Source organism: Bacillus pretiosus (assembly GCF_051294775.1).
In the GTDB taxonomy this organism is placed as follows: Bacteria; Bacillota; Bacilli; order Bacillales; family Bacillaceae_G; genus Bacillus_A; species Bacillus_A wiedmannii.
On the sequence record NZ_JBPPHF010000005.1, the window covers coordinates 173,015 to 230,685 of the forward strand.

Sequence of the window (57,671 nt, forward strand, 5' to 3'; positions counted from 1 at the left end):
TTTCGCTATACCCCTTGCAGATGCCTCGGTTTTTTCCGCTAATATACGTACCTCATCCGCAACAACTGAAAATCCTTTCCCCACCTCTCCAGCACATGATGCTTCAGTAGAAGCATTTAAAGCTAATAAATTGGTTTGATTTGAAATGGTTGTAATTACAGTAAGAATTTCACTAATTTCCTTGGATCGTGCTTCTAATGCAAAAATACTAGAAGATACATCTTGAACTGTATCTTCTAGTATTTTCATTTGATTCACAATTTGCCTAATCAAATCATTCCCTTCTACAGATTGCTGTTCCATGACTTCCGAAGCAGTCGCAACTTGTTTTGCAGCTCCTTTAATTTCTTTCATCTTACTTTCCATTTCTTGAACAATTTCTAAACATTTCTGCACTACATATTCATGAGAATGTATTCCTAAATTTAATCCTGTAATAGAACTTGCAATTCCTTGAAATGCTATGCTATTCTCTTTTGTACTTACCGACAGTTCCTGTGAAGATGTCGAAACCTGTTCAGCAGTCTGCCTTACTTTATCTATAATCCTATTAAACTTTTTAATAGTGTTATTAAAATAGATATTAGTTATCCCTATATCATCAGACCTTTCTTTCAATTTAATACTTAAATCCCCTTCACCAACTTTACGTAACCCTTCTTGTAAATCCTTTAAAGGCGATAGAGATTTTCGTGAGATAAATATTTGAATTGTAATTGCGATTGTTAATGAAATTATTATAAATAGTAAACCGTGCACTATAAATTGTTTCTTTGTAAGAGGAATAATAGAAGCGTCCAAATCCGCTGCAACAATTGCAACTATTTTGTTATCTTCATCTGTAATTGGCTCTAAAATTGTTACCCATGTACCTAATACATCTTCATATACTTCTGTCATTTGTGCCTGTTTCGTTTTCATTACTTTATCGTATGTCTTCATCCAATAAGTAGGATGCTCATAATAGTCACCTGGTTTTACAGAAACTGGTTCTACAGAAACTGTATTTGCTAATTCTGTATCCAAAGCTACTAATTGTAATTCAGCTTTATCATTTAGCTTGGCTCCTGTAATATATGTTTGTCCGACACTTTTCATATCTTTTATAGCTTTATCTAATTGCTCTGTCAATTTTTCTTTCTTCACTCTTTGTGCTGTGGGGTCTTTTGCTACATCTCTTACTATTTCCAAATCTAATTGATTTATTAATGTATCCCCTGTTTCAAAAGACTGCCTTTCAAATATAGACATCATACTATTTTGAAACATGTTAAAACTTAACGTCCCCATACTTACAACAAGCGTCAGAATTACTAATGCCGTTAGTAATACATTTTTTTGCAACAACGATAGCTTATGCCAATATTTTTTCATTGATTTCACCTTTCTTATTTTCAACAATACAAAAACAAAGTAGTAACATATTAAAAGGTTCTCTTTCTATTATTAATTTAAACATTAAAATAGCATACTAGTCATACAACCAAACGTTCCAATTTTTTCGTTTGATAGAGTATCTTTCCTCATATACTGATAGTTTCACTATATTTAAAGTAATAATTTAATGAATCTAAGCATTTATGTATTTAAATCCAAAAGCATGATGCTATTGTAATGAGCATCAAAATGCAGCTAATTTACAACACTCTCTTATATAGCACCACTAAAGAAATAATAGTTATGACACCTATGATTAATAATGCTAAAGTTTATTTTCTTCTTTTTGAAGCCCATTCTGATTTATTTTACAAATTTCAGTTTTCCCATTTGCAATCGAATCCTTTATATATCCAACTGTTTCTGGAGATCTATTAGTAGGAAGACGTAAACCTTCTTCTACTTCACCTTTTCCATTTATACTGATTTCTTCTAAATTAATTATGTTAAGTGTTAGTTTTAAACCAAGACGAGAATTCTTAAGCCTTCATCTTTGGCTATCTTTATCTTGCACAACAAAAACAAACCGGACAGTTACGTCCAGTTTCCTATTTTATAACTATTTTCCTTATTTTTCTATAACATTTTAATATCTACTTGTACAAAATAAACCTAATCTATTATGGCCTAACCCAATTTGTTTCTTCAATTCTCTTAAAGTCGTATGAAATAGTACAATAAGTAAATGCCTATCACAAAACTTTTGTATTAAAAAATACTAAAGTACATACTCCTACAATATAAGCCATGGATGCAATTACATTATGATTTTCATCAATAATAAACGTACACATGTTAAACAAAAACAGACTCAATTATTCATATCTCATACCTTATTTTAGTATAAATCTAATGCTTTTTTCTTAAATTCTACATCGCGAATGACTCTAATTTTACCCATATAAAAATCCCCTCCATAGTAAATAGGTTAATGTGTTTTCTTTTTCCTATCTACTATGAGGGGAGTATAGCATACTAAAGATAGCTTCTTTTTTGTATAAAATCTACGATTCTAGTGTAGTAATTAATTGTTGACGTTCTTTATCTCTAAAAATTTTAATTTCATGTTTAAACTCATAATTTCCTTCTTTATATCTAACCCATTCCTTACTTGTCCAATATACAACATTTACATTTGCATCTAAGATTACAGAACATATGTCTACTAATTCTTCTTCGTAAAATGGCGCTGCTTTCGCTAGTTCAAAGGCTAGTACTTTTGGATCATTACTTTTAATTTGAAGTTCCCTTGAAGTTTGCCCTAAATACTGCCATGGAGAATGTAGAGATTGCACATGAACATTTCGAGTTTCTTTAAACTGTGATAGAGAATGTATTGTAGCAGCAAATGTAGGTTTACTCACTCCTATTGATGTGCCTAAAGCAATAGAACCAATAATAAGTTTTTTAATCATTTTTTCAGCCCCTTTAATTATTTTGGATATGCTTCATTTTTATACAACGTTCATGTTCATGTTCATGTAAATGAAGATGATTTGACATGATTCATCACTATTTTCAAAAACTGTATATTAATTAATCGTTATAAATTTACCCAAAAAAAAAGTTTCCATAAGGTAACTTTTTTGTTTTTGGTATACATTATATGTATAAAAATTAGATTTGAAAATATTTACTTATTTGTTGGTCAACTCCCCCACTGAGATGAAACGTTTCAGTAGGGGCTTGAGTTAGAACTCCAGGTCTTTTCCTTTTCGTCTATTGCTAGACAGTTTGACGCTCTAGAATTCATGCCACCTAACGGTAACACCCCAAGTATGTTTTTGGTTGGTACTGGCAACGAGATATTGTTTTCCCACTTGCACCACCCTTTTGAAAAAGAGCAATTCTTCCTTGTAGAAGAAGCCACCACTCAGATTAATCCAGCGTGTGCTACAAGCCCCGACAAGTCGAGTACACATGGATGGTTGACACACCCACTAAGCTATGCACGAAGCAACAGCCTTACGTTTTTGCACTTCTAATAGGATCGGCGTTTTCACTTTGAGATTTTCATCCAATTCTACAACTCTTGATTTTTGCAATGTATTCAACGCACCATTAATATCAGCATGAATACATTTTCCTGATTTACTTCGATACAGACCACGAGTAATACGTTTGCCACTAAAGAGATACTGAGTTCCATCATTCTTAGACCAAACAGGAATCCTATCTTTGTCTAGGAAACTGGCTTTTGAGGTATAGCTTTCTTCTTGTTTAAAAAATCGGATGCCTTCTTTTAAACATGTATTCTCAATTGCTGAAATCAGTTTATGAAATGGGATTTGAACAAATTTTTGATTATTCTTTTTTCCCATATCAGATTCTTGTTTCCAACCGATGTTATAACCTACGACAAGCGTATCTATGTTGAATGCTTTCACTTTTTTGAACAATAGGCCTACAGTTTGTGAAATGTAACCATTTATTTGTTTTTCTCGTTTATGCCAAAGTTCAGCCATTTTACTCGTTACAATACGTTTTGAAATTCCATTTTCCATATTTTTCTGTTGCAGATTACGTATCATTTTGTTGAAGTATTGATTAATGGATTTTAATTTTTTTCCATCAATTAAGAATGTATAACCTGTATTTGTTGCACAACTTAATAATCTGTCTACACCTAAATCGCAACTCAAAGCGTTACTAGTAGTCGTGGATTGTTTCTTCATTTGAGAAACGTGCATCTCATATGTATAATGCACCTCAAAGAACCGACCTTTTTGCTTGGGTACAATCTCAATGTAGGAGATTTTTTTATTTCTTAAATTTTTAGGCATACGTATTTTAATGGAACCGAATTTTTTTCTGAATGCAACATTCATCGGAATCATCCAATACCCGTTATCATCAACTTTTGGAACTTGATAGATTTCAATGATTCGTTTATCAGTTGAACCAGAATAATTCGGAAACTTAGGACGACCTGTGAATTTCTCAGGATTTTTCTTCCACTGTTCCATTGCTTTAAAAAAGCTCTTCGCTTCTGTATATAAGGCTCTACGAATAGCCTGCACAGAGTTTGATTGAATGCCCCAATAGTTCATATCGGCTTGCATGGCAGTGTCCACTTCTTTTACAGTAGCCATTTTATTATTGTTCAAATAACTTTGTTTCATGGTGTACAATCCAACATTTCGCAACGCTTTTGAACTATGCGACATGCGTTGAAGTAACCGAAATTCTTTTGCCGTGAAGCAAGCTCGTCCGATATTTTGTTTCTGAGTGAAGCGTTGCATGTTTTCTCGTTTCTTTTGTTTACGTAATACTTTCACTGCTTTCTTTCTAGCCATTGTTTTCACCACCTTTCTCAGAGTGCTCAACCTATTGACTGATGGCAATTCATCTCCACCTGAATTGTTTGACTTCACCCGTAACACAAATCAGATGGAGTCTTCTTGCCGAAAAGGATAAACTCATCTTATGATCGCGTTTCTTCTTAGGAAATTAAGTGATTGTTTCAATAGCTGGTTTGGGAATCATAGAATTATTTTCTTTCTCAGCTCTATTATTCTGTTCTTTCGCCTAAAATTCCAATATCCCCATTACTTCTTTCGTAAATAGTTTAAAATCAGTTAAATGTTTTTCAATAATTTGACGAACAATATCTAAATTTACACTTTGATAATCATGAACAGCAATATTACGAAATCCAACCATTGCCTTTAATTTATTTGCTAAATCAGCGCTAAGTAATCCTGCTGTAACCAACAAATCAAAGGCTTCTCGACTAGATTGAGGTAGTCCTAATTTTTTCCCTGCAACAACATGCATCGCCAAATCAATACTCGCTTCACAAGCTCTTTGTATGTTCAATATTATTGAATCTTGTTTTGTAAAATCTTCTAAATTTTCAGGGTCATTTCCATACACATCTTGGATTCTTTTTATACAACGCTCTACTGTAGAAATTTTATTTAAAATAACCTCATTCTTCATATATAGAACCTCTTTTCTTTATATCATCAAATACTATCTGTCGTTCTTCATTCAATTTTGAATACATTTTTAAGGTTTTCATTTCAAAAATGACCTTACGTCTTTCATCCGAACAAAATATTGTCTTTCCTGTATGTATAATCTGAGCTTGAAAAACTGTAGAAGCTTCGGATAAATCAACTAAATCAACATCTTTATGAACAATGTTAGCTAACTCCTGTGCTAATAAAAAACGTTCATAGTTCCCTAAAGTTGTGTCACTTAAGTAAGCTATATCAATATCACTATCTTCTCGTTCTCTGTTCTCAGCCGTTGATCCAAACACAATTATCCAATAGGGATTCACCGTCTCTTGTAATTTTTCTATAATAGCTGTTATCATGCTTTGAAAAATCATCTAATTAATCCCCCTTATTATACTTGAATTTTATTATATCATAACCAATCATAAATCCTTTAAACGACTACAAATACTTAAACAAAATTAGAAGCTTATTTCTGACCTAAAATTATTATAGTTCAGGAGTAGATATATTGTAGCTTTAGATCTTAAATAATTGTTAATAATCCAACACTTGTCTGTTAAATGCCTTTTATATTTTCTTCCTGCAAAAGTAAAAGACTGACAATAACTGTCAGCCTCTTACTTTTACAACTCTAAAGAACTTTAGCCTATTTCACTATATACATTCTAATAGTTTGAGGATATATTGCTCTAACAAAGAAGTATTTATTAATCCACCTTTAATTTTTCTTTTACCTTTGTAGGGAGTTCATTTTTTTTAACTTCTTCCCAAGATTTCACACCTTTTTTCTCAGAGTAATATATACGTAAAAACGCTTCTTTACGAAGGTTTTTTAACGCTGTAAACTCCATTTCTTTCCCTTTACCATCCTTATCAAATCCAGGTAATTTATATTCGTAAGTCGTATCCCCATTTACATTTTTCTCTTTTAATTTTTCACCATCCTTGGTAATTTGCACATAATATGTATCTGTACCAAGACGATTTAAATTACACCCCGATAACAACACAGTAAACATCACAAAAACACTACACATAAGCACTATTCGTTTCATATTATTCACCTCATATCTTTTCTCACAAAAATTATATCCTAATCTATTGGCTGCCAAAATTCATTTCCATTACGCTAACATTACGTTTTTGTAAGGTAGTAAAAAATTGCATAAATAAAAGGATATGAATTCATATTTCTATTGAATCCATATCCTTTGTTCTTATTGAGTAAACTATTTTACCTCATTCTAAATAGGAGGTATTTTTATTATTCTGGGAAAATGAAATTAGAGTTCTCTTCACTATTTTCGGAATCCTCTTTCGGGAACATAATAGTAGAACCTTGATTTCCTTTATTTATTTCTGGTTCCTCAGGAAATACAATGGAGGAATCATTACTTAAGTTTGGTGAAAAACCAAGTTTAGATAAAATGGCTTTTAAGTCAGGTAAAACACCAATTTTATCAGAGATTGGATCGTTAGATTTGGTTCCTGTACTAGGGTCACTTAAAATATCCCTAAGCTGGCTTGGTGTATATACTTTTCCCTTATTATTTTTTGCAATTCCTTGAATTGATGCAGCAGCACCAGCAATAATAGGTGATGCGCTAGATGTTCCACTAAAGCTAGAGGTATATAGATTTGTTGTAAATTCACTTGGTTTAGCATCTGTTGTATCTACTGCATTCCCCCATCCATACACGTCCACTCTACTACCATAATTAGAGAAATATGAACGCTTATGAGGAACTCTTGCAGAAGCTGCCCCAACCATAATTGCCCCTGAATCTTTAAAATCAGGACTATTACGATTTAAAACTTGTTTACCATTACGATCTCTAAATTGATCTAAATCATTTCCGCCGTTTGAACCTGCTTCAATAATAATAATCCCCTTATTTGTTCCCAGACGAATTGCATCAAATATATCCGGTTTTACTTCTACAGGGAAATAATTCTTATCTCCATATCCATCGTAAGTTGCTTGGGCTTCTAATAAAAGAATATCTCCAGCTTGCATATTGTTAACTGCACTTAATATAGCATCAGCTGTATTATAATTTCCGTTATCCCTAAACTGAGATACAACCTTTACCTTAGCTTTCGGTGCAATTCCAATTCCACCTATGTTATTATCTTCTGCCGAAACAATCCCTAAGACTGAAGTACCATGATCATGGTGTTCACTCCTATTCTGCCCAGATATCAATTCAATCTTTTGATTCACTAAATCCTCATGACTAAATAACCACCCATACTCCATATCTACGAAAGTAGTTCCTTTTCCATCTCCACCTTTTATGCTCCAGGCATAAGGTGCATTAATTCCTAATGGCGCTGGTTCAAGGTAACCTTGTCTTATAAGTCTAGGCTCATCATATGGATTAACCGATAAATTTGGCAAGCGCTCTTCTGGTGGCGCCTCTTCTTCCTGTAAATACGCCATTTCAACAAGAGATGATTTTTCCAATTTTACAAGTAATGCTTGTAAATCAATATCACCTTTGGTTTCTACAATATAATAGTTTAGCAAATTAGAAGAAATATGTTCGGAGTCGTTTATTTCTCTACCTAGATTTTTAATTTCTTTAGGGTTTAAAGAACTAAAAAGTCGATTTATAGTTACATTTGGGTATTGAGCTAAAATCTCAATTAAGTCAGAGTCCTGTTTTTCCTCTTTAATGAACTTTTCTATTCCATCCTGATATGGTAAATTCGCTTCATTTTTAAATTTCAAAACTAATTGTTTAATAACTTGCTTATGTACATTAGAATTTAATTGTTTATTTGAATTATTGTAAGTAGCTGCATAAGCAACTTCTGATTTTTCACTTGGAAGTAGTCCGCCCACCCCATTAAATGCTGTTAATGCGATTGAAGAAACTAAAATTCCCTTAAAAATTTTCAAAACGTGCACCTCTTTTTATTAATATATAATTATTAAAAAATGTATATTACCTAATTTCTTTCTAGAAATATATTTTATATGTAGGTCTATATTTTTAACTCCATTCATTCTTAAATATTTGTTTATACATCATTAATACAACTAACTCATGTCAACCCAATCTATTAATTCAGTTACAAACCTGTAACTATTATAGTTACAGGTTTAGTGAATAGTCAACCTTATATGCAATTTTGCATTGAAAATCATAGACACTTCTATAAACTTACCCCTCATTATTGTAAGAGAGGTTGAGCTTCTATCATTTTAAGTAACTGCATATATGTAGTATAAAACATATATGGGGGGTTAAAACGTGGTAATTTCAAGACAAGATTCTTGGACTAATGATAACGATTTACTTCTCGCATCAACAGTACTTCAGTATATTCGTAACGGTGGAACACAGTTAGCTGCATTCAAAGAAGTAGCAAAACTACTAGCTAGAACATCCGCTGCTTGTGGATTTCGTTGGAATTCATATGTGAGAAAACAATACCAAGAAGAAATACAACAAGCAAAACAAGACCGAAAAGTGAGAAACAAAATTCCTCTCTCCCCACCAGAAAAAGAAACAAACTCTTTGTCTATTACATTAGATGACATTATTCTCTTTCTACAAAATTATAAAGATGTAAATGAATTGACAATTTTACAAAATCAAATTAAAGATTTAGAAGCTGAGAATCAATCCCTTCTACAACGTTTAACTATGTATGAAGAAGAGTATCGTATGTTACTGAGCCATATCGATAAGACAAGAAGTTTAATTGTAGTGGATTAAATAGCATAACTATTTTGATTTTCCAGTAGGACCTTCGCCCTCCAAAATTACTTTTAATAAAAGAAATTTTGCCTTTTACAATTGATAATAAGTAAAATACACATACATAATGTATGTGTATTTTTAATTGGACTATTATTAAAAGAAATGTTTAGTCTATGTTACATCTTTTCTAATATTTCTTGTCTTTCGCACCATTTCGTTAGCTTTTCTAATGCTTTTTTAGATAAACGTTTTGTTTTATAATTGCAAAATCTAGATAATGTAGACGGAGAAATACTAATTTCATCTGCTATTTCACGAATGCTTACCTTTTTTTCATTGTGTACTTTCAGTATTTGGTCACGGATTTTTTTCTCTATTTGTTCGACTGATTCCACAGTCTTCTTTATTTCTTTAACAACTGTTACTTCAGGTAATTGTTCCTGAGGTTCTTCTATACTCTTCTTTCCAATTACCCTATCCATTGATTGCAGCATTTCTTCAGGTGGTAAAATCGTTATTCCTAAGTTAGTGTAATAATTTTTAAACCAATTACGTTTCCCAATTTGTTGTTCATCAAGTGGATCACTATACTCCCAATGAGAGATTACTTTTTCATTTTCTAAATCCATTAGAACATTTTCTAACTGTTCTCTAATACGATTCGGCTTCCAATCTTTTGGGATATCCATTACTGCTAGCAGCCCTTTGTCCCCACCTATAGAATATGGCTTTTTCAATGATGAATACATTTGTCTAATTCTCCATTGCCATGTTAAGTATCGAATTAACCTTTTATGATATTTGTGTCTGTAACTATTGTATTCAAGTGCTTTTTTAGACAATAATGCTGTTGTATTATTTGATCCGTATAAGTAATTGGTTAAAAAGCTGCCAGGCTTAATACGACAAGACTCAATGCCCATGTATTCATTAGTAACACTATGTCTCCACAATACAACTGAATCTAATACAAATAACCTTTTGATTACTTCACGTTTTAATTCTAAACGTTCTCCATCATCATCACGGTCATTTAATACTACTACCTCATTATCATCATTTAAATAGATAAAAATGCTTGCTAAAGCCGCAATTCTCTTTGCTATTTTAATTTTATCTTCCGCTCTATAATATTCTTTATTTTTGACTACTGTTTTTGGGATGTTGCACATCTCTAAAACTTGCTCATAAGAAAAATCAATGAATTCGTCTGGAGATTTTGCTTCGTTTATCCATTGTATTGTAATTGCATCTAAACAATCTGCCGTTAAATCATCCATATTACTCATTACATCATCAACAAGGGTATTCCACCGAGCAGCTTCTTCTATATTTGTAAGTCTTAAATCTTCATCTTTGTGTGAAGAAAGCTGAGCTACACCATTAGAAGACTTAGTTTCGATAGGATATTGTAAAACCTTACTTAACTCATCTTCTTCAAATTGATTTTTTGCAATCCCATCTCTTAGCTTATAATAAACAGCAGAGTTATTTACCTCATAATAATCCTCATGGTTTACTATGTTTGTCTTATCTATATTTTGATCATTTTCTACTACTATGGAACTTGAAAGTGCTATATCTTGAAATTCTTTTTCTATAAATCCTTCAATTTCTTTATATATTTCTTCCTTATAGGAATCAATTTTCGCATAAATTTGTACTAATGTAATACCGGATTCTTGCTTTTTTTCTAACCAAGACACTAATGCAGTAAATGATGGAGATGCATGAGATGAGGTTAATACTTTATTATTATTGTTTTCAACATCTTTAAAGTATGCATTCCACTTATTCCATACTAGCTCATTTGTTTTATAAATTGGCTCAGAGATTAACAATGCATCTCGGAACATTTGTAATAAATTATCCACTTTATATTCCTCCCTAAACCATGGATCATAACAAAGTAGTTTTCATTATAAAATTTCTTACTACTATTATATTTAATTTATTGTAACAGATATTTACAAGATTTTGCGCCTTTCTTTCCTTAACTCCTCAACTTGCAACATGTTTGCTCTTTCTTTTACCTATTCTTCTTTACTTGCATTTCTTTTGCGCTTTGCTTTCCCTTATCCCTCAACTTGCAACATGTTTGCTCTTTCTTTTACCTATTCTTCTTTACTTGCATTTCTTTTGCGCTTTGCTTTCCCTTATTCCTCAACTTGCAACACGTTTGCAGCATCCTTTCCCTATTTCTTTCAACTTGCAACAGTATAATTTATTTTTCAACTTAGTAATTTTAAAATTTTTAAGCTATTTTTCTTATATTTTGAGTAAGTTACATACATAAAATGCAACATGTTTGCGGTATCCTTTCCCTAACTTTCCTACCACTTTTTATCTAATCCTTTATATACCAAGGGTTTAAAGGTTTTTTACTTAATCCTTTATGTATCATTCAACTTGCAACACGTTTGCGGTATTCATACCCTTATTTTTCACCCAAGATGCAACACTGTTTGCGGTATCCTTTCCCTATTTTCAATCTATAAGTGCCAAAAGACCTTTTATATCAAGGGTAATCATTGCAATTCATTATTAATGATCCTGCTAACCAACTTGCAACACGTTTGCGGTATCCTTTCCCTAACTCCCCTACCATTTTCACTCTAATTCCTTATATATCAAGGGTTTAGATGCTTTTTCTGCTTATTCATATACATACAATCAACTTGCAACACGTTTGCGGTATCCTTAACACAAAAAAAAATTAAGAAATTCTCTTAACCCTTGATACAACTAGCTTCATAAGCTGTTGCAAGTTGTTATTTTTCTTCTTAAAGGAGCAACTTTCACCATTTTTCGATTTGCTATAATCAAAATTGGTATATTTTATAGTATTTTGGCATATATTTCTGAATTTGCAGAACGGAGGTGAAAAAGATGGGAAAATCATTTGTTATTCAAAATCAACGTAGCTTAAATGGAAAAACGACAAACGCGGTTTTAGTAACACTAAAATCTTGGCAAAAGTTTGTGGAAACATTTGAGGAGAAGTACTACAGCTATAAAGATACATATTTAGAAGATATTCTGCAGCACATGACATACGAAGAACGTATTGCTGATGTAGAAGGCTTTGTCGAACAAGCCAAACCATCTTTTTCACGTCGGGCAATGTCTACACTTGTAGAAAAAGCAGGACGAAAACACAAATTATACGGTATTACGAATGCTGATCTTGAAGTGTTCTTGTACTTACATAAAAAATGCTATACAAATGGCGTCATTCCAAATGTAACAATACATATGATGTGGGAAGATTACAAGCAATACAAAGAAGAATTTGCTTATATCCAACACTCTCAATTCTATATTGCATTAAAGAAATTAAACTTACATAACATTATCTCCATTGAAAATGGCGTAGATGGCCGATATACAATTAAACTGACTCATTTTATGAATGAGGAAACAGAAAAAGCAAATCCGTATGTATATATTAGTCCGGTTGTATTTACAAAGGCTTTCTTTAAGCTATCTGTAGCAGCTAAGAAACTATTCTTAGATATCGCAATGCAACAACATACAGAAACAACTTTAAAACGCTCTTTGGACAAGCAGGATGAAAGAGGAAACAAAACTCACTTTGGCGGGATGTATCGTTTCTTACATAAAAAATATCCGCATCAAATCCGTGCGGTTATCGAAGAATTAACAACTGCATTACCATGTACGGGTAGTCCCCTATTCAAAATTTGCAAAATGCAAAAAGGTGTAAAGCATACAAAACGATATACAACCTTATATCTATCTATCCATTCGGACTTCTTATGTACGAAAGAATCTGGAGAACAACAACACAGGGATCCATTTACACCAAAAGCTACCTATGCTCGTAAAGCGAAATTCATCGAATCAGTTCTACAAGAAATGAACATTGGTGAACTGTCTTCAGACATGAATAAGTTCATTCATGTTTTAAAGCATACTTGTCATCGTCAAATTCGCAGTGTCATTCGTGGACTTCGTGATATGGTTGATCGAAAAGAAGGATATCCAACGAAAATTGTATATACATTGAAAAAACTATTGCATCAAACATCTCAATATCAAATTCTTGATGCTGCAGCGAAAGAAGGTATCTATCCTCTTATTGCGCAACATATACCAAAAGAGAGAAATAGTGACCGTGAACAAGCTGTCTTTAATTTCGGTCTACATTACTCTATGTACTCTCTTCATAACATTAAGAAGATGTTTAAAAATGTGCATTCACTACTGAAGCAGAAGTTTGCGGTACCAGTGACGGAAGAATCTTATCACCGTAATTATCTAAAATACCAGGAAGAAACGTTATTTAGAAAATATGCATATGATCAGGGTGTGAATCTCCATGCATATATCGCTTTAGAAATTGAAATGCGTGAAAAATTAAAAGTACGCGCCCATAAAGAACGCACAATTCCAAGTGATATACGTGAATGGTTTATTGAAGAAATTGATAAGCTACCGCAAGAGCAGCTGCGTGTGATTGAGCTACCAAAACAGTTTAATTTACTAGAGTTTATGCATACCTTCGAACGTTTAGTACGTGCTGGTGTAACAATAACAGCTCCAGATCAGGTACTAACCGCAATGGAAATAAAAAAATAGCAACTAGCTCTCTATTTTTGAAAAAAACAAAAGTGGAGGGCTATTCGTGTTTGTTTGAGTAGTAACACCTTTCTACTACTCTATTTATAAATACCAAATCGAAAGAACTTCATGTAAAATGGAGTCTTTTTTTATGCACTTCTATACAAATTTGATTCTATCAATACATAACTCTCCACATAATACTAGAGTGTATTCCTCTAATGTATTAAAACCTATCTCATAATACCTACAAAAAATCAAAAGGAAAATTATAAAAATAGTGGATATGAGGACAAGTATGATTAAATGTGAATAAAATTTTTACAACATCCTTGGTAATACTAGTGTTGTTCACTTTATCTAATAAAAATCATCAACAATAATGTGAGTTATGTGTAAATACTGAGTTATGTTAACAAATAGCTGCCTAATCTGAATAAAATGTGGATAATTTGAGGATTAATACCTACTTGATAACCAAAATAAGTAAAACAACTTCTATTTACAAGGCTGAATATATATAATGCGATTAGTATCAAATTCTTTCTGATTTCATGTAGAAATATAGTATTATCTTTCTGCTTTTTTGTAGAATTAAAAGTTTAATAATCCCTGAATCTACGGATACTTTTTCTGTAATTTATGATTTTTTCTGTTCCTATATCAAATTCCCCCTTGCAGGAGTAAGTCTAACCTCTATTTTGAATAACCTATAAAAGTTTTATCTTTATTTCTTTTTAATATATAAGATATATATTTATAATAGATTTTTAATGCAGTTAGTATCATTGTTAATAAGATGTCTGACCTAATTGAAAATATTTGTAAATTACGTTATAATAATGGAAATTAAACATATCATTACCCACATACAAAAGGACAAACCTACGTATCCCTACCAGGACGAGGTTTGTCCTTTTTTCATTTTGATAAACTATTCATATTTGGAGGGTTAAACATGACTGTACTTAAAAATATGACTTACATAGAAAGGGATACCTATAACGAGATTAAATTTTTTAAAGGGATATTTTGGGGATTAATCTTTGTAGTTCCATTTTGGAGTATTATAATGGCCCTATTTATTTGGCTTTATAAATAATAATAAACATATTCAAAAAGCAAAGGGCGGTAGCAGGTCTTTCACTTATTTTCTGTTATAATATATCCAAAGAAATTAGGTGATTATATTGAACGAGACAATTAGCTTAGAGAAAACTTTAGAAGCTTTCTCTACATATTTAAGTGAAAAAGGCCGAAAACATTCTACAATCCAACGCTATGCATACGATATTAAAGATTTTTATAGATGGTTAAATGAAAATGAGTTGCTTTTACATATCAAATCATGGAATGAAATATCCGTAGATGATTATCAAGCTTATTTCTCAGTATTAGAAAACAAACGAGAATATTCTCTTAAAACAAGGCACAGGATATGGGTCGTTTTAAAGAAATTACACATGTTTTTAGGTATAGTTAGTCCATTAGAAGACATTCATCTCTCTTTAATTCCGGATCAATCACTAAATGAAAATGATTTTATTACCGAATTAGAAGAGTCACTTTTAAAACAAACGGTTCTATCAACAAAAGGGTTAACAGAAAGACAAGCTAAGTATCGGCCTCTAATCATGGATAGAAACGCTTGTATAATTAATTTAATACTAAACTACGGTTTGTCTTTACAAGAGCTTGTATCGCTTAATATGAGCCATATACAGTTTGCTAGGAACACTTTAATTGTTTCAGGAGAAAACGGAGCTACTAGAACCGTTTTCTTAACAGTTGAAGATACACAACAGCTATACAAATATTATTCGACTATCCCTGAACCTGTAAGACCTCGACAGCACACAGATAATCCCCTATTTGTGGCATTTGATTTTAATCGTGGTACTTATCGATGGGTTTACGAAAATGATGCACCAAAGGCTTTGTCTGAGGTTGCTATACAAAAGATGATTCGACTTGAAGTGAAACGAGCTGAATTAGATAGGCGTATTTCTGCACAGCAGATGAGGAACACATTTATTCTTCGCCTTATTAAGCTAGGTCTTTCTGAAAGTGAATTAATTGATAGAATTGGTTTTAAGACTAAAATATCGTTGAAAAGATATTTTCAATATTTAGGATCAGGCTGTCAATAATGCTTTAAAAGAACAAATCTAAAGCAATTAATAATATTAAGTTTAAGAAAAATTAGTGTTCGTTAAGAAAGGAATATATGTTATGCAAAACACTTTAACTTTATATTTAGTAAAATTGGGAGAATTATTTTATGCTGGTGGATTGCACAGAATACCATACGATCAAACGTCATTTAGTTATGAATTTGTAAAAGATGAAGAAGTGGCATTCCTCTTTATAGATAAAGATATGGCTGAAGGGATTGCTAAAAAATGTGGTGGTGCTGTAATTGATAAAGAAATTACTTCGCATGAATACACTCAATTAACCATTAAGCACGAACGTTATATAACGAGTGGAGAAGATTGGAAGCAAAAACAGGAAAAAGGCATTCAAAAATTTCTAGGTAATTAAGCGTTTGAACACTTTTATTACTCTAAAACAAAAAACAGCAACGCTAATGAACTGAGCCTAAAGGGTTAGACATTTTCTAACAATCGGGATGCAGTTCAATATGTTGCTGTTTTTTATTTATAATAAATCGCTAAGTAACTTTGCGATGTCTACAAATTTCTCTGCAAATAATATGAAGCTAATAGCAAGTAAACCGCAAAGTGTCTTCACGGCGAACTCGACAGCATCTACATTAGGCTTAGTTAAATTAATAAGCCCGCCTATTCCCATAAACAGAGTAAGCAACCCTAGTATAAACTTTGTAATAGGATTTACTCCGGGAATTTCATTTCCTACAAATAGCTGAAAGCAGTAGTACATGCTCCAAATAAAAAATACTATCGTTGGAATTGTGGCTAGAATTTGAATACTTTTCTCTTTGAAATTAAGTTCAGTCATAAATATTCTCCTTGAATTCTATATTTATACGTTCCTAATAGTTCATCGTTAAATATCGTAACTATCTTTTAAAAATCTGTTTCCTTCTCGTTTTTTTTATCGATTTCTTTAATTTCGTTTTCATTTTTTTTAATTAATTCATTGAAATGTTCTTCCTTGTTCTCTTCTATGTATTTTATAAGTTCTTTAAATTCCATTATAAATTCCTCTTCCCTTTTACTTTTATGAATTGTTCAAACTCACAAACAGACAATAGCTCAATTTGTAAAAATCCTTTAAGGGCATTCCAAAACTCTCCGTGGTTATTTAATGATACCTGAAGAATGTTTTCCCACATATCAATTCCAATCTCATTATATAAAGAGCTATCTTTACTGAGACACACTGTATCTATTATAAATGCAGGAGGTTCTTGTATAATGTTTTGACGAGTCTTGAGTAAAGGAACCCAATTAATTGGAGTATGTAAGTGTATAAGATTTTCTAAGCATTTTGTTAACATATTAATGTCTCCAATACAATGTACTTCACCCGTACCTTTATCAATGATTATTTTTTCATTTGTATGTACTTTTCTGACATGAAAAGGTACTTGCTCTGCATATTGTGTATATATTCTCTGAAATCTTTTGATAGCTTCAGTTATAGATTTTGCATGAAGGAAGCTTATCTTGTGTATAAAATGTATTTCCAATATGTATAGGCGCATAATGGATCATCCCCCTATATTACTTTTTATTCTGTACCCTCTTGCCTTTGTAATATAGAAAGCACCTATTGTATAGGTACTTTCTAAATATATCTAACATCTATATATTATGCTACATTGAATGTTTCGTTAGTTAATTCTTTAAGTATTTTTGCAAAGAGATGGTTAGTCTCCTTAGATAATAAATCCTCTGTTTCTAGCAATTGAGAAAGCCTGCTTGCAAACTCCGTAGTATATAGGATTTTCGTATTTTCTAATTCATCCGGCTTAAATAGTTGTTCATCCTTAATAGCTTGAATGAAAAGCTGTATAAGCATATTCTTATGTTGTGCTTCTGCCTTTTCATGGTACATCGCCATACCTAACCACTGACGTATAATCCGTTCAGCGTCTCTTGCTTCTGATATATCAAATCTAGATACAACAAAGGTTAGTTTGTTCCACGTAAGCTTTGCAGAATCATTAGAATAATTTGAAGGAAAAAAGAAAAAACTCTGCTGCGTAACTTTTTGTCGTTTCTTCATCCAACGAAATATCTCCTGCTTCCCTAAATGAACATCAATTTCCACGAAAAACACAGGGAATGGGGACGTCGTTTTTTCTTCATTTATTGTACAATCAGGTTTGAACACCAATTCACCAAGACATGCGTGATGTATTGGCTCCAATTCATCTCGATATACTCGAATACCATCTGTGTCATACCAGCCTTGTAGTACTGCCTCAATTTCTTCTTCAGATATAAGGCTCGTATTCATTTCTTGTTGAATATAAAGTAGATACTCTAAGAGCATTCTTCTACCCTCTACTGTTAATCCTCCTGGTGCATAGTCTCCCTTTTCTGTACGATCAAACATAATATAATCATATTCAACATGATTACATATGGAAAACAAGTCTGAATCCCTTGTGTTTTCGTTTCTAAGGAGCGTTTGCAGGCTTCGTCTATTCATTGCATTCCGATACCGAATATCGTTTCTAATGGAACGTAAGAAGCTTTTCCAGGATTGTAGATAAGCATAGTCCGTATACCCCTCACTTATTAGCTGGGTCAACATTTTATCCTCACCATTCATCATCAGGCAAGTCCAACATCCACTACGTGAGTTTGCAGCTCCACAAGCATTTCCCTGCTGTTTCCCACCTGTTTTTATGCCACATTCAAACATAGCTTGTCCATACTGTATGCTCATTTCTTCCACATCCACACCAAAAGGCAGTATCTCTCTATCTAAAAGTAACATCCATACTTCATCACCGGTTAAAAATTTAACTGGATTAAAGCAGAGGATATTCTTCATGTCATTATGACGTGAAAATAAGGAGTCAGTACTTATCTCATGCCTTTGGATACTGTGTCTTCTTCGAGCACTCTCTTCATTACGAACGGCCAACATAAGCACTCCATCATATTCATCAAAGCATTCTACTGCAGTAGTAGTTTGTGAAGCTATTAAGATTTCTTTCATCTTTCGCTGCATCGGTTTAACCTTGAGAGAGTCGGTACACCATCTCAATCTACTATTTCCGCTCGGAGGTAAAACACCTCTGCCTATTACCTTATACCAATATGATTCTTTCATAAGTGGTTGCACACCATGAACGACAAATGGTAGGTTTTGCTCATTTGCACTCTCCTGGATCTTTTGTAATGTCCGTGAGATATAAGCCGTCATAGCAGGTGTTTCTACTCCAACTTCGGAAGTTAAGATATGAATTGGATTTGTACGTTCCTCTATTGGTAGCTCGGCAATTGCATCCCATAGTAACGTCAACATGGCAGAACTATCTTTTCCCCCACTGTAACCTACAAAACAACAATCTCGAGATAAATAGACTTTTTTCATTTCCTCTTTAATTTCTTTATATATATCCATCATTATATTGTTATCCCCATAGCAAAGTATCATTTCATACTGCCGTGGAGCATTCCTCCTCTTTTTTTAGATAGAAAAAGAGAGTCCCTATTTAATAGGCACTCTCTTTTATGTATATCCTCTATTTTTAATCAACTGTGATTTCATGTATATTCAACTTGTTTAACTTTTCAATATAAAAACTCATTACTTTTTGAGCATGTTGTATAGCGATTAATCCATCTTGAACAGTAAGTGCTTCAAAATACGGATAACGAATGTCTGTAGCATAACCATTCAGCTGCACGCACTGTTCTAAAATCATTGAGAATTCCTCATCTAATTTCCGACACAATTTGTGCAGCATTAAAAGGTTATGAGTTTTTGGGACTGTTCTACCATTTAGTGCAAGAAATCCTTTTAGAAGTTTCTCCACACATTGTTGACTATGATAACAGATAATTGCAGTAGGGAAAGGTTTCATGTGAGTTAGGTAACTAGCAGAATCTAAATCAGATTTTGCAATAAATACCCACTCTTTTAGATCCTCAGTATTTATTGTCGATAGGTAAGTCTTTGAAGTTATCTCCAACTTTTCCCCCGATCCGCACGGTACGTGCCACTTTCACGGCATACCGCGGTCCATCTATATTGTAGTTTTCTTTTCATCAAAATAATGATAAGTTCTAAGCGAACAACGCTAGTTGTTCATGTTTCATTTCCACTTCATTTTGTGATTAAATACAGATTCCCTCGTTTTTGACTAATTTTCGCAATTTATTGAGTTTGCCTAACTGTTCCTCATTGAATTTGAGTTCATTGAGTAGTTGGTTTATGGTTTCTATCTTGGTCGCGTGTATTAGTCTATGGACACTTGGCTTGATGATGGTAAGGTTCTTGTAGCTGTCGTCCTTTGTTTCACTCCATAATCGCTTATGGTGACAATGGATGTCCCAAGGTAAGAGTTTCTCACCTGTTACGCTGCATTTGCCTTTTTGTGCGACATAAAGAGAAATTCGGTTGTCATTGTATTCCACGGTTGCCCGTTCATTTATAACTGGATTTTCTCTTAACCATTTCAGTTCCGCTTCGGTTATGTCTGCCAAATTTTTATGTATCAGGACTCGTCCTTCTGCGGTGTACTTGTTAATGGCTTGCTTTTTCATCATCGGGTTTTTGTGTTGAATATAGGAGATTGGTAGGATGGGACGTTTCATGAGAAATCTCATCATTTTTGACTTTAGGTATGGTTTAATACCTTTGTCTTTTCCTTTATATTCTCCTATATTCGTGTATCCATTTGTGTTGCTTTTACCTCCAGTTGTTGACTTAGGGAATCTGTTATACATTATGTGGTCAAGATTATGGCTCATTTTACTGAAATCCTGAGAGGCATGCGTTGCTATCTTATAATAGTTGTGCTTACCAATGACCATGCTGTTGTATATGCTGATTCTCTTAATTGTTTCATTGGAGTTTGGGGTTTTCTGTATTCTTCTCACTTGTTTTGCTAAATCTTGTTTTGTTTTTTCCAGTGCTTTTGGAGAAACGTGTGTTACTGCAATGTATCGTGTGTCACCGTTCTTCTTTTTGCCTTTCTTTACAGCTTTAAGGGTGAAACCTAAGAATTCACTTTGTTGCTTTTTCAGATTGGTTACTTTAGACTTTTCAGCTGAGATAGGCAGTTTTAGACGTTCTTCTAACCACATTTGAGTCGCTTTGAAAATTTTCTCCGCATTACTACGTGTGTTTGTGAAGATTTTAAAGTCATCTGCGTACCTTACGATATACATTGGTTTCATCTTGGAAGTTTTGGTGAGTTGTGTCGTTACAACGTCATTGCACCAAATTCCTCTCATACATCTCGGTTTTACCTTTTTAGCTTTGAATGTTTCCCATTGTCTGCTTATCCACCAGTCGAATTCATTAAGATTGACGTTGGCAAGTATAGGACTAAGAATACCACCTTGCGGGGTGCCCTTGGTCGGGAACATTGTTGTGCCGTCAGGCATTTGCACTGGGGCTTTCAGTATTTTTCGGATAATGACCAGGAGTTGTTTGTCACGGATACCCAATGTCCATAATTGACGCATGAGCTTGACGTGATTTACCTCGTCAAAAAAACCTTTAATGTCTACGTCTACTACATATGTAAGTTTTTGTTTATTTACTCGCACTGATGCATCTGCTAGGGCATGTTCAGCACTTCTGTTTGGGCGAAAACCATAACTTCGGTTACTGAAGTGCGCTTCGCAGATTGGCTCCATGACTTGTAAGATGCACTGTTGGATTATCCTATCCCACATAGACGGTATTCCCAGGGGTCTGGTTTGTCCGTTGGGCTTCGAAATTTCTTTACGTCTTACTTTTTGCGGTTGGTAGTTTTGAAAGCGTTTTTTAACTTCATTCAAGAAATAGCTTTGTTCCATTCCCTCAATATTCTCTATATTTACATTGTCACAAGCTGCTGTTCTACTTCCTTTGTTCCCCTTAATATTGCGGTAAGCGAGAAGTATATTTTCGTCTGATATAATGATAGACATTAGATTTTTGAAAGAATTTCCCTTTGTTGCTTTTTGGTATAAGTCATCTAGGACAGGTTGGATACCGTAGTATTCATTGTGTCTTAGTTTCTTCCCCTTTGGCGCGGACTTAGAATTGTCATTCATGGTCTATCACCTACTCTCATATTGATTTTTGGTGACCTTTTGAGTCTTACCAGAATCCATGCAAGATTAGATGAAATTTCAGTTCCTACTATATAGACTTGTGGCTGTTCCTCCAGTTCCATTACAGAACCTTCAAAGGTCGTGCCACTACTCTCACCACTATTAAGAATACTTCCCTTGGTTGCCCATTTCGTATTCAACTGTATCCGCCGATAGAGATTACTCTCAACGTTAGTGGCTTTCGACGTTCCATTCAGACTATCATTGTTTTAAAGGTCATTTTGACCTCCGATTTAGGTGCTTGCTATACCCCGTGTCTAGCTCCATTGCCTATAACAACGTTAGGATTGTTAATTATGAGATATTCCCAATCCGTTAGACAAGTCTTGTTTTCAGACTCCGAATCATTTCTGATCCGTGTCCTTTTCGAGGCGTACATTCGCAAGTTCGTCAATGGTTTACCACATTCTCACCATGTCGGTTGACAGCATACGGTACTTGGTTAGTTCCAACCGGTTTATTACTCCTGTTGGCTTTCGGTTACACAGTTGTGCACTACGAACCGTGACCGTATGTTTTACCCTGCTCTCCACATCACGCTATGCCTAGTGTATGCAGTTGGGAATCTCACTGGGGTAGTTTCGGGGCGTTACTCCTCCATTCCTACCACTTATCTGAACAGTTATCCTGTTCTTTATTGCTTTGATTGTTTTTCCAATTAAGAACAGTCCTCGTTGTCGCTTATACTTCCGTATTGCTTACTCGAGAACGTCTCGCACCTCATATAGGACCTTCCCTTCTAGTGCAATCTTATGTTCCATAGTAACGGTACGGCTAGCACGTTCTTGAAATTCTTCTGGCCCATACACTAAAATATCAACTGGTGTTTCCATAACATCGTAAATACCCCAATTGATACGATTAATGACTTCCCTTTTTCTTTCTCCTACACCTTCCACAACAATACAGAGATCAAAATCACTGTCTTCATTTGGTGTGCCATATGCATGAGAGCCAAAAAGGATGATTTTTTGGACAGAAGACACAGTTTCACGAATCTTTTGCACCAATAGGTCCAATTCCCTTTGTACTTCTTCGTTGATCCGAATCACTCCTCGGATAAAGTAATTATATTGACGTTTAAGTATATTATACATGCGTTTCTCTTCTCCTTGCTATTACATATTTATTTTTATATTTTTCTTTTGTTTCCCAACGTTCTGCAATGCTTGATAACATTCGTATATCTGCTTGAAATCTTGTAGAAATCCATCGTCAGAGATACTATGAAATCCTTTAAAGTTCTTTCTACACCAATATAAAATGCTAAATTCATCCTTCGCTAAAAAAGAATCCGGATTGAAATGTATCAAAGCCTCTGCTAAACAAGCCAGAAGCAATGGTATCATTTCGGAATCTTGCTTTGATAAATCAAGTACAGATACAACGGTATACTGTTTATATTGGTAGTATTGTAGAACACCATTACACATGTTTGTTGGTGTTAAACAGTGTTGTAATTGAGTGGAATCTAATTGATACACTCTCATGTTGTCCCCTCCTATATCATTACCCCTCAATTGGTGCAGCTTTCATAAAAGCCTTTTGAGCTTGGAAAATGATATAGTGATTCGATACGGTACCTTCATCAAAGAGTTCGTTGACGAATTGAGCAACAGTCATGGCAGCGAACTTATTAGTAATAACGCGCTGTGGTTCTGAAGCAGCTAATTCGGAACAACTTAATTGACTCGGAGCCGTTTCTTTTTTCGTAAAAGCATCCGGAAATAAATCACCAAGCGGTGAAAGAATGACCTCGCCATTCAATTTAACTCCACATACTGCTTGTCCGTTATAACCACTGTTTTTATAATCAGCTATTTGTTGAGGTGTCCAATGTCTTTTATTTACTTCTCTCCAATTACCAGGAACGGTTACAGCTGTATTCCCTACATCGATGTAAAGAAGATTATCCGATTGATGGAAGAATTGATGAAAGACCTCACGAGAAAACATATTATCTACTGCCCCAATTACAATTGGCAGATACAAGTAGTCGTCTTTATGTTGTTTTTTTAATAAATCATATTTATTACCAAACAACTGCTGCATTGTTTCTATGTCTTCTATGTACTGTGACGTAAAGGAAGAGATAGGAACGTTATAGCCAGCTTTATATCGACGAGCCAGTACCTCTGCTTTGTATTTACCAACATCAGGTCGAATAAAGAGTTGATTTCCAAGGTTGTAGAGTAGGAAGCGAGCGCCTTGTCATATTGCTATGACAGGTTTCTCAAAACCCCTCACCGAACCGTACGTACTCCTCTCAGAGTATACGGCTCTCCATCAATTGCTTGTCAAAGTTACTTTTTTCTATTTTTTGCTATAAGTTCTACTCTCATGTCATAGTGAATTTCATTATGGCAATCCTCACAAACGGCTAATGTTTTGCGTCTACGGGCAATCATTAATTTTTGCCATTTGGCTTTGGCTTTGCCTTTCTCAACATCTTTCATTTTTCGAACATGGTGCATTACTAAGTTAGAATCGGTTTTACCACAATGTTCACATTTGTTGGCTGACAACCTATCCATAAGGCTAGTTGTTGACATGTGAACCCTTGAGGCTACCATGTTGTCGATGTTATTTTCTTGTGTTTTCATCTTAGTTATATCAACTGTTCTAAATCCTTCCCTGTAGAAGGAATGAGAGTGTTGTTTACCTTTTTTATCTTTGTAATTGACTACGAATACACCGTTTTTGCAATATTTCCCCTTGATTTTGCCAATTGAGCTTTTATATTTATTGGCGAACGTTTTATACATGCTGTATTCTAGAACGTAACTGAATTTTTGGAGTACCGTTGAATTAACTGCATATTTGTAGTAGTTGTACATCCCTCTAATCTGTAATACATAATTATGTAGTATTTCCAGATCATCTAGGTGTGCCATTTCTGGCCTATGCTTTGGTTTCCAAGTTTCTTTCCCATTCACATACTTCATTTCTAAAACATTCAGGGCAAGTAATTTATTTCGCCATGCTTCATGGGGTATTTCAAGTCTTACTTTTAGATTGTGATGTCTTCTTTTAGCACCTTTCACTGAGTATTTGGTAAATAGCTCATTTCTAGTGATATTGACGTTGTATCCAAGAAATTTTGCTTTCTTGCTAGAGTGGGTGATAAGTGTCTTTTCTTCTGATAAAGTTAATTTCAATTCTTCATTGAGAAATTGAGCTATATCAGATTTAATGGCTTTGGCATCATCTTTACTGCCGATTATCATTATAATGAAGTCGTCAGCATATCTAACATATTTTAGAGACTTGAATTTATCCGATATTGGATTGTAGTAGGGACGTTTCCCTCTTTCCTTAATCCATTCGTTGACTTGCTCGATTAACTCTTGAGCTTCATTGAGTTTACCTTGTTCTCTTAGTAAGTCAGCTTTCTTACGACCTCTTTTTATTTTGAGGTGTAAGTATTGATATCTTTTATCAACTTCTCTGTCTTTTGGTTGACCTTTTCCGAACCGTTCAGCATATTTTTCCATGTATATATCTAGTTCGTTTAGATATATGTTGGCAAGAAGAGGACTAAGAATACCTCCTTGTGGTGTTCCGCTGAATGTTTTGTGGAATTGCCAATCCTCCATATACCCAGCTCTTAGAAACTTCCATATTAACCCAATGAGTGTTTCATCATTGATACGTTTTCTTAGTAGGTTAATTAGGATATGGTGGTCAATATTGTCAAAGAAACCTTGAATATCACCTTCAATAAACCATTTAGTTCCGCTGCCACTCTTTTTAATTTGTCTCAAAGCTGTATGACAACCCCTATTTTTCCTGAATCCATGTGAGTTCTCAGAGAAGTTTGGTTCATAAATAGCTTCTAAGATATACTTTATTACTAATTGGACAAGTTTATCGTCAAATGTCGGTACCCCAAGAGGACGCTTTTTCTTACTCCCTTTTTTATCAATATATACTCGCTTAACAGGGGTAGGTTTATAGCTACCATTTTTAATATTGTTGATGATTTTAGATACTCTATTTTTTGAGAAGCCATCAACAGTGTTATTTATAGCTCCTCTGGTCATATTACCTGGATTGGCATATATTTCTTGATAACCTTTATAGTAGAATTCTGGATTATAAAGATTTCTATATAATCTTTTGAACTTATAGTTTTCTTTAATAGTATTCTTCGACAAGGTGTTCAATACATAAACTGGATTTCTCATCAGCATCTCGCTTCCTTCCTGCTTATTATCATCATGAACTAATTGACTGCCTTCCTTCGCCATCTTGATTTCACAACCATGATCTAACGTAATTTGTCATGCGTTAGTGTGATAGGCTTTCCCTATCTCTGACTACTACGAAGGCTCCGTTACCATATGGAATATTCGAGAGCCACATTTCTTGGTTTTCACCTTGAAATCATCCTCTATAGCCATAAATGGCGCTTCCACTTAGGTAATCCCCATTTAGTACCTTGTAAATAGTTTGTAGTAATGTCGGTTGGGACTTTCAATCTTTACTAATGTACTTTAGTCGGTTCTCTAGTGTGAAACACACCTCTCTCCGTAAAAAATAGATGAGATGAACTAGAGACATATCGTTTCAATGTCTATTTCGATATGGTCGTCGATAAGACCCCTTGATTTATCCTTTACGCAGTTTAGCATTCAACCTTGTTTACCACGGTACACCTAGAAATTCAGTCGCACTCATGACATTAGAGTGACTTATCCCGTTGCAGCCATGCTACACTCCCCGCTCACTTTCGATTACGGATAAGGCTACCGGTGTCGGGTTATTGCCTTGTTTCACTTCACCCGCTGATTTACTAAATCAGAGTTTACAAGGCCCTTATGGGCGCACCTTTTCTTCAACCGTATCTGGATCTGCAACTACGATTTCTCCGTCTAATTGAAAAATACTCATCATTTGAGCAATATGTTGTAAAATTAATCCTCCGTTTCCTCCGGCACCTACTAGTACAATATGTGGTACAATCTTCTTTCCTTCTGCAATATCAATAACAATACTCATTTTTATAGCCCCCTATTTTTCTTTTGATAGTGTATTCTCTAAATTTCGTAGAAATGGAATCGATAAATTTGTCATCCTATGCACGGTATACAAGTCAAATGAATGCATCAATAGTATCGATGCAGCATAAATGACTCCTTCCTCTTGCACAATGCCTACAACATATTGAAGTAAATTCAACTGCACAACAAGCGCATCTACATATTCTTGATGTGTGTTTAAATCAATATGAGTATTCTTCCTATGTCCTTCTAATGCTTCATATATGTGATTCATCTCTAACTTGCACATAAATTGAAATAGTTTATAGTCATCATGTGATTCCTCTATTGTTTGTTTATTCTTTGTAAGAACTAACATGTAATGCTTTATCTTTGTAAACATTGAAACGTGAATTGTTTTTAATGTTGTCATAATAAAGAAAGAGACATAAAAATATGTCTCTTCTACGCCCCCTTGTGCATTTATTTTAAAAGTGTGATCCTACTTAAATCGTAATTTTGGCTTATCCCTTCCGTTGCATATTCTCCTGCAAATATAAAGTTAGGGTTAATAGAATAAAATTCTCCATCTATACAAGTGCGTACACGTAGTTCAGGGAAAACATCCTCTATTCTGCCAACAATTGCATAAAGAATAGGAGCTCGTTCACTTTGATCATCTAATTTACTTGGTTCAGCAGAGAAACGATGATGACTGTGTATCTCCATAACTTTCATAGCGATAGACTGCATCTCTATATTCGTTTCTGGAATTACAATTTCAGTTGCTACCTGTTGGTGTGGAAAGTCCATAAAATAACCACGTTCCTTATTGAAATAGATATCAGCATGTAATTCGCAATCACATTTACGAGAAATGGCCTGTGCAATAATAATAAAGTCCATTAATAGAGTTCTCGGAATAAAATCCCCAGGTAAAAAGTGATCCCGCCAAGAACTAAGAAAAGAAAAAGGACAATCTGAAATGGATTGTCCCTCTACAGTGCTTGCTCCTTTTGCGCCGACAGTTAAAATCGGAAGTAGTGCATTTGTATCCTCATCATATTTAATGACAGTTAAGCCTTTAACAAATGAAGGATAACGATGCTCTAATTTTACGCGGATATCCTCTGCTTCTATTTTTCTTACATCTGTTGAATCTCCATTTTGAACAGCGATTCCATGTGTAATTTCTTCTTCTGTAAACCAATCTACTAACGGTATATCTCCAAATACTACGTGACGAACAACCGTCGATGTATTGATTTTATCTAGACAATCTGTAGATTTTGTAGCCTTAGCTTTCTTACTACTCTTTGTCTTACCTTTTGCTTTTTCCTTTTTTTCTTCCTTTTTAGCAGTGGCTTGCTCTGAAGCAGCTTTTTTCACTGGTACTGTTGTTTCCTCTACTTGTTTTTCCATATCAAAAAAACCGAATAAGTCTGTCATAATAAAAAATCCTCCTAGTATGTTTGCTTATATATAGTCCTGCTATTTTCAAAAATTCGATGTACTTAATTACTGTCTGCCAATAACTTATTTTCCATTAAAGTTAATGGCCAAAGCGGTAAATCATTGACTCTTTTGCCATCTGAATTTTGTGTAATGCCCTTCTCATTTAAAAATTCAATAATTCGTTTTCTTTCTCTCTCAATTCTCATTCGTGTTTCATAATCTAAATACACCGTATTTCCTCCTTAGTATGTCGGGTCTAGGGTTTATAACCTAAACTCCAACAAAATTATTACTTTTAATAATTAATCCCCAACTTCTAATAACCAAACACTCTAAAGAGCTTGTATTAAAAAGTCTTTTCCGATTCTATTAAAATAGAATCATCAAAACTTTGATTTTCAAATCGTTTAAATAGCTCTCCCACTGGTTCCGTATGAGTATGTGTAAGGTCGTGATTAAATGAACTTGCAAAGAATAAAACATGAAATGTTTCTAAATCTTTTAAAGTCCGGAATTCAGGTATCACAACTCTACCCGTACATACAGATCCACTAGGATGAACATTAGAGTAAGGAAATTGATATAATTTCATTCCTTCTTCTAAATCCATATCTTCTTTTACAGCAAAGACAGAGATATTCGTAACTCGTTTTTGGTAAACCGTATAACGAAATAATAGACGTGGAAAGCCTACTTGTTGAAACGGTCGTTCAAAAAAATGAATATCCCACTGAGCCTTTGGTACTTCAATCCAAACAGCTTGTTTATCACCACTCTTAGATAACACCTCGTGTTTTATACAACCTTTTGGGAGTACACCACTAGAGTAATGTGTATTATCTTGTGTACCCTGCTCCATTACTTCTTTTAAAGCTAAATAAAAATCCTTAAAAGTAACGGCAGTTTCTCCACGAGATAATTCGTTGTTAAATTGCTGTATGGTTACAATTCCTTTTGGCTCTAAAGCATCAAATATTGCTACTGTCTTCATTTGTTGTTTCCCCCTGCGTATAGATTGTTTCCAATAAATCTAGTAACATCTCAAATTTATATGGTCCGTATAATGGTTCCTCGCCATAATAGAGATAAAGAGATTCTTCATCAATTTGGTAAGAATACCTTACTGGATAACAATCTAGTAATATTGAAATTTTTTCTTTATGCTTTGGTGATATGCCATCTATCGTTTCAGCTATAGCACCCCATGTGTCCTCTGCTGCTTCCTGTATTTCCTTTAATGGTATGTCGAATAATGTGGAGAGCTTTCCATGATCTTCTTCATCAATTGGAAAAGCTTCTAAGCCCATATCTTCGATCATGTCCGTACCCAATTCTTTAAATCCTTCTTCATGGTCTAATTCATAGATATTCTCTCGCTCTAAATACGAGGGAGAATACTGTGTTACATCAATCGAAAGCGCATGCAACCTTTTAAAGTAATGTAAGAAATGAAATTGACATGAATAAAATTTAGATAGATTTATGTTTAATAGGTTCATGGAAAGTAAGAAGATTACAATCGTATCTGTTGTTTCTATGTCCTCCCACCTTAGTGATTGGTTTTCATCTAGAAAATCCACACAAGTTAGGATTTTACCAATTGCTCCATGAGAGATTTTGTTAAAATCTATCTCTATATCTTTAGAAAGGCTTTCTAATATATATATTTCCTCTTGATATCTTTGTTTAATTTGCTCCCAATTCACGATACTATAAGTTTTATTTAACTTAAGTGATAGTAAATAGTTTGACATCGCTAAATTAGATGAATATCCAAATAATTTTTTCATTTTTAGTCCCTCTGTACTAACTTGCTATATTTTTTGTTAACTGTATCTCTTCAAAGATACAAAGTAACATTTCAATTCGTTTAATTGCTGGAAAATATGTATCATCATCATAGAAAAGGTAAAGTTTTTTCTCTGCAGCTTGGTAAAGCATACGTATATCAAACTGATTTTGGATTGAACGAAAAAAACTTTGATCCTTTATCTTTATATTGGAAAATATCTCACCAATTGGACTCCATGCATTCTCAACAATGCGGTTTAATTCATCCATGGATATATGAAATAGATTCGAATATTTGATTAGAGTTTCTTTATCTTCGCTATCTACCTCTTCGTGATGTAATTTCATATTTTGAATTAAGTCATTCCCCCAGCTATTAAAGGAGTCCTCACAATCGTATTCTTCGAAATTATCTTGTTCTAAATAATTTGGGTAATAATCTTTTACGGGAATTCCTAATCTATACATACGCATAAATATCTCCATAAGATACAATTGTGATGTATAGAAGCAGGAAAGATCAGTATCTAAAGATTTTTCCGCAATCATAATTATTTCAAGTAAAGTTTTCGAATCTAAATTAATTGGGAAATTGGAGTCCTCTTCTAAATAAGAAACGGCAGCCATTACTTGTTGAATGGCTCGTTCTGAAATCTTGTTGAAGTCTATTTCTCTTGAGTGCTCTAAACAATCTAATATGTAGATTTCTTCTTGATGTTTCTTAGCTGCAAGTAATTCATTCAGTAAGTGAGCATTCTTTTGTATTTTTAACGAAAGTAGATACTTTCTTACTTTCTGCTGATTGTATGTAAATAATAATTTCATACCTGGTTCCCCTTCGTCTTTTCTCGGATCATTGCCGCAAGACGGATTATAATTTCATAATAAGAAAGTACCCATTCATCAAATGAGTACTGTTCATAACCATCCTCTAGAAATTCAATCAAAATATGATTGGGATACACTTCACTTTGATAGGTGTTAAACGAAAATTCATGTAACACGAATTGAAAATCGGATTGTGTTATATGTTCCGAGCCTATACATAAATAGTAACCAGCTGTATCGAAGTAACATCCTTCCGCAGCCATAGAACTAATATCCGAAGCGAAATTCGAATACATGTCTTCTGAGCTAAATAACGTCCCATCTAACAAGTCTTCTTCAGTTCCAAAGGCAAAGTGACAAAATATACGTGTTTGCTCGTTAAAACGCGCAAGCGACTCGAATAATAGTTCACTTGTGATATGCAACTTGTCCCTGTGAAAATCATTGATATTGATTAAGAATGGGATGTTATATTTACGAATTAATTTTTGTATACGTAGTATCCGAATGTATACTTTCATCTCATTTCCTTGATTAAATAAATATCTCATCTTCTAGCCCCTGCTTTTCTACATCTTCTAGTTGTTCAGTGAAAAGATGTAAATGTAGCATTTCTTTTAATACACAATCTGGACCACTTATACGAAATGAATTACCACTATAAAACGTGACATAATGTCGTAGCTGCTCAAATTGCTTTTCAAATTCATCTATATGTTCTAATGGTATGTTTTCTAAATCAGGCATTTCGTTCGCAATAAATCCATTTATAATCGATTCAAAGGATTGACGAAGTTCTTGATTATTAGGAAGGACTTCTTTTGACTGTAAAAAGTCAAAGAAGTCACTGTGATTCATACTCATTTGGATGCCCCCTTACACGCGAACCGGTAGAATTAACTGCAGATTAGAGTGAGTTGTATCCTCTGCTCCCACTACAACGATAGGTCTCTGATTACTAATCATTTTTATCGCGATTGTTTCAGAAATTATCGTTTGTAGTGCTTGCAGCAGATATTCCACATTACAAGCCAATGTAAATTCTTCTACTTGATTACATGGAATTTCTACACTTGCAGTACCTACTTGAGAATTCTGTGGTTTAAGATGGATGCTTTCTTTTCCTTCTGACGTAAGCACGATTAAGGAAGAAAATGCTGAAAGCTGCTCCAACGTGTTTTTAAATTCTTCACGTGATAGTTGTATTTCACTTTTAAATTCGTCGGGTACCATACGTGCCGTATCAGGATATGTACCAGCTAGTAATCTAGACTGATAGATAATACTTTCACCACGGATTAACAGCTGTGTATCACTAATGAGCTTTAATTGTAAATTTGTTTCACGATTAAAGAGCTTAAGAGCTGTTTTAAGAGACTTAATTGGTAACACGACTTCACCATCTTTTGCGATAGTGATCTTTGTACAATCAAAATGTAAACGGGCTAAACGGTGAGCATCAGTTGCTATACTAAAGAACTTATCATCAACTGATTTTAAGTTCACACCAGTTAGGATCTTACGTGTATCCATTGCAGGAATAGCATGTAATGTTCCGTTGGCCATTGATACAAATTGTTCTTGTGAAAGTGAAATCCAGTCTTCCCCTGCTTCAATTTTGATTTCAGGATATTCTTCATGATCCATGGTACAAAAGCTAAACTGTTTCTTCATACTTTCTACAATTTTCAGCTCGTTGTTTTTATGTTCTAAACCAATGAATTCACTTTTGAATTTCTTAATCGTTTTAAGTACCGGAGCAGCTGCAAAGAGTACCTTCCCCGGTTCAGTACAATCCCCACTGTTTACATTAAAGCGAGTTACTAATGTTACTGTTTCTGTACCGTCTGAACCCATTAGAATCATTCCCTGTTGATTACAATCTAATAAAACGCCTTGTAATGCGGGCATTGGGTTTTTAACGTCTACAGTAGCACTAGCTTTCTCTAATTTTTCGATAAATAATGTACGGTTAATAGTAAATTTCATAATAAATCCCTCCAAAAAGTAATAAAAAAAGAACAGACCTCATATCCTGTTCATTCGTTTTCCTGCTATAATACAAAGCTTTATGCGCTTTGTTGTTTTTTTAACTGTTCTATCAGTTGATGAATGGCTGCTGTATTTTCATGAAGTAACCATTCTCTAAAGTTCGTAATATCACCAGGTATAAGAGCAGATAACCAACGGTTAAGCTGTTTCTCATTTCCAGGACGAATATTCTTTGCCTCGTGAATCAACTGTAAACTAGTTATCATCCCTTCTAAACCACCAATTGTTGTATCCTCAAATGTTCTCGCTTGCGCATTATAATTGTGATTATAGGCAAGTAGAATTTCCTTGGATGTAATGCTTAATGGATTTGCAAGCTTCTGTATTTTTTGGATTAATAATCCCAGACTTGGTTGACCATTTGATTGTTCTTTCTGTGAACTTCCTTGTTTATTCTTTAGTTGTATTATCGCAGGCGGTGTGAAATAATATCCTTTCTTTTGATAAGAAACATAGATACTATTTGTCCCATTACCACGTGTAGAAAGTTCTACTTTACTAGGTTTTACATTATAAAGGTATCTTCCCACGCCCCAAAGTACAGCAGCTCTTTTTAAACTATTTGAAAAACCACCTTTTACAGAACTATAGTCAGATTCTTCACTTCCATCCTCTTTTGATATCCAACGTTCATTCAAAAACACTGATATGGTACATTTCGTTGCTTTCTCACCCCATTTTTCATATGACACTTGCCATTTATCAATACCAAAGACTTCATCAAATCGGTCCTGAATGGCGCGTGCGTCAACAAATGGAGCTACATATGCAAAAAAACGACCTTGGCTTTCAAATGTATGTGTAATTTTCCACCCTAATTGTTCGAATGGAAATTCAGCTTGTAAACTTTCCATTATATTCGTCATAATAATCCTCCTGTATTACTTGTTATTTCGAATCTGGGTGTTTCCACTCTTTCTTTCGAAATTCATCAATCATTTCACATATAATTCCTCTGTTTTCATGTAGCAGCCAATCCTCATAGGAAGTAATTTCTTTTCCTGATTGAATGGATAGACGCTTATTCAAATCCTCTATACTTTTACAACTGATATTCCTTGCTGCATAAATGAGACTTAAGCTTACTTTCAAATCTCTTAGATCAGAAATGGTAATATCCTTAAATGTCGTAGCTTTCGTATTGAAGTTTTGATTGTGCGCTTGCAACATTGATACAGAACTGATCCATAAAGGATTAGCTAGTTCTTTAATTTCTTCAATAATGTCATGTAAATGAGCATCATTTTGTGATTTCCCTTGTGATTTTTTTATGACTAAATTCATGATGTTTCCCCCTAATTAATAAAATAATTGCCTAAAGTGCTGGCTATACAATAACTCCAAACTTGAAGACAACACAAAAAGGGCTTCTTCAAGTCGATTAATAATGTGCATAGCAAAATAAGCTATATATACACTAATCGGCTCAAAGAAGCCCTTTCATAAATGAAACAAGACGCAACTTGCTTCTACAACTCAACCACAACACAAAAAAGGTGTGGGAATAAACGGAATCAATTAAACAATAAATATATCTGTATATTAAACTATCTTTATTTTTAATGCAAGTAAAAAAAAGTGAAACAGCCGAATCACTCTTTCATCCATAGTATATTATTTGCTCCAAAACTCATTATAATACCAAGCTCGATAAGAAATATGTTCTGATACATCCATTATTTTCATACGTCTTCTATGATTTTTAGGATGAACAGGTATACCGTATATCTTCGCATCGTCTGGTTTCGTCATATCTTCTACCTCAATTTTTACAACTTTTAAATGGTACGGCATACGACCATTGCTAAAAATATCCCCTACACAAATTGTCCAAAGACTTGTTTCTATTTCAGTCACAGTATTCATTTTATATTCTCCTCTACAAATTAATAAAAAAGACATTGAACAGATACGTCCAATGTCTTTTTTCCCTCTTATATACTAGTTAACTCAAAGTATAATTTTTCTGGTTTTCCATATATGCTAATTTCATTTTGATATACGCCAGCTAATGGCTGAGGCATCTCAATGCTTTCCATATAGGATAATGAAGCAGCTGCTTCTATTTTTTCTTTAATCTCATTAGGAATGGCTGAGTAAGATAAGCTATCCATTTTACTTCCTAATTTAGTATCTGTAGCAGCTTCATAATAAATTTCGGTAATTAAGACCTCATTATCATCTGGATCATACATATATCCTCGGTTAACTGTAATCATATTGTAGTGCTCCTCTCAGTTTTACATTTTCTAATTCCTTGTGCTTTTAGCATTGCAACAAGTACCATACCTATATATAAATCCCATATTTTCTATAGTTGCATTCCATTCTATATCTACTGTACTATGTCTCTTTTATGAATTGTTCTTAAAAACGGAGAGTTCAGAAATTCTTAACAAAAGTAGGATATGATAAAGCCCTGGATTTGGTTGTAATTTCTTACCGCTTTTAATATTCGACATTCTCTAAATTCGCTTTTTTACAGTGTAATAGCATAGACCCAGGAGCCTTTTTCAAACCTAAATGTATCAAGATCTTTATCTATTCGATAGAAAACATTCGGTTCATACTCTGAAACTACTGCAAAATACATATAAACTGTTCCTTTACCTAAATATTCAATTCTCTCAATTGATAAAGAGAACATGTCCCTCATAAGTTGTTTACAATGTAAAAACTCTTTTAGTTCTTTTTCAACATTCATAATATACACCTGCTTAATTAATTTTTTGGTAGTAAATTTGCTATAACACATGGGAAATCTACAATTTTTTGACGATGATAAATTTCTTCTACGGTATCATAGATTGCTATATGTCCATAATCTACCTTTACCCGCTCACGCAAACCTAATCGTTTAATATTAACGTACTCCACTTCACCATAATCACTTTGCGCTTCCATTAAATAAAATCCTACTGCTTCATATGGACTATTGGCTGCAATAATTTTTATAGCAAGTCTTTCTCCATAACTAACCTCATAAAACTTCATTTTTACTTCCCCCTTAGATATAGAAAAAAGCACCTTATAATTGTGCTTTAATCACTCTTATTATTCGTTTAGCCTAGATGGTCTAATACAAGTAGTTCCTAACTTAAAGACAACACAAAAAGGGCTTCTTTAAGTCGATTAAATATGTGCATAGCAAAATAAGCTATATACAATAATCGGCTCAAAGAAGCCCTCTCATAAATGAAACAAGACGCAACTTGCTTCTACAACTCAACCACAACACAAAAAAGGTGTGGGAATAAACGGAATCAATTAAACAATAAATATAGTTATATATTAATCTATTTCTATATCATATTCAATTGTTTTTGAGGAAACAAAAATAAGAAGGGAATTTATATGTAGTTGTTTTATGTATCATATAATAATGCCCCTGTTTCTACGATTACAAATCCCCTCTTATTTTCAGTTCTTGTTGTTACTTCATGTACTGCATTTCAAAATAAAGTTTTTCTGGCTTTTGATTTTGGTCTAAATAACAAAGTATTTCTGGAATGGTTTGTTCTTCTACTTCCATACTTTCCATATAAGACATACTTTCGTTTTCTTGAACTTTTTTAAAAATAGAAGAAGGGAGTTTGTCTGCAGCAAACACGCCCATTTTGCTTCCTAACTTTTGTTCGGATGCAGCGTTGTAGAAAATTTCGTTCACAATGACCTCATTATCATCTGGATCATACATGTACCCTCGTTGTATACGTAGCAATGTGTTACCCCTTTCAATTATATTCCTTTACACAAATGTATATATTTGTATATATTGTTTTTCTTGCGTAAAGGTATCAAAGAATATTATTTCTTAAAATCCGTAATTTGTATAGGGGCAGATACAGGATAATTAATTTTCTTAAATTATTTTTGAATATTCCTCGTTTTTTATACAACAAACAAGCCACCCTTTAAAAGAAAGTAATAGCTTGTAAGGGTGGCTTAGTTTGTTGTAAATAACTTTGTATTTAATTGTTTGATCTCCCCTTCTGCAAGGGGCTGGTAAAATGCATGTTGTAATCCTTGTATGTGCAAAGTTTCTCCTATACACAACAATACTTTACCAGGTATTAAATCGAGTAGTAGTTCATTATTAATTTGCTTTGCTTGGTTTTCAGTAGAAACATATATAACTAAGACTGTAGGATTGTTTCCTAAATCTTGCATTATAACATCTTTTCCTGACTCTACGAAATCTTTCCATCGAGCAATAATTCGTTTTAAACGATCCTTTTTATCTGTTAATAGGGTGGAGTATACAACGAAATTAAATTTATGATTTACTCCGCCTTGCACAGCAAAACTTAAAGGAGGGGTAAAAACCCCTTTACTAATAGATGGATGCATGATATGACCTAAAAACGATGGAGCGTAACGCAGATGGCAGATTAAATCTACATCGTGCCAATAACGTAGATGAACATATTTACCGTGATTATCAATACGTTCAGGAGCAAAGAAGAACATATTTCCTTGCCAGTATTTTAAAAACTTGTAACCATTGTCAGATAACGTATATGTTTCTTCAAAGATCTCCATATCAAAACTCTCCACTCGCCATTTTTCAATTAGACGGTAGTAAAGTAATCCTTGAAGTGCATCATTTATTTTCTTACGTGAATATTTATCCTTAAATAAATATAATAAATGATTAAATCGAACAGATGTATGAACACCAACGAAAGCAAGTACGGCATACTGTTCTTCTGTTAAACGCTGCTTAAACTTAACCAATTCGTCAAAAGAATGGAATACATAGGTTTTATCTAGCTCATGTATTCGATATATTTTAAGTCCCTGTACATCCTCACTTGATAAATGAGGTATAGAAGGGACATAAGTAGACAATTGTTTCTCTATTGTACGCATGGTCATCCATTAAAATTGGAAAATTGACGAATTAGATTTTTTACTTTGTCCTTGCGGATAATTTAGGATACGCACTGTTCCTTTTCTATTTTTGGCGTCGATATTAAGCAGCTCACATGTAACAATCGTTTGATTTTTTGCATCTTCCACCGTTGGATTGGCAAGATTTCGGCTTTTAAGTCCTTTAAACTGAATTCCTGGTGCAACCTCTACGAAAATACCCGCAATAGCGTCTACCCCTACAATTTTACCTACAAATCGGTCACGGCGTTTCTTTAGTTCTAACAATTTTTCCATTGGATCTGTTTCTAGTTTCTTTTTATTTCCTCTAAATTCATAACGGCCATTCTTTTCTCCTACTTTATCGATGATAAGTTCTATAACATCACCAATGATAATATCCTCCGGACGAACGAATGTATAGGACCAGTGTGAATACCTTACACCTACCGTTACGCCATGAACTTCAACTAGGACAGTTTGTGCAGATGGAATATGTCCTGAAACGGTTCCAGTGTATACCTTATTCCCTTCTTGCGCTGTTACTTCTTCATATAATCTTTTTTGAAGTGCCAATTCCCCTGCTGTGATAGATACAACAGCAAAGTTACCTTCCTCCGTTTTCTGGAAGTGTTCAATGATAACAGGCTTTGTTCTACCCACTAGCCATTGAGGGTTTTTAGGAACATTTATACCTGCCTCTGTAATGGGGCAATACGCTGTTGTATGAGTACCAATTTGCATTGTAAGTACTTGTATACGCTCGGACTTTCCGTTTTTAGTCGGGAATAGCTTTTCGGATACGACTGTAATCAAACCTTTTCCTACAGTACGCTCACGTTTCATACGGGCTAATTCCTCTAGTTCATGTTCACGTACTCGCTCAAATTGATTAAAGTTTGTTTCTGAGAGTGTGTCACTTTGTGGTGTCTCTGATTCAAAAGCCATTCCAAGTTCTTCTACAGTTTGAGTGTTTGTCTTATCTTCCGCCATTATATTTTCCTCCTAGAACGTAAAAAAGGACACACCTGTACCGTTGGGATGGTACGTAAGGTGTGTCCTTCACGTAAATTATGTTTTATTTATATAGTTTTTAATACAAATATAATGGTATTTCAACTCAAATGCAAGAATAATTTTAAAATCATAAGTTTGCTATAGGTTGAATCAAAATCTAGAATACAGTCTTACTAGGGCAACTGCCAGCATTTCAGAAAGATACCACGCTAAGAGTATGCATAATTTTATACAATTTTTCGAGTAATCCAGTAACAAACGAGAACCCTAAAACCGCACCATGATAGGAATGTATAAAAAGATGAATAGGGTTATAGAAAAAGAAAAAGAAAAAGGCGAATTACTCTTGAAAGTAGGGATTCGCCTTTTTCTTGCTACCGATAATAGGACGTTATGTTAACCTTACATGTATAAGATATACATCATGAATTTTATTAGGCGTAAACAAGCATACAAGCCAAAGTACTAGATTCGAATATAAATAATTATATTAAATTTCGAAAAAAAGGAGATGAATTGTTTTGAACTCATATTTTTCAAAACAAAGATGCTGTCGTAGACTTTTTCCTGCTTTTCCACCTGCTGTCCCTCCGATTCCAGAACCCCAAGGACCACTAACTGTCATGACGTGGAATATTTATTTAGGTGCGGATGTAACACCGATTTTCACTGCTACGCCAACACAAATTCCCCAGCGGGTAACAGAAGTGTTTCGACAATTTCTTGCGACCAATTTTCCTGTACGTGTGAAGGAGATTGCCAATCAGATTATATTGAAGAAACCAGATATCATCGGATTGCAAGAAGCAGAACTATGGCAACTCTTTGTTCCGAATTTGCCGACAGTCACATACGACTTTGTAGAATTGCTGCTAAGTGAATTAAGAAAAAGGGGATTACACTATGAAGTTGCAGCCCAAAACGAAAACTTCTCAGAACAACTGCCAAGCAGCAATGGGAATATAGTAGGGTTATTGGACAGAGATACCATATTAATCCGAAAGGGATCAGGGTTAAAGATTATTCAGCGGCAAGAAGCCAATTTTCAAACCAATTTAACGGTACAGATTGGAGGACAACCGTTTGAAATTCTTCGGGGATGGTCATCTATCGACGTTAGCGCAAATGGACGTACCTTCCGGGTGATTAACACCCATTTGGAGCCTCTTTCTCCCCCCGTTCAAATCGCCCAAGGGAACGAGTTACTGGCAGGGCCAGCCAATACAAATCTGCCGTTGATTCTTCTAGGAGATCTGAATTCCAACGCTGATGGTACTGGCACACCAACATACGGGGATTTTATCAATACCGGATTTCAAGACGTTTGGATAGAGGTCGGTGAAGGACCTGGATTTACCTGTTGTCAGGATCCTGACCTGTTGAATGCTGTGTCCTCCCTGAACATAAGAATAGATTTTATTTTGTTTAAAAACGGTTGGAACCCGATTGTGGCAAATGTAGTAGGAAAGGAACAGAGCGACAGAACACCAACTGCTCTCTGGCCTTCCGATCACGCCGGAGTAGTGGCTAGCTTGGTTCTTCCATCTTAAAAAAAGGATATAGTCAGGGAAATATGAATAACGATAAGCTGCTACCCCCATAAAACAGATGATCTAACTAATTGTTTTTTATATAGTTCCCTGACTATAGACCATACTATTGTGAGGGGAACTATCATAATTTACGCAATTAACTACCAATAATGATGCGTTATGTTAACTGAAATTGTATACAATATACATTTTAAAAACAGAAAAAGACTACCTTTTCCCAGTTAGAAGAAGTAGTCTTTTTCTATTACGTAATTGGGTTCCACGAATGATGCCTTATTGCATCATCTTGGATAGTTTACTCAAAGTGTATTTTCCACGATTATCGAAAATATCCTTTGTATATTAACTTTATTGTTGGCTAGATTGTTGGTTCTTTTTAGCTTCTGCTTGAGCGTTTTGTTGTTTTACTGCTTGTACATCCGTTTCACTAGCAAATTCTGTTCCAAATTTGTTAGATGCAGCGTTTGTTCCTGCAGAAGTTTTGTTTGGTTGTTTGTTATTATTCATTACAATCACCTCCATAAAAATTAATGTTCCCAATAAGATCGTAATTATCCCAAAAAGCTTTTAACGAATATACGATTGCTAATAATAGGACGTTATGTTAACTATCTATGAATAGGATATACAACCAAAATCAAACAACATATCAATTCTTTTAAATGGTAAAATAGGGAAAAAGGAGGTTCTAAATAATGCCTTTAGAAAACTCTATTTATTACATAGGGGTTGCTATTATTTTAATAATCATCGGTGCACTGTTTGGCGGGATTATACGTATAATCCGGCATACCAGCAATCGCAAAAAGCAAGATCCAGTTGAGCAAAAGTTAGATAGGGTTATTCAACTGTTAGAAAAACAAAACAAAGATTGACCCTCCTTCCAAACAGGAGGGGTTTGCTGTAATAAACAATAGGAGGAGAGATATGAATTTTTCTTCAAATAATAATCAGGTGTGCACCTTTAGTGACCTATTGGACACACTTGAAAAGTTGCCTAAAAAACAAGAGACGATTCTTGTTGGAATTGATGGATGCGGAGGTTCAGGAAAGAGTACATTTGCTAATACATTACAGACCATAAAACCCACTGTAACAATTGTTCATATGGATGATTTTTATTTTCCTTCTCCCCAAATCTTAAAAGGAAGTCCTAATTCTAAACCCATCGGGGCTGATTTTGATTGGAATCGCTTATTAAAACAAGTCATTCACCCTCTTAGTCAAAACCAAGATGGTTATTATCAACGTTACGATTGGAATATAGATAAATTGGCAGAATGGCACTTAGTTCCTACTGGTGGGATTGTTATAATTGAGGGTGTTTACGCCCTTCGTAAAGAACTTGAACATACATATGATTTTAAAATTTGGGTGAATTGTCCTCGCGAAATTCGATTTGCAAGAGGTATTGAAAGAGATGGAGAAGCAGCTCGTGATATATGGGAACATAATTGGATGATTTCAGAGGATATTTATGTAAGAAAACATAGACCTGATGAAAAAGCAGACCTTGTCATAAACGGGACAACATAAATCCTATGCAACTTCCGCTTTCGAAAATTATGTAAATAAGCTGCCTATATGGGCAGCTTATTGTATTTTTGACTTAGCGTGATTTTTTTCGAATTACTGGCTATATTCCTACTAGATTTAATTTGAGGTTTACAATCTATTAATCAAAGAAATTGTTCAATTCCTTACTCATTACGTTCGATGTTTTGTGATTTGGTTTCTCATTTTTATTAACCAGCGACTGCGTAGTATTATTCTTATTTTTTTGCTGAGATTTTAAGCGCTCTTGGCGTTCTTTGTAATTCATAGGTTTAAATTCTGGTTGCTTCTCATCATTTTTCGAATGATCTTCTCTATTTTTTTCTAAGTTTTCTTGTACCGTAATACTAATAGATTCGTAAACTTTTGCTACATCTTCATCTAGCTTGTTTTCTTCGGTATGATTAAGCGCTTCTTCAATTGGAACCGTGTTGATTTCTACATGTATTTCTTCTGTCTCTGTTATTGTAACGGGAATTGAAGTAGATTCTATACTTGTTTCTGCAGCTCTTATCTTTGTAACGGGAGGTCCATCAGATGGGAATTCTTCAAACAGTGTTTCGTTCTCAATAGGAATCACGGAATGAATAATGGAATCTTTATTCCAATCTTGCTCTAACATAGTAATAGATAATTCTTTGTTTAGTTCTGCTACCTCCATGTTTATTTCATAGCATTCGTCCATAAGAGGTAATTCTATATCTATGACTTCTTCTTTATCTTCTTTTATGGCTGGTTCTTTTATTTCAGTGCTTATACTTTCTAAATGTGTTTCTTCTGCTATAACAGGCAGCTCATTATTTCGTTGTAGAGTTTCTATTAATCTCGATGCACGTGTATAACTAATTTTAAATGTGTCTTGCAGTACAGATATAGAGGCACTTCCCGATTCTTTCACAAAACTTAAAACATCGTCGTATAGAATATCTTTAAAACAGCTAGTCTCCTCTTCTACGGATCCTTGGTCTTCGCTTCCAATCCTTACTTCCTGTGGAATTGTATTATCAGATGAATGAGCAGTATTAACACTTGTTTCTTCTAGCAAACTACTATTATTTGAAATTAATACTTTACGAGGTCCATCCCCTGTGTAAGAACTTACAACTTGATTTTGTTCTAGCTTCTCAATACATTGCATAGCCTTCATATAGCCAATTTTGAATTTTCTTTGCAGAAGAGATGGCGAGATTTGTTGTGATTCAATAATAAATTCTTTAATATCTTCATACAACTTATTTTCAGCTTCATCATTAACATCTCCCTGCTGATCCATAGGTGCAGGTTCATTAGGTAGAGTTTCATTTTGAGACTTATTTTCCTTATAATCCTCCAATGATACAATGTGTTGTTGCTCTCCATTTGTTTCTATAGAGTTATCTTGTTCCATCGCAATCTCTTGCATAGATGACAAAGGTTGTATTTTCTTCATGTTCTCTGCGTCTACATGCTTCATAGGATTTGCTTTTGCAACAGATTCATTAATAAGACGAAGACGTTCATTTTCCCAATATCGTCCTATCTCTTCATCTACCTGTGTAATAGCTTGAGCAAATTCTTCTTTTGGTACAAAGTTACTCGTAATTTGTTGTACGGGTTGGACATGATTGTCTTGTACAATACGAGCAGCACAAATGAATGCACCTTGTGCCATGATATCTCCTGGCGACATAACAACTTCTTTTGTTTTCTGGTAGGTTGATCCTAATCGACTAACAGGATTCTCTTGCATAGGAGAAATACCCTGTTCGGATTCCGCCTCTTTAAATTCCTCTTTCTCACCAAACATGTCAGAGAAAATTTTTGCATCATATGGTGTTACATCTCCAAATATCATTTTGTTACGGAACGAACCTAGTAAAGTAAACATGTATTGCTCTGTGAAGTCGAGAGCTAATTGCGATAGTGTTTGGCTAGCAATTGTTAGAATTACTTTATATTTACGAGATTGTGCAGGGAATTCTTTAAACGGCCGCACAACATAATCCGGAAACTCATCGACAATAATATGATGATAAGGTGAGACGTTTGGATCTCTACGGAATACTGCATTTTGCATACTTAACAATACAAATTTTCCTAATACGTTTGAAAGGTCTGCTAATTCTCCTTTTGCCGTATTGACTAACAAAATTCCCCCCTGCTCTAAATGAACATCGAAATCAAAATCGGATTTTCCAAATAAAACACGTCGTATTAAAACGTTTGAAGCTAAATCTTTTAATATGTTGCGTAAACCTTTTACATATTCTTCTTCTCTGTCATAATGCATTGGTTGTCCACGGTATTTTCCTGATTTATAAACCGCTGGTTCACCTTGAAAATCCATTTTTTCACGAATGGTATTATCAAACCATTCGTCAATACCTTTTATAATTTTATACTCGTTTTTTTGGTCACGTGAAGCAACACCACTTTGAACAAAATCATATAACTTTTCAACTTGTACTTTTAATAGTTTATGCATACGATGGACACGTTCTACATCATCATACATCTCAATTAAATCGTCAAAGGTTACATCTTTTTGTGGGTTGTGTAGCTTTAGTAAATAAATGTGTTGCTTGAGGTGGTTACGCTGTGCTTGTTCAAAGAATGCATTATTAGATTCAGATAAACCTTGAATAACCATTGCGAAAACCTCTGCTACTTTATCTACTGGTCCTCGCAGAATGTTTATATTTTTGGTATCAGGATTAGTTGGATCGATGTAGTAAACTGCACTTTCAGGTATTTTATGTGCTTGCACTAACTTCAAAACCTTTTGGCATAAATCATTACTGGGTTCGATAACAGTCACACCATTTAAAAATGTTCCTTTTACTTCTTCTGTATGATAATCCTTCTTTTTAAAGACATTTATGAACTTATTGATAAAACGTGCCATCCAATGTAAATCTTGATTAATCATGGGAATAATTAAACTAGATGTTTTACCAGAACCAATAGGACCAATAATAATACAATTTAACGTTCTATCTTTCCCCTTAATACGAACCATCTCTTTATGCTCAATATGCGGCCCAATTTCTACATCAGGATATATTTGTTCTTCTTGGCTATTAAACCATTTTTGTAATTTGTGATTTTTGTATTCGTATTTTTGTACCCACTTTAATATCTCTTCTCGGTAACGAACAATATGCCCACTAAACCAAAGTGTAAACAAAATCATAAATACTGTTGGTAAAAATACAAAAATCATAGTGAGTGTGTGAAAATTGCCTGTTAAGACATGACCTAAGGCTTCATACTCACCAAAATTAAGATGTTTTGATTTATCCGTTAGATAAGGAATAACCTTAGCGTGGATCGGAGCAGTTGCAAACCATAAAAATTGAATATCAACTGCAATATGAGAAGCAATCAAAATTATTAATTTCCCATTTTCTACATGCAAAGCAGGAATACGGCTGTAAAACCTAAAGCTGAACTCTCCTAATAGCAAAGAAAAAAACATTAAAACGAGCGGTATATATGTAATTTCTATAGGATAAGACGGTGGTTCAAATGCATAGTAGAGTAACTTGATGTAGTTTACTAAACCGAATCCAAATGAAAGAATAAATCCGCTAATTAAGCCGAGTGTAGTAAATAACGGTAATCGTTGTTTAAATGTCTCCATATAGGCTCACCTACTTCTTACAGATATAGTTGAGCTTTATGTTTAAACTTGAATCGATTATTGAATTCTGGTTGGAATAGTTCCTTTGATTTTTCGAGAAAGAATTTTGCTGCATCTTCAGTTTGCTTTAAATATAAATCAATACTATCTTTTTCACAGAGCTGGTTATATTCTTCCTGAGAAAGTACCGCAATATTTACTTCTATTTTTTTATTCGTTGCTGTTTCAATGATTACATCATACCAATAGTAATTCGGTTTTCCCGGGATTTGGATATCTTGTAGAGAAACACTAAACGTTGCCCCCTCTTCTGTCATATGTTCGAGGACTAGTTCAGGGTTTTTAAACGCTTCTCTAGCAGAGAGCACTCCCCCAGTAATAGTAGTTGCATATTGTAAATCCATTTTTAATTTCCACCTTTCTCCATATAAAAAAGGCAAGCGACACCCACTGTAAAAACAGCGTGTGTCGCTTGCCTTAATTTCATATGTTCTGATTTGATTGTAGTTTTTATTATATGTTCAATCGCTATTCTAACACCTTAAAAAAAAGAAATCAATAAAATTGTATAGAAGTATATAAAAAACAATGGATTAATATAATTCTACAAGTTTACGTCTTTTGGGATGAATGTTATTTGCAGTACGTGCCATAATCTGTTCATCTGCGTCGATAGTAACATCTTCATTTTGGAGGGATAGCAGTAATACGTTGTCATAAGTGTCCATTAAAAGTATATCTCTAGCCTTTTTACGCTTTGGATAGATCACAACAAGTGGCACTCCCTCATCACCTTCTCTTCTTGAAAACACAACATCGTCTAATCTAGCAATCATGCGGTAATCATTTTCATTCCCAAAAATAAAGAAGAAATCTTGCATAGCATCTTTATCTCTTCTATACGTTCGTCTAAGACCACCATCTATTGTTTCTTTAAAGGTTTGAACTTTTTCAACAAATGCGTAACGCCAATCGGCATCGCCTACTGTACGTTGAGATAAAGGTAAAAGAATATCTTGTTCAAAGTTTTGATTATCATCTATTCCTAGAATGATATCTGAGATAACATCTCCAGCTTCTTTCAAAGAGCAGATGTGCATATTTAGATTTGGTAGATTCATTAAAAGTTCATGATACTCCCGCATAGAAAATAATAGATTTTTCATACGTACGTATGGTGGTTCTGCATCTTCTGCAAGGAACATCGACTTGTCATACATAACAAAAACTACAGTTATATTCTCATTGTTTTTTTGTGCATATTCAATATATTTCCCCACTTTTTCAACTAAGGTAGCATTGGTTTCTTTGCACATATCCATTTCAATGTAAATATTTTTATCTTGATATGAAATGTGTTCATCAGGAACTAAGAGTAAACCTGCCCCTTCAATTTCTGTTTTCTTTTGTTTTTGATGATATGAGCGAATATCTAGCTCGCATAATATCTTATTCGTATTGGTCTTTTTCGATACTTCTAAAAGTGTGCGTACTAATATTTCTCGTGAGCAGAGTGTATGTAGTGAGATTGAAGAAGAATATCTACGTTTTGAAGATCCTGCAGGAATCCTTCCTAATTCTTGAAGATAATCAACCATTCTATCTTTTAAGGAGAATGTCGCACGTCTTGTTATACTATCATCTCGCTTATCAATTTTTTTAGTTAAGATAGCACCATATTTTGAAAAACGATTAAGTTTTGTAAACACACTATCCTCGGAAAAATCCCTACCTTCAAATGCACTATAAAGCTGAGTAATTTGTCGTGTAGTTAGATGCCTTTTGTAATATAAAAATGTGAATACAAATATATCAGCCTCTTTTAAACGAAAAGATTTCTGAGTACCTTTACTTGTATATTTATACGTTTTAATTTTCATTATATGCAACTCCATAACTCGAATATATTTTCAATAAACAACAACCATTTCTATATATCTTATTACAGTAAAAAATCGTTGTAAATTATTAAAATTTCAAACTGAATTTGCGCCATTCTAGATACTAAAACTCGTACGCTGAAGTTGGGATCACTTCTCTTCCTAATAATTTGCTAAAAACATTGATTTATATAGTCCTTTGGTACTTGTAAAATTGTTCGGACGGAAGACGTGTTTTAACCGAACAATTTTTTAAAAGGTCAAGTGTTGGAGTTAAATTGTTAGGACGGCCTAACAATTTATTTAAGCTGTTTGAATTGTACAAAATGATATTAAACATACAGAAAATATAACAGATTTCTAAATTGTTCTTTGTAGTTTTTATTGCTATTAAAATAGAAAAAGACCGACAAAAATTATATTTGTCGGTCTTTTGTTTAGAATGATAATTTCTTCTTTGCAGGTTGTGAATCGTCAGCAACTTCTACTTCAGGTTCAGCACCAAAATTCAATTTTTTCTTTTTAGGTTTTTCTTCTTGTACTGAATCATCGAATGCAAAAAGCTTATTTAAAACAGCATTTGATTTCTTAGAATTAGCTTGCTCACGTTCTTCTTTAATTCTCGTAATCTCATCAATAATATCACTCACACGTTTTGGCAATGGTAGCCCTGCAACAACTGAATAGAATTTTACAATATCCTCTTCTTTTTTGGTTGTATGTTTATTAACATATGGAGCTATAGGACGTTCATCTACATATGGAGTTCTTTCTTTTAAGAAGTTTTCCATTTGGTTAAGGAATGAGAAGTTATATAATCGACCTGCTCGTAGCGGTGATGTAACGATAGATAGCGCGCTCTTTTTAGCACTTTCTAGTTCTTCTCTTTCTGTATCGTATAAAACACCTTTTTCTAGTGCGTTCCCTAATTGAGTCAAGTATCCTAGCGGGTTTTCAGTGTCTAATTGATTTGATTTTAGTTCTAGTTTTGCTAATGATAAAACGCCTGGCGTATTAATTACTTGAGCAAATTCACTAGCATCAAAATGTGTATCTGAAAATGGTGTAAATGAAGAAGTAACTAGGTTAATCTCGTGTAATGCATCAGCAATATATTTGTTACTATAGCTAGTATATTCGTTTGCTAAAGCACTTGGATTTTCCTCTTCAAATTTTCTATATAGTTTAGCGTTATCTATTAATACAATTGAACCGAAAGCATCTTGGTTCATAGCAATACTACGAATGCGTGAAGTTGCGTTCTCTAATACTTTTAAAGCCTCTGCATCACGTGGTAAAGTCAGTAATAATCCAAAATTGTAATCATGTTCATATAGCATTTCAATTGCCTTTAATAGAGCTCCAGTTCCTGTTCCTCCACCAAGACCACAAGTAATCCAAATGAAATCACGATCTTCAAATTCCTGCTTAACCGTTTCGAAAATCATTGTTTCATGCTTTACAAATGCTTCCTCACCAACCTGTGGATTACGAGCTGCACCCTGCTCATATCCTTCTAACTGTATTTTACGTACATTTCCCGCGTTTTTAATCTCAATCTTGTTAAAATCTTGACTATTTGTGTTAACAAGAATCGCACGATATGGGTATTTGTTATTTTTAATTTGAGTTTCTTTATTTGCGCACTCCGCTGCGATTGCGCATCCACCCATACCTAGTCCTAAGAATCCAAATTTTAAACTAATATTTCCTTGGCTTTCGATTTCTGAAAAATTGCCTGCCATATGTATATCCTCCTCAAATATTTATTTTAGTTGTTTTTCTCAACTCGTTTTTCAAGTTCCCTAATTAAAACATTTCCTAGATTTGTTACGTCATAAATTCGAACACGACCTATTGCTTTGAAAGATATTAACCCTGCTCCTTCAAGTCTTGCAGTCATAATATCCAAAGCATATCGCGATGGAAGTATTTTTTTACCCTCATAATCTTTCTTATTCTCAATTTGATAATCTTTATGATATTGGTTGATATAATCCCATAACTTTTCTTTGTTCATTGCGCCCTCTGCGTATAGTACACGCAAAGCCCAAATCCCATCATTTAAATTCTCACAGAGTACATCAATAATCTCACTACTACTCATTGATATATTAGACAATAATTTCACACCACCTTTAATAAATAATAAATTTTATCTATATGTACAAAAAGACAAAATAATCATACGGAATTTAATACCGTTATAAAAGCCGTAGATACTTCGGTATATATTCCCGAACTATCGTATGTACTAACTATAATACATCTACGGATGTTAATCAAGAACCTTATTAAATCAATACTTTAAATACTTCCGTAATAATTACCGTAATTAATATTTTAATTGTTACGCATTTATTACGGTAATAAACGTTGTAATGAATACGTAACGAATAAAAAAGATATATTTTAATAAGTGAAAATCCATGTTAAATTTTTAGTTCGATTCACAGAATTTTGAGGTGGTTTTGTACATAATCAAGTGTTAATCACGCTCACCCGACTAATCACCGCTCAATAATATAGGGATTTCAATTTGAAATTAAATGAATGAGCAATGAATGGTTGAGTGATTAAGTGTTAAAAACCATGATATTTTATGCAATCTGCAAAAGGTGTTCTTTTAGTTTCTATAGAATTTTTATATAATGTATATAGGACAAGCAACATATAGTTAGGTGGTGAGCAAATGATTGATGAACAGTTAAGCGATGGTTATTATCGCGTATCTGAGGTAGCAACCATGCTTGATATTCCTGAAAGTACTCTTCGTAGATGGTTGAATGATTTTGATGAGTACTTGAACATAAAAAAAGAACGCCAACTTAAATATGTTCATGAGGATAGTATTGATACAGTAAAGAAGATAAAACATTATTATTCTGAGTCAAAGAAAAAGCACGAAATTGTTGGGCTTTTAGATATGGATCCGACGGTTATTCGTAATGTTTATGCTGAAGATGTTGATGGTGATGGTGAACCGAAAGAAACTTCATTAGTTAAAACACAACAGGTCAATCCAGACTTTATAGAAGCTTTGACGGAAAAAATTACTGAGGAAGTTACAGCTAAAGTGACTGAAGAATTAACAAAACAAAATATGGAATTCTTTGCTGCGGTGGCTAAACAAAGTCAGGATAATTTCGATAGAATCAATAAGCGCTTAGAGGAACGTGACGAAAAGTTAATGAGTACTATACGATTAATTCAAGAACAAAAAAGCGCTAATGCTCAGCGACAAGAGAATACTGAACAAAAAGGCGGCTTTTTCTCTAAGCTTTTTGGAAAAAAATAAAAAGGCTATCATTTTGATAGTCTTTTTATTTTGATTATCCTTAATATCATTTCTAAAGCTTAGTACATTGATAAACAATATGATTCATTCACAACTATTGTTTTAAACTATAATAATCATGGTACTTAGATATATTTTACTATACAAAGGGTTTTCTAATTCTATTTCTTCCAATCTTTAAAATCAGCATACTTTTTATACTCTTTTTCAACTACGCCCTTATACCATTTATTATCACTTTCAGATCTAGATGGTTTATTGTTATATTCATTAATGTCTCCATCTGCATTTTGCCATTGAGGATTTTTATAAGCATATTTGTAAATAAATTGTCTAGCTTCTTTCAATGAATTAAACTCACCTAAATGTAACTTAGGTTGCGCACCTCTGTATCCATATACGAAATAAGTTGTGCCATGTTCCCCTAAAGTTTCGAAAAAAGGTTTTGGTATCAAATCAATTTTCTTCATTTATATCCTCCTATATAATATCAATAGTTTCATTCTACTTAATTAGTAGTATGAAACTATTTTTATATTAATCATAAACAACAGTTTGCTAGGCATCCAACTTTATTAGAAATCCACAGTTTATTCTTATTCAAAACTCGCATCCACACTCAACCACCCAACCATCCACTGGTCATCCACCTTAAAAAACAATATGGTTGACTGGTGATTAATTGACTGATTACAATTTGGTTAAATATAATAAAATCAACCAACCAATCACTAGTCAACCAATATAAAATAATAGTGACATTTAAATATAATTGACTGGTGGTTGAGTGGGTGATTAAAGATCGAGTTTATGAAAAGCCTCTACATATACTCTTTATTGATGGAGTTTCTTGTTAATTGAGCGGCAATCAGGTGGTTGATCAGTAGATATTTAAATTATTCTCACTTATAGTGAATTGGTTTTTGATTGAGCGACGCTCAACGGGGCGTTTGAGTGGTGGTTATTTATACATAGTCATTTAGCAAAGGTCATACTTTTGAAAAAATCACCTTGCAACCATGAAAAAAACTATATATGATGTAGTTACTTTAATAATTTTGTATTTTTCTAGATATGGATTTATTGATAATTGTAAATTTGTATAAATAATAAAATAAATATAATAAAGCAAAAAAAGGTTCATCAGCCCAATGAAATAGCGCCAACTATTTCATTGTGGTATACCGCAAACCAAAACGCCAAGAAATATGTTCCAGGAACTGCGGTAAACAAAGCCAATAAACCTTTTTATTTTGCATGAAATTATAAGATAATTTTACTGTATCTTATGTATTTGTGCAACTTAAAAAGGGGATTTCTTGCGTATTTTTAGGCATTGTTTACCGTGGTTATACAAGTATTACTTTTTTAGAGAGTAGTATTTTTGTATCCGTGGTATGACAGTGCCTTTTTCTGCTCTTTCGAAAGGAGTTAGCAACATTATGCATACGCAAATGGCTTTTTCCCAACAGAATTTTAAAGTTCATGGGGTTAAGTTTTTTGATGGACTATTAAACATCGTAAAACTAGAAAATGAAAGAAAAGAGTTACCATCTTCAGCTTTAGCTACTTACATCTTGCTTCACTTTGAATGCAATGATATAGGAATGCTACCACGTGAATTTCAAATAATGGATCTTGCTAAAAAAAGCGGGATTCCCTACACAACAATTTATACAGGGTTTCAAGTTTGTTTGGAGCGTAGACTTGTAAAAGAAACACCTGTTGGAAATCGTACCGTATATGAAATCGTAGATTATGCGTTGTATAACCACACTACAGCAGAAACTGCAAATATGACAGGTATATCGCTATCGTATTTCCGTATTCCATTTCACTTAATTCAAACGACTATAATGAGTAATCTAGTTAAGGCTCGTGATAATAGAGGTTTTATATTCCTTTTAGATTTAATCAATACATTTTCAAGAAAAGTGGGTATGGAGCATTATAAACATAAAATTGAGGAGTTTCAGATTACAAGAAAGATGTCTTTCTTAAAAGAGAGATTAAATCGTAATGCAAAAAAAGTAAGACAATACTTAGAAATTATTAACCCCATTGTGCAATTTACTGCAATTGATTCTAAAGAGAAGAAATCTAATGAAACAAGAATTACAAGTATAAGAAAACAGGTAAAACAAATCATCATTGAGAAGTTCAACGTGGTATTTTCTTCAAACTGCGTAATTGAGAATGATAAAAAAGAATTACATAGACCAGTAGCGAAGTGCAGAAAAGAAGCGGTGTCTCGTTTAAAACACATGGGACAGGCGTTACGAAAAAAAGATAAAGTAAATATAATGACCGCATTTAGACAAGAGATTGTTGATATCGCGATTTATTTACCAACAAAACAAAAACAAAGTGAATTACTAATTTACGCAATGACTTATGCATTAGATCAAGTTGAAAGTTGTATGAAACAGCAAGAAATATTCTCTATTCCAGCATTTTTGCGTGTTAAGTTTAGAGAGTCCTGGATAGGTTTTAAGGAAAAAAACTTGTCTACAGGGGAAAAACACGATGCAATGATAAATTATCATAAGAAGAATGGTGTTTATCCGGAATTCATGTAATTTTTTAAAAAATATACGGCAGCCCTTGTTAAAAAATCACTTAAAAGCAAGGGTTATTTGGCATGTTCTTTAATTTGAAGACATGCTTTTTTATTTAGGAAAATATATCTATTAGCATTTTTGCGGAAGCACATAATCGATTTACGTTATGTTTGGTTACGATTCAGTATGTTTATAATTCGATTCAATACTTGTGGTTATCTTAGTAATATGATTCTAACCTTGTGAATTCTTAGTAATATGGTATTTAACTTCTTAATTTGTGATTTCTATGATGTAGAACTTGTATGTAATGGGGATATTACGATAGTGAATTTGGCTTAATATCCAGGAACGTATGTAATACAAGGCTTTAGAGGTGTTTGCTGAATCTCTTTATAATTAATAATTGAGTTTAGTTATATATATTTCTTGTTGGTTTTATATAAAATACTTGTGATTATTTATATTTAATTACTTGTATTTTTTTAGATTAAATACATAGAAAAATAGAAAGAAGGAATAAATATAAGTTTACAAGGAGGTAATTAATCTATTGACTTTTAAAATTCATAGAGGTATTCTTATACGTGAACAACAATTAACTAAGATAAATATATAAATTAATAGATTTAATTTCTAGCTAAACGGACACACCGAAGGCACATAACCTGCCATCGGTGTGTCTTTTTTTTGTATAAATAACAATAAAAAGGGAGAATTTGAAGCTATGAACGAAATTGTGAACATGAGTAAAGAACGATTTACAAAGTATTGTGAGGACAATGCAGCATTTGAAGAGGATATTAGTCGCATTATTAATCACTACTTTTTATTACTAGGGAATAAGGCAAATATTTTACAGGAAAGAGAATTTAATAACGAAATTGAAGAAAAAACGTTTAAAAATAATGTAAAGCGTTTTGAAACTCTGTTCCCTGCAGCTGTTAAGAATGCATTTTTAAAAGGGTATCAATTATGCCTTGAGTTTATACATCATCCTGAAACACAAATTCCAGAGAATCTATATACTGATCCTAATTTTATAAAAGATATTCCTTTTGCCTTAGCAAATGCATCTGAATACGAATTGTATGAAATCATTCGTACAGATGAAACACAGGAATTTAGTGTGTTTGCTATACGAACATATGAGGGAATTCGTCCATTGTTAGAACAAGTATTTTGCGAAGTTGCATTCACTGGTGCTGAATATGCTTTTGAACATGAGCGATTGGAAAAAGGACTTGAATTAAAGAAAGGTAATAGTACCTCGTTAACCAAAGTTCCTGTAGATCGTCTCTTCTCTATTACGCCTTCTGTTAATGGAGTTGTTGTACATGCGGAAGAACATTGCGAGATTTGGAATTTAAATTGGAATAGCAAAGTAACAATCGATAATCCTTTTGTTGAGCTTGCTGAGGTTACATTTATTCATCAAACAAAGGATATGATTCAAAAAAATATTGAAAATGGTGTTTTATACTACAGCATTCTTTATATTGATACGCCACTACATGAGATACAAGATCGATTAGAAATACGAGTAAAACTAAATTCTGATTTTGGTGCTCCACGTCCAATGGAACAAGTTGAAATGGAGTATATACTCAACGAAATTATTGGGAAGGTTCATCTTCGGGCACAGATTCCAATCGAAAACATGATTTTAATCCAACGTTAGAGTTTGTAGGAGGTTAGCTATGGTGAAAAAAATTGTATTAGCTATTAGTGATACTGTATATACGGCATATTTACGTGAGGATTTTATTGGTGCGGGATTTGACGTAGCTGATAGTGATGTGATGCACATCAAGTATCTAGATGAAATTCTAGATACGGAACAACCCAATATTTTATGTATTAATGACAAACGTTTAAATATTGATGCGGGACAAGAAGATAAACGAGAATTAATTATTTTACAGAAGTTAAGGGATATTCGCTTTAATCGGGATATTCGTATTGTGGTATTTACAGAGCGTGAAAATGATGATGAGTTTTTGGCGAAACTGATTTATCTAGGTATCTATGACATTTTTAACTCTCGTAAAATTGATATTGATAATAAAGTTATCCCGCAGCTGCTACAGGAGTCGGATATTAAAAATGTAGCGGAAATTGTAGGAGCAAGTCAGGCACCCCAACAAACAAAGTTGCCTGAGGTTCCTGCTGATAAGCAAGAAGAGGAAGTATCAAGTGAAATAGAGGAAGATGGCAAAAGTGAACCTGCCTCTATTTCCAACAAATTATTTAAAAACAAACAAAAGCGTAAGTCTGTCCCAGAGGAGACACCAAAAGCACCTATTATAAAAAAACATTATAAATTAGCTTTTGAGCCAGTATATGAAAAACAAATTGGTATTGCCATTCCAAGAAGAACAATTGTTGTGGCCAGTATGAATAGGAGAAGTGGTGCTACTTTTGTTTCACATCTTTTAGCTGCTTACTTAAATGAATTACAGATTGATGTGAATTATATAGAGAATCTTTATGATGATGGCTATACGTATCCGTTACTAAAGGGATATACGGAAGCACCAGAAAACTATCGTAGTGAATTTATGTTGCAGCGATATAAAGAGATGTTACAGAAGGAATCTGATATATTATCAATTCCCAAATGGAAGCAAGGAAAAATAAATTATATCGTAAAGAATCCTATAGTGGACCAAGAGCTAAAAATGGAAACAGAGCATGACTTTGACCATTTTATTAAGGTTTTATTGGCAAACCAAGAAGCACCTATATCTATTGTTGATGCGGGTTACGATTGGGATAAAGATTTATACCATGAAATATGTGAAATGGCAGATTATATATTCTTTGTAGCAGAACCAGATCTGCATCAATTGCTAAAGATAGCACATCCCCTTACACAAAAAGAGAGAAAGCTCGTTTCTTACTTAGCTTTAGAGAAAACGAGAATCATTGGGAATAAGTTTTCTTCTGCCCTCTTAAAGAATGAAGTAGTAGAAGAGTGCTTTGGAGAGAAATTATTAACTGCTTTAGCACCATATGAGATAGAAGATGTGTTTGAATCTCAATTAAATAGTAGTACGTTACTATCTAGTCGGAACTATTATAAAGAGCTTGAAGGAATAATGAAGGAAATAGCAGAGTTATTGCTACCTAAACAATTGTTGAACCAAAAGAAAAGTTCCATTTTAAGTGGTTTTCGATTTCGGAAGTCTGAAAATTAAGGAGGTGTGAAAAGCGATGCAAAAGTTTATTATAGGTGCTGCCTCATTATTACTATGTGTTGGCTGTTTATTCTTAATGACGGATATGATTATTGGCGATACAACACACGCAGATAATAAGTCTGCATTAGAACGTGCTGGAAGTACAGCAATGGATAAATCCGTAAAAGTAGGTGTTTTACGGGCACAAGAAGAAATTGCTATTGAACCAGCAATCGCAAAGAAAGAATTTGAAAAGTCTTATAAACAAAATGCAACATTTAAGGATCCGGCATCAAAACGAGAGTTTTCTGTACATGCTGTACAAGAGCAACCTGCAATGATTGCGGTTGAAGGAGAAGCCGAGACTGCTAGTTATACTAAACAATTTGATGAAAAGAAAGGCAGCATTAAAAGTAACGCAAAACACATATTTATTTATGAAGCAAATTCTGACAACAAGAAAGCTGGAGGAAACGTGAAATAAATAAGAAAAAGTAGGTGTGTAAGAAATGCAAAATACAGTAACAACAGCGCTTTTTCTAACGCTTTCTTTATTATTGATAACTCTTATACCGGAGGGTGTACTGTATGGAATGCAGTTAATAAAGGCACATGATTTTGCTTCTAGTACAGTAGAGTTAGCAGAAAAAACAGGTGGCTTTCAGTACACATATGAAGGAAAAAACGTAAATCTAATTCCTGATATAGAGAAGAAAATGAAAGAGCAGAATATGGATGGATGGGAATATGAATATACAAAAGGCCGCGTAGATCATAATCAGCCATTGAACTTTAAGATAAAAGCTGAGCATCATTTCTTTATTTTTAAAATGATAGGGATAGATGGTGTGAAAGCACCAATATGGGCTAATAAAGATGGAATGGGACAAATCTATTTCCGTTGATAATATCAATAGGTATAAATAGAAGTAAAAAACTATACTGAAAAGTGTAGTTTTTTTGCTAGAAAAATATATTTAAAAATAAATATATAAAAATACTTTACAAGCCTATTTCTATATGGTAATATTTTCCATATAGAACGG

General features: G+C 33.7%; 56 protein-coding genes and 1 pseudogene (1 of these 57 cut by a window edge). 13 read left to right on the forward strand and 44 right to left on the reverse strand.

What is annotated here, in order from left to right:
• The 7 genes from ACSG5Z_RS24055 to ACSG5Z_RS24085 all read right to left on the reverse strand — a co-directional run.
• On the reverse strand, window positions 1-1,374 hold the 5' portion of the coding sequence (locus ACSG5Z_RS24055) for a methyl-accepting chemotaxis protein (RefSeq protein WP_435712310.1). It extends 384 nt beyond the left edge of the window; only the first 1,374 of its 1,758 coding nucleotides appear in the window; its start codon is at window positions 1,372-1,374; its stop codon lies beyond the left edge, outside the window.
• A gap of 1,067 nt (window positions 1,375-2,441) precedes the next feature.
• Window positions 2,442-2,852 (reverse strand): hypothetical protein, encoded by a 411-nt coding sequence (locus ACSG5Z_RS24060; protein ID WP_435712311.1) that lies wholly within the window; start codon window positions 2,850-2,852, stop codon window positions 2,442-2,444.
• Window positions 2,853-3,377: 525 nt separating this feature from the next.
• A complete protein-coding gene (locus ACSG5Z_RS24065; protein ID WP_435712312.1) occupies window positions 3,378-4,733 on the reverse strand; it encodes an RNA-guided endonuclease TnpB family protein in 1,356 nt (451 codons plus the stop codon).
• Between the two features lie 232 nt (window positions 4,734-4,965).
• Window positions 4,966-5,379 carry a type VII toxin-antitoxin system HepT family RNase toxin gene (hepT, locus tag ACSG5Z_RS24070; RefSeq protein ID WP_435712313.1) on the reverse strand — a complete coding sequence of 138 codons (414 nt, stop codon included), beginning with the start codon at window positions 5,377-5,379 and terminating at the stop codon, window positions 4,966-4,968.
• The gene (gene mntA / locus ACSG5Z_RS24075) at window positions 5,369-5,776 is read right to left on the reverse strand and encodes a type VII toxin-antitoxin system MntA family adenylyltransferase antitoxin (RefSeq protein ID WP_046956012.1); all 408 of its coding nucleotides are present in this window, start codon (window positions 5,774-5,776) and stop codon (window positions 5,369-5,371) included. Before mntA ends, hepT begins: the two co-directional genes overlap by 11 nt.
• A 336-nt stretch (window positions 5,777-6,112) precedes the next feature.
• Window positions 6,113-6,460, reverse strand: coding sequence for a YxeA family protein (locus ACSG5Z_RS24080; RefSeq protein ID WP_435712314.1), 348 nt, complete (start codon window positions 6,458-6,460; stop codon window positions 6,113-6,115).
• Window positions 6,461-6,669: 209 nt separating this feature from the next.
• A complete protein-coding gene (locus ACSG5Z_RS24085; RefSeq protein ID WP_435712315.1) occupies window positions 6,670-8,310 on the reverse strand; it encodes a S8 family peptidase in 1,641 nt (546 codons plus the stop codon).
• A gap of 355 nt (window positions 8,311-8,665) precedes the next feature.
• Here ACSG5Z_RS24085 and ACSG5Z_RS24090 point away from each other — a divergent pair, with 355 nt between their 5' ends.
• Entirely contained in the window at window positions 8,666-9,133 is a 468-nt protein-coding gene (locus ACSG5Z_RS24090; protein WP_435712316.1) for an RsfA family transcriptional regulator, read from the forward strand.
• Between the two features lie 161 nt (window positions 9,134-9,294).
• Here ACSG5Z_RS24090 and ACSG5Z_RS24095 read toward each other — a convergent pair whose 3' ends face one another.
• Window positions 9,295-10,992 carry a helix-turn-helix domain-containing protein gene (locus ACSG5Z_RS24095; protein ID WP_435712317.1) on the reverse strand — a complete coding sequence of 566 codons (1,698 nt, stop codon included), beginning with the start codon at window positions 10,990-10,992 and terminating at the stop codon, window positions 9,295-9,297.
• Window positions 10,993-12,007: 1,015 nt separating this feature from the next.
• Between ACSG5Z_RS24095 and ACSG5Z_RS24100 the strand changes: the two genes are divergently transcribed.
• From ACSG5Z_RS24100 to ACSG5Z_RS24110, 3 genes are all read left to right on the forward strand, one after another.
• Window positions 12,008-13,720 (forward strand): hypothetical protein, encoded by a 1,713-nt coding sequence (locus ACSG5Z_RS24100; RefSeq protein ID WP_435712318.1) that lies wholly within the window; start codon window positions 12,008-12,010, stop codon window positions 13,718-13,720.
• Window positions 13,721-14,883: 1,163 nt separating this feature from the next.
• Complete coding sequence (locus ACSG5Z_RS24105) at window positions 14,884-15,852, forward strand: tyrosine-type recombinase/integrase (RefSeq protein WP_435712319.1); 969 nt, start codon at window positions 14,884-14,886, stop codon at window positions 15,850-15,852.
• Window positions 15,853-15,934: 82 nt separating this feature from the next.
• Window positions 15,935-16,246 carry a hypothetical protein gene (locus tag ACSG5Z_RS24110; RefSeq protein WP_435712320.1) on the forward strand — a complete coding sequence of 104 codons (312 nt, stop codon included), beginning with the start codon at window positions 15,935-15,937 and terminating at the stop codon, window positions 16,244-16,246.
• Between the two features lie 117 nt (window positions 16,247-16,363).
• Here ACSG5Z_RS24110 and ACSG5Z_RS24115 read toward each other — a convergent pair whose 3' ends face one another.
• From ACSG5Z_RS24115 to ACSG5Z_RS24255, 29 genes and pseudogenes are all read right to left on the reverse strand, one after another.
• Window positions 16,364-16,684, reverse strand: a complete 321-nt coding sequence (locus tag ACSG5Z_RS24115) for a hypothetical protein (protein ID WP_435712321.1) — start codon at window positions 16,682-16,684, stop codon at window positions 16,364-16,366.
• A gap of 68 nt (window positions 16,685-16,752) precedes the next feature.
• Entirely contained in the window at window positions 16,753-16,881 is a 129-nt protein-coding gene (locus tag ACSG5Z_RS24120) for a hypothetical protein (protein WP_435712322.1), read from the reverse strand.
• Entirely contained in the window at window positions 16,881-17,393 is a 513-nt protein-coding gene (locus ACSG5Z_RS24125; RefSeq protein WP_435712323.1) for a hypothetical protein, read from the reverse strand. Before ACSG5Z_RS24125 ends, ACSG5Z_RS24120 begins: the two co-directional genes overlap by 1 nt.
• Window positions 17,394-17,500: 107 nt before the next feature.
• Window positions 17,501-19,273 carry a phosphoadenosine phosphosulfate reductase domain-containing protein gene (locus ACSG5Z_RS24130; protein WP_435712363.1) on the reverse strand — a complete coding sequence of 591 codons (1,773 nt, stop codon included), beginning with the start codon at window positions 19,271-19,273 and terminating at the stop codon, window positions 17,501-17,503.
• Window positions 19,274-19,397: 124 nt separating this feature from the next.
• Entirely contained in the window at window positions 19,398-19,841 is a 444-nt protein-coding gene (locus tag ACSG5Z_RS24135; protein WP_435712324.1) for a HEPN domain-containing protein, read from the reverse strand.
• A 145-nt stretch (window positions 19,842-19,986) separates the two neighbouring features.
• The gene (gene ltrA, locus ACSG5Z_RS24140) at window positions 19,987-21,918 is read right to left on the reverse strand and encodes a group II intron reverse transcriptase/maturase (RefSeq protein WP_435712325.1); all 1,932 of its coding nucleotides are present in this window, start codon (window positions 21,916-21,918) and stop codon (window positions 19,987-19,989) included.
• A gap of 758 nt (window positions 21,919-22,676) precedes the next feature.
• Window positions 22,677-23,075, reverse strand: coding sequence for a nucleotidyltransferase domain-containing protein (locus ACSG5Z_RS24145; protein ID WP_000282369.1), 399 nt, complete (start codon window positions 23,073-23,075; stop codon window positions 22,677-22,679).
• A 21-nt stretch (window positions 23,076-23,096) separates the two neighbouring features.
• Entirely contained in the window at window positions 23,097-23,468 is a 372-nt protein-coding gene (locus tag ACSG5Z_RS24150) for a hypothetical protein (protein WP_435712326.1), read from the reverse strand.
• A gap of 19 nt (window positions 23,469-23,487) precedes the next feature.
• Window positions 23,488-24,165 (reverse strand): annotated as a pseudogene (locus tag ACSG5Z_RS24155) (ubiquitin-activating E1 family protein); the annotation flags it as partial.
• Window positions 24,166-24,281: 116 nt separating this feature from the next.
• Window positions 24,282-26,165: a reverse transcriptase/maturase family protein gene (locus ACSG5Z_RS24160; RefSeq protein ID WP_435712364.1), complete on the reverse strand. Its 1,884-nt coding sequence runs from the start codon at window positions 26,163-26,165 to the stop codon at window positions 24,282-24,284.
• Window positions 26,166-26,796: 631 nt separating this feature from the next.
• Entirely contained in the window at window positions 26,797-26,979 is a 183-nt protein-coding gene (locus ACSG5Z_RS24165) for a ubiquitin-activating E1 family protein (protein WP_000029266.1), read from the reverse strand.
• Between the two features lie 12 nt (window positions 26,980-26,991).
• Window positions 26,992-27,393, reverse strand: a complete 402-nt coding sequence (locus tag ACSG5Z_RS24170; RefSeq protein ID WP_435712327.1) for a hypothetical protein — start codon at window positions 27,391-27,393, stop codon at window positions 26,992-26,994.
• 50 nt (window positions 27,394-27,443) lie between these two features.
• Entirely contained in the window at window positions 27,444-28,409 is a 966-nt protein-coding gene (locus tag ACSG5Z_RS24175; RefSeq protein WP_435712328.1) for a hypothetical protein, read from the reverse strand.
• A 65-nt stretch (window positions 28,410-28,474) separates the two neighbouring features.
• Complete coding sequence (locus tag ACSG5Z_RS24180; protein WP_179877499.1) at window positions 28,475-28,645, reverse strand: hypothetical protein; 171 nt, start codon at window positions 28,643-28,645, stop codon at window positions 28,475-28,477.
• Window positions 28,646-28,761: 116 nt separating this feature from the next.
• Window positions 28,762-29,406, reverse strand: coding sequence for a hypothetical protein (locus tag ACSG5Z_RS24185; protein WP_435712329.1), 645 nt, complete (start codon window positions 29,404-29,406; stop codon window positions 28,762-28,764).
• A complete protein-coding gene (locus ACSG5Z_RS24190; protein ID WP_435712330.1) occupies window positions 29,384-30,205 on the reverse strand; it encodes a hypothetical protein in 822 nt (273 codons plus the stop codon). The genes ACSG5Z_RS24185 and ACSG5Z_RS24190 overlap by 23 nt, the downstream gene beginning before the upstream one ends.
• Before the next feature lie 16 nt (window positions 30,206-30,221).
• The gene (locus ACSG5Z_RS24195; RefSeq protein WP_435712331.1) at window positions 30,222-31,031 is read right to left on the reverse strand and encodes a hypothetical protein; all 810 of its coding nucleotides are present in this window, start codon (window positions 31,029-31,031) and stop codon (window positions 30,222-30,224) included.
• A complete protein-coding gene (locus ACSG5Z_RS24200; RefSeq protein ID WP_435712332.1) occupies window positions 31,028-31,585 on the reverse strand; it encodes a hypothetical protein in 558 nt (185 codons plus the stop codon). Before ACSG5Z_RS24200 ends, ACSG5Z_RS24195 begins: the two co-directional genes overlap by 4 nt.
• Window positions 31,569-31,898 (reverse strand): hypothetical protein, encoded by a 330-nt coding sequence (locus tag ACSG5Z_RS24205; protein WP_098668253.1) that lies wholly within the window; start codon window positions 31,896-31,898, stop codon window positions 31,569-31,571. Before ACSG5Z_RS24205 ends, ACSG5Z_RS24200 begins: the two co-directional genes overlap by 17 nt.
• 12 nt (window positions 31,899-31,910) lie before the next feature.
• Entirely contained in the window at window positions 31,911-33,023 is a 1,113-nt protein-coding gene (dnaN, locus tag ACSG5Z_RS24210; protein ID WP_435712333.1) for a DNA polymerase III subunit beta, read from the reverse strand.
• 80 nt (window positions 33,024-33,103) lie between these two features.
• Window positions 33,104-33,952 carry a Rad52/Rad22 family DNA repair protein gene (locus tag ACSG5Z_RS24215; RefSeq protein WP_435712334.1) on the reverse strand — a complete coding sequence of 283 codons (849 nt, stop codon included), beginning with the start codon at window positions 33,950-33,952 and terminating at the stop codon, window positions 33,104-33,106.
• Window positions 33,953-33,974: 22 nt separating this feature from the next.
• Complete coding sequence (locus ACSG5Z_RS24220) at window positions 33,975-34,370, reverse strand: hypothetical protein (RefSeq protein ID WP_435712335.1); 396 nt, start codon at window positions 34,368-34,370, stop codon at window positions 33,975-33,977.
• Between the two features lie 330 nt (window positions 34,371-34,700).
• Entirely contained in the window at window positions 34,701-34,952 is a 252-nt protein-coding gene (locus ACSG5Z_RS24225; protein WP_150158143.1) for a hypothetical protein, read from the reverse strand.
• A 68-nt stretch (window positions 34,953-35,020) separates the two neighbouring features.
• The gene (locus ACSG5Z_RS24230; protein ID WP_098202228.1) at window positions 35,021-35,305 is read right to left on the reverse strand and encodes a hypothetical protein; all 285 of its coding nucleotides are present in this window, start codon (window positions 35,303-35,305) and stop codon (window positions 35,021-35,023) included.
• A 260-nt stretch (window positions 35,306-35,565) separates the two neighbouring features.
• Complete coding sequence (locus ACSG5Z_RS24235; protein WP_435712336.1) at window positions 35,566-35,790, reverse strand: hypothetical protein; 225 nt, start codon at window positions 35,788-35,790, stop codon at window positions 35,566-35,568.
• A gap of 17 nt (window positions 35,791-35,807) precedes the next feature.
• On the reverse strand, window positions 35,808-36,080 hold the full coding sequence (locus tag ACSG5Z_RS24240; RefSeq protein ID WP_098202226.1) for a hypothetical protein: 273 nt from the start codon (window positions 36,078-36,080) through the stop codon (window positions 35,808-35,810).
• Between the two features lie 439 nt (window positions 36,081-36,519).
• Window positions 36,520-36,783 carry a hypothetical protein gene (locus ACSG5Z_RS24245; RefSeq protein ID WP_435712365.1) on the reverse strand — a complete coding sequence of 88 codons (264 nt, stop codon included), beginning with the start codon at window positions 36,781-36,783 and terminating at the stop codon, window positions 36,520-36,522.
• A 248-nt stretch (window positions 36,784-37,031) separates the two neighbouring features.
• Complete coding sequence (locus ACSG5Z_RS24250) at window positions 37,032-37,958, reverse strand: hypothetical protein (RefSeq protein ID WP_435712337.1); 927 nt, start codon at window positions 37,956-37,958, stop codon at window positions 37,032-37,034.
• Between the two features lie 9 nt (window positions 37,959-37,967).
• Window positions 37,968-38,951: an RNA-binding protein gene (locus tag ACSG5Z_RS24255; RefSeq protein ID WP_435712338.1), complete on the reverse strand. Its 984-nt coding sequence runs from the start codon at window positions 38,949-38,951 to the stop codon at window positions 37,968-37,970.
• Window positions 38,952-39,496: 545 nt separating this feature from the next.
• Here ACSG5Z_RS24255 and ACSG5Z_RS24260 point away from each other — a divergent pair.
• A complete protein-coding gene (locus tag ACSG5Z_RS24260) occupies window positions 39,497-40,525 on the forward strand; it encodes an endonuclease/exonuclease/phosphatase family protein (RefSeq protein WP_435712339.1) in 1,029 nt (342 codons plus the stop codon).
• 351 nt (window positions 40,526-40,876) lie between these two features.
• Here ACSG5Z_RS24260 and ACSG5Z_RS24265 read toward each other — a convergent pair whose 3' ends face one another.
• Complete coding sequence (locus ACSG5Z_RS24265; RefSeq protein ID WP_080467902.1) at window positions 40,877-41,050, reverse strand: gamma-type small acid-soluble spore protein; 174 nt, start codon at window positions 41,048-41,050, stop codon at window positions 40,877-40,879.
• 173 nt (window positions 41,051-41,223) lie between these two features.
• Here ACSG5Z_RS24265 and ACSG5Z_RS24270 point away from each other — a divergent pair, with 173 nt between their 5' ends.
• Window positions 41,224-41,403 (forward strand): DUF4083 family protein, encoded by a 180-nt coding sequence (locus ACSG5Z_RS24270; RefSeq protein ID WP_435712340.1) that lies wholly within the window; start codon window positions 41,224-41,226, stop codon window positions 41,401-41,403.
• A gap of 52 nt (window positions 41,404-41,455) precedes the next feature.
• Window positions 41,456-42,064, forward strand: a complete 609-nt coding sequence (locus tag ACSG5Z_RS24275; protein ID WP_435712341.1) for a uridine kinase family protein — start codon at window positions 41,456-41,458, stop codon at window positions 42,062-42,064.
• Between the two features lie 139 nt (window positions 42,065-42,203).
• On the opposite strand, the gene ACSG5Z_RS24280 is transcribed toward ACSG5Z_RS24275, so the two are convergent.
• The 5 genes from ACSG5Z_RS24280 to ACSG5Z_RS24300 all read right to left on the reverse strand — a co-directional run bounded on the left by ACSG5Z_RS24280 (window position 42,204) and on the right by ACSG5Z_RS24300 (window position 49,691).
• On the reverse strand, window positions 42,204-45,704 hold the full coding sequence (locus ACSG5Z_RS24280) for a DNA translocase FtsK (protein ID WP_435712342.1): 3,501 nt from the start codon (window positions 45,702-45,704) through the stop codon (window positions 42,204-42,206).
• Between the two features lie 17 nt (window positions 45,705-45,721).
• Window positions 45,722-46,108, reverse strand: coding sequence for a hypothetical protein (locus ACSG5Z_RS24285; protein ID WP_435712343.1), 387 nt, complete (start codon window positions 46,106-46,108; stop codon window positions 45,722-45,724).
• Between the two features lie 189 nt (window positions 46,109-46,297).
• Complete coding sequence (locus ACSG5Z_RS24290) at window positions 46,298-47,584, reverse strand: replication-relaxation family protein (RefSeq protein WP_435712344.1); 1,287 nt, start codon at window positions 47,582-47,584, stop codon at window positions 46,298-46,300.
• Window positions 47,585-48,021: 437 nt separating this feature from the next.
• On the reverse strand, window positions 48,022-49,329 hold the full coding sequence (repX, locus tag ACSG5Z_RS24295; protein WP_435712345.1) for a plasmid replication protein RepX: 1,308 nt from the start codon (window positions 49,327-49,329) through the stop codon (window positions 48,022-48,024).
• Window positions 49,330-49,355: 26 nt separating this feature from the next.
• Entirely contained in the window at window positions 49,356-49,691 is a 336-nt protein-coding gene (locus ACSG5Z_RS24300) for a cell division protein FtsZ (protein ID WP_098828829.1), read from the reverse strand.
• Between the two features lie 585 nt (window positions 49,692-50,276).
• Between ACSG5Z_RS24300 and ACSG5Z_RS24305 the strand changes: the two genes are divergently transcribed.
• Window positions 50,277-50,882: a MerR family transcriptional regulator gene (locus tag ACSG5Z_RS24305; RefSeq protein WP_098213568.1), complete on the forward strand. Its 606-nt coding sequence runs from the start codon at window positions 50,277-50,279 to the stop codon at window positions 50,880-50,882.
• 161 nt (window positions 50,883-51,043) lie between these two features.
• On the opposite strand, the gene ACSG5Z_RS24310 is transcribed toward ACSG5Z_RS24305, so the two are convergent.
• Window positions 51,044-51,352 carry a hypothetical protein gene (locus ACSG5Z_RS24310; protein ID WP_000717778.1) on the reverse strand — a complete coding sequence of 103 codons (309 nt, stop codon included), beginning with the start codon at window positions 51,350-51,352 and terminating at the stop codon, window positions 51,044-51,046.
• A 972-nt stretch (window positions 51,353-52,324) separates the two neighbouring features.
• On the opposite strand from ACSG5Z_RS24310, the gene ACSG5Z_RS24315 reads away from it, so the two are divergent.
• The 5 genes from ACSG5Z_RS24315 (at window position 52,325) to ACSG5Z_RS24335 (ending at window position 57,530) form a co-directional block, all read left to right on the forward strand.
• Complete coding sequence (locus ACSG5Z_RS24315; RefSeq protein ID WP_435712346.1) at window positions 52,325-53,461, forward strand: hypothetical protein; 1,137 nt, start codon at window positions 52,325-52,327, stop codon at window positions 53,459-53,461.
• A 709-nt stretch (window positions 53,462-54,170) separates the two neighbouring features.
• A complete protein-coding gene (locus tag ACSG5Z_RS24320; protein ID WP_435712347.1) occupies window positions 54,171-55,124 on the forward strand; it encodes a hypothetical protein in 954 nt (317 codons plus the stop codon).
• A gap of 19 nt (window positions 55,125-55,143) precedes the next feature.
• Window positions 55,144-56,643, forward strand: coding sequence for a hypothetical protein (locus tag ACSG5Z_RS24325; protein WP_435712348.1), 1,500 nt, complete (start codon window positions 55,144-55,146; stop codon window positions 56,641-56,643).
• Window positions 56,644-56,659: 16 nt separating this feature from the next.
• Entirely contained in the window at window positions 56,660-57,109 is a 450-nt protein-coding gene (locus ACSG5Z_RS24330) for a hypothetical protein (RefSeq protein WP_435712349.1), read from the forward strand.
• Window positions 57,110-57,134: 25 nt separating this feature from the next.
• Entirely contained in the window at window positions 57,135-57,530 is a 396-nt protein-coding gene (locus ACSG5Z_RS24335) for a DUF4320 family protein (RefSeq protein ID WP_149173174.1), read from the forward strand.
• Window positions 57,531-57,671 lie beyond the last annotated feature (141 nt).

Excerpts from the sequence above, each read along its gene's own strand:
- ACSG5Z_RS24060 (WP_435712311.1), bottom strand. The coding sequence starts at position 2,852 with ATGATTAAAAAACTTATTATTGGTTCTATTGCTTTAGGCACATCAATA.
- ACSG5Z_RS24065 (WP_435712312.1), bottom strand. The coding sequence starts at position 4,733 with ATGGCTAGAAAGAAAGCAGTGAAAGTATTACGTAAACAAAAGAAACGA.
- hepT (WP_435712313.1), bottom strand. The coding sequence starts at position 5,379 with ATGAAGAATGAGGTTATTTTAAATAAAATTTCTACAGTAGAGCGTTGT.
- mntA (WP_046956012.1), bottom strand. The coding sequence starts at position 5,776 with ATGATTTTTCAAAGCATGATAACAGCTATTATAGAAAAATTACAAGAG.
- ACSG5Z_RS24080 (WP_435712314.1), bottom strand. The coding sequence starts at position 6,460 with ATGAAACGAATAGTGCTTATGTGTAGTGTTTTTGTGATGTTTACTGTG.
- ACSG5Z_RS24100 (WP_435712318.1), top strand. The coding sequence starts at position 12,008 with ATGGGAAAATCATTTGTTATTCAAAATCAACGTAGCTTAAATGGAAAA.
- ACSG5Z_RS24110 (WP_435712320.1), top strand. The coding sequence starts at position 15,935 with ATGCAAAACACTTTAACTTTATATTTAGTAAAATTGGGAGAATTATTT.
- ACSG5Z_RS24115 (WP_435712321.1), bottom strand. The coding sequence starts at position 16,684 with ATGACTGAACTTAATTTCAAAGAGAAAAGTATTCAAATTCTAGCCACA.
- ACSG5Z_RS24120 (WP_435712322.1), bottom strand. The coding sequence starts at position 16,881 with ATGGAATTTAAAGAACTTATAAAATACATAGAAGAGAACAAGGAAGAA.
- ACSG5Z_RS24125 (WP_435712323.1), bottom strand. The coding sequence starts at position 17,393 with ATGCGCCTATACATATTGGAAATACATTTTATACACAAGATAAGCTTC.
- ACSG5Z_RS24130 (WP_435712363.1), bottom strand. The coding sequence starts at position 19,273 with ATGATGGATATATATAAAGAAATTAAAGAGGAAATGAAAAAAGTCTAT.
- ltrA (WP_435712325.1), bottom strand. The coding sequence starts at position 21,918 with ATGAATGACAATTCTAAGTCCGCGCCAAAGGGGAAGAAACTAAGACAC.
- ACSG5Z_RS24145 (WP_000282369.1), bottom strand. The coding sequence starts at position 23,075 with ATGTATAATATACTTAAACGTCAATATAATTACTTTATCCGAGGAGTG.
- ACSG5Z_RS24150 (WP_435712326.1), bottom strand. The coding sequence starts at position 23,468 with ATGAGAGTGTATCAATTAGATTCCACTCAATTACAACACTGTTTAACA.
- ACSG5Z_RS24160 (WP_435712364.1), bottom strand. The coding sequence starts at position 26,165 with ATGAGAAATCCAGTTTATGTATTGAACACCTTGTCGAAGAATACTATT.
- ACSG5Z_RS24165 (WP_000029266.1), bottom strand. The coding sequence starts at position 26,979 with ATGAGTATTGTTATTGATATTGCAGAAGGAAAGAAGATTGTACCACAT.
- ACSG5Z_RS24170 (WP_435712327.1), bottom strand. The coding sequence starts at position 27,393 with ATGACAACATTAAAAACAATTCACGTTTCAATGTTTACAAAGATAAAG.
- ACSG5Z_RS24175 (WP_435712328.1), bottom strand. The coding sequence starts at position 28,409 with ATGACAGACTTATTCGGTTTTTTTGATATGGAAAAACAAGTAGAGGAA.
- ACSG5Z_RS24185 (WP_435712329.1), bottom strand. The coding sequence starts at position 29,406 with ATGAAGACAGTAGCAATATTTGATGCTTTAGAGCCAAAAGGAATTGTA.
- ACSG5Z_RS24190 (WP_435712330.1), bottom strand. The coding sequence starts at position 30,205 with ATGAAAAAATTATTTGGATATTCATCTAATTTAGCGATGTCAAACTAT.
- ACSG5Z_RS24195 (WP_435712331.1), bottom strand. The coding sequence starts at position 31,031 with ATGAAATTATTATTTACATACAATCAGCAGAAAGTAAGAAAGTATCTA.
- ACSG5Z_RS24200 (WP_435712332.1), bottom strand. The coding sequence starts at position 31,585 with ATGAGATATTTATTTAATCAAGGAAATGAGATGAAAGTATACATTCGG.
- ACSG5Z_RS24205 (WP_098668253.1), bottom strand. The coding sequence starts at position 31,898 with ATGAGTATGAATCACAGTGACTTCTTTGACTTTTTACAGTCAAAAGAA.
- dnaN (WP_435712333.1), bottom strand. The coding sequence starts at position 33,023 with ATGAAATTTACTATTAACCGTACATTATTTATCGAAAAATTAGAGAAA.
- ACSG5Z_RS24215 (WP_435712334.1), bottom strand. The coding sequence starts at position 33,952 with ATGACGAATATAATGGAAAGTTTACAAGCTGAATTTCCATTCGAACAA.
- ACSG5Z_RS24220 (WP_435712335.1), bottom strand. The coding sequence starts at position 34,370 with ATGAATTTAGTCATAAAAAAATCACAAGGGAAATCACAAAATGATGCT.
- ACSG5Z_RS24225 (WP_150158143.1), bottom strand. The coding sequence starts at position 34,952 with ATGAATACTGTGACTGAAATAGAAACAAGTCTTTGGACAATTTGTGTA.
- ACSG5Z_RS24230 (WP_098202228.1), bottom strand. The coding sequence starts at position 35,305 with ATGATTACAGTTAACCGAGGATATATGTATGATCCAGATGATAATGAG.
- ACSG5Z_RS24235 (WP_435712336.1), bottom strand. The coding sequence starts at position 35,790 with ATGAATGTTGAAAAAGAACTAAAAGAGTTTTTACATTGTAAACAACTT.
- ACSG5Z_RS24240 (WP_098202226.1), bottom strand. The coding sequence starts at position 36,080 with ATGAAGTTTTATGAGGTTAGTTATGGAGAAAGACTTGCTATAAAAATT.
- ACSG5Z_RS24245 (WP_435712365.1), bottom strand. The coding sequence starts at position 36,783 with ATGTATGATCCAGATGATAATGAGGTCATTGTGAACGAAATTTTCTAC.
- ACSG5Z_RS24250 (WP_435712337.1), bottom strand. The coding sequence starts at position 37,958 with ATGCGTACAATAGAGAAACAATTGTCTACTTATGTCCCTTCTATACCT.
- ACSG5Z_RS24255 (WP_435712338.1), bottom strand. The coding sequence starts at position 38,951 with ATGGCGGAAGATAAGACAAACACTCAAACTGTAGAAGAACTTGGAATG.
- ACSG5Z_RS24265 (WP_080467902.1), bottom strand. The coding sequence starts at position 41,050 with ATGGAGGTGATTGTAATGAATAATAACAAACAACCAAACAAAACTTCT.
- ACSG5Z_RS24270 (WP_435712340.1), top strand. The coding sequence starts at position 41,224 with ATGCCTTTAGAAAACTCTATTTATTACATAGGGGTTGCTATTATTTTA.
- ACSG5Z_RS24275 (WP_435712341.1), top strand. The coding sequence starts at position 41,456 with ATGAATTTTTCTTCAAATAATAATCAGGTGTGCACCTTTAGTGACCTA.
- ACSG5Z_RS24280 (WP_435712342.1), bottom strand. The coding sequence starts at position 45,704 with ATGGAGACATTTAAACAACGATTACCGTTATTTACTACACTCGGCTTA.
- ACSG5Z_RS24285 (WP_435712343.1), bottom strand. The coding sequence starts at position 46,108 with ATGGATTTACAATATGCAACTACTATTACTGGGGGAGTGCTCTCTGCT.
- ACSG5Z_RS24290 (WP_435712344.1), bottom strand. The coding sequence starts at position 47,584 with ATGAAAATTAAAACGTATAAATATACAAGTAAAGGTACTCAGAAATCT.
- repX (WP_435712345.1), bottom strand. The coding sequence starts at position 49,329 with ATGGCAGGCAATTTTTCAGAAATCGAAAGCCAAGGAAATATTAGTTTA.
- ACSG5Z_RS24300 (WP_098828829.1), bottom strand. The coding sequence starts at position 49,691 with ATGAGTAGTAGTGAGATTATTGATGTACTCTGTGAGAATTTAAATGAT.
- ACSG5Z_RS24305 (WP_098213568.1), top strand. The coding sequence starts at position 50,277 with ATGATTGATGAACAGTTAAGCGATGGTTATTATCGCGTATCTGAGGTA.
- ACSG5Z_RS24310 (WP_000717778.1), bottom strand. The coding sequence starts at position 51,352 with ATGAAGAAAATTGATTTGATACCAAAACCTTTTTTCGAAACTTTAGGG.
- ACSG5Z_RS24315 (WP_435712346.1), top strand. The coding sequence starts at position 52,325 with ATGCATACGCAAATGGCTTTTTCCCAACAGAATTTTAAAGTTCATGGG.
- ACSG5Z_RS24320 (WP_435712347.1), top strand. The coding sequence starts at position 54,171 with ATGAACGAAATTGTGAACATGAGTAAAGAACGATTTACAAAGTATTGT.
- ACSG5Z_RS24325 (WP_435712348.1), top strand. The coding sequence starts at position 55,144 with ATGGTGAAAAAAATTGTATTAGCTATTAGTGATACTGTATATACGGCA.
- ACSG5Z_RS24330 (WP_435712349.1), top strand. The coding sequence starts at position 56,660 with ATGCAAAAGTTTATTATAGGTGCTGCCTCATTATTACTATGTGTTGGC.
- ACSG5Z_RS24335 (WP_149173174.1), top strand. The coding sequence starts at position 57,135 with ATGCAAAATACAGTAACAACAGCGCTTTTTCTAACGCTTTCTTTATTA.